This is a genomic window from Luteococcus sp. H101 (assembly GCF_038433155.1).
GTDB lineage: Bacteria > Actinomycetota > Actinomycetes > Propionibacteriales > Propionibacteriaceae > Luteococcus.
The window spans coordinates 57,672-113,382 of the sequence record NZ_JBCDMW010000016.1; the positions used below are offsets into that span (position 1 = coordinate 57,672).

Sequence of the window (55,711 nt, forward strand, 5' to 3'; positions counted from 1 at the left end):
AAGTCGACGGTGTCCTCGTCGAGCCCGCCGGTCATCGCCATCGCGGAGGGGGCCATCCGGCACTCGGTGTAACGCATTGCGGCCGGGCCGGCGTCCAGCGAGCCGAAGTTGCCGTGCCCGTCGATCAGCGGCAGCCGCATCGACCAGGCCTGCGCGGTGCGCACCAGAGCGTCGTAGATTGCGGTGTCGCCGTGCGGGTGCAGCTTGCCCATCACCTCACCGACGACGCGGGCGCTCTTGACGTGCGACTTCTCCGGCCGGATGCCCATGTCATCCATCGAGTAGAGGATGCGCCGCTGGACCGGCTTGAGGCCGTCGCGGGCGTCGGGCAGCGCCCGGGCGTAGATCACCGAATAGGCGTACTCGAGGAAGCTGGCCTCCATCTCGCTGGAGACGTCGACGTCGATGATGCGTTCGGTGAAGTCCTCATCGTTGTCGTCGGTGGGACGGCTCTTCCTGGTGGCCAAGGCGGGGTGCTCCTTCAATCACGTGACCCCACATTCTCGCCGATCAGCGGCGAGGCGACGAATCAGGCACGCCGGTCGTCCCCCAGCACCTCGCGCAGCAGCGGCCACAGCGTGTCCCCGTCGGGGGCTCGCACCTCGGGCGTCTGGTGCGGATCCCACGTCACCTGGTCATCGTCGGCCAGCACCGTGGTGGAGCCGTGCGCCAACACCTGCTCGGTCATGGACAGCTCCCGCAGGGCGATGGCCCGGACATGGGCCGGCTGCAGCTCGGCGAACTCGCGGTAGAGGCGGGGGTCGTGCTGGCCGTCATCGCCCACCAGCACCCAGCGGATGTTCGGGAAGTCCCGGGCCAGCTCCCGCAGGGACTGCCGCTTGTGGTCCGGGCCACTGCGGAACCAACCGGTGTTCGTCGGCCCCCAGTCGGTGAGCAGCATCGCGCCGGTGGGAAAGCCGTGCCGTTCCAGAAAACGGCTGAGGAAGGGGTGGGTGTTCCAGGAGCCGGTGGAGACATAGATCACCGGCGCGCCCGGGTGCTCGGCCAGCAGCTGCTGGTACATCCGGGCCATCCCGGGCACCGCGCGTCGACCCTCCTCGGTGACGACGAAGGAGTTCCAGGCCGCGATGAACAGCCGGGGAAGAGAGGTGGAGATCACGGTGTCATCCAGGTCACTGACCAGCCCGAAGGTCTCCTCATTGGACACCACCTGGATGGGCACCTTCTTGGCCCGGCCGTCCTGGGTGACCACCTCGGCCTCGTGCTCGCCGGGTTCCAGACCCTCGATCCGCAGCCGCACGTCCACGTAGCCGCCGCGGTCCGCGCGGACCTCCACCTGGGAGCCGCGCAGCCGGACCGTCACCTCGGCCCGCGGCACGGGGACCGCGACGAAGTTGCGCCAGCCGCGCTGGGTGAGGAAGGAGTCGGCCGCAATCCCCAGCTGGGTCTGCGGCTCGGCTGGCCGCTGGACCACCCGCGCCAGGACTCGCACGTGGTCCTGTGTTCCGTAGCCACGGAAGGGAATGACGCTGGGCCGCCAGTGGGCCTTCTCCAGCCGGGAACTGACCCGTCGGGTCACGAATTCCTCGGCGCGCGCCCCGATGAACGGTCTGGTCGACATGCGACCGACTGTACCGACATGGGAGCATGGGCGGGTGAATCCCGTCATGCTGCCCACCGACCTGCGCCGTGAGATCGACGACTGCGGGTACTTCCCGGAGTTCATCGCGGATTCGGTGGCGCTGGCCCTGGGCGACGAGGAGGTGGTCAGCCACCTGGTGCACCACGAGGCCAGCTTCGCCAACGAGCAGATCTCGCGCCACGTCACCGTGATCGTGGTCACCGCCACCCGGATGCTGGTGGTGCACACCGACGACGGCCCGCCGGTAGATTCGCTGGGACGTCCCACCACCACCGGCCAGGCGATCACCTCTTGTGAGGCGATGCCGCTGGGCAACCTGGGGCAGGTCTCGCTGTCCCGTTCGGTGGCCAACCCGCAGGACTTCGGCGGCCCGGACTCCCCGGTGATCGAGACCTGGCTCACCCTGGGCTGGGGCACCATGCGTCGGATCGACCTGGAGCCCGCCAGCTGCCCGGACCCGACCTGTGAGGCCGACCACGGCTACACCGGCAGCGTGATCGGTGACGACATCACCATCCGGATGAGCGCCGCCGCGGACGGGGCGGACAAGGTGGCCCGGTTGGTGGACTTTGCCACCAGCCTGCAGCGACTCACCGGACGGACCCGATGAGCCTTCCCCCGGACTTCGTGCTGCCGGGCTATGGGCATTCGACGCTGAGTGACCTGCTGCCCGCCGTCGGTGCCCACCTGGGGGTTCCCGGTTGCCAGTCCGACCCCCTGGGCCTGCCCGCGGCCTCTCGCTATGTGCTGCTGCTGGTGGACGGCTTGGGGCACCACCTGCTGCAGGCCTGCCTGCGGCACACCGACTACTTCGCGGAGGTCTTCGGCGACGCTGTCCGGCTGACCAGCGGCGTGCCGTCCACCACCGCCACCTCACTGACCTGCTTGGGCACCGGTCTGCGCCCCGGGGAGCACGGCATGGCCGGCTACTCCTTCCTGGACCCCAGCGGGAGACACGCCATGAATGCGCTCACCTGGGAGGGGGGCCCGGCCGATCCGGTGGCCTTCCAACCCCGCGACACCATGTTCCAGCGCGCCGCGGCGGCGGGCGCGGCCGTGGCCAGCATCGCGCCGGTGCGCTTCGAGGAGACCGGCCTGACCCGCGCGGCGCTGCGCGGCCCCGGCTTCCACGGTTGTGAGGAGTCCGACCACGCCGAGCGCATCAGGCAGACCGTGGCGGCCAGCCGCCGCGCGGAACGCAGCCTGGTCTACGTCTACGAACGCTCGCTGGACCACACCGGGCACGGCAAGGGCGTCGCCTCCCAGGCCTGGCTGGACACCCTGGCCAGCGTCGACGGCTTTGCCCGGCAACTGCGCGAGGCCCTGGATGACGACGTCTGCCTGCTGATCACCGGTGACCACGGGATGATCGACGTGCCCACCGAGCGGCAGTTGCTGGTGGAGGACCATCCGGCGCTGCTGCGCGGCGTGCAGCTGCTGGCCGGGGAGGGCCGGTTGCGCCAGCTGTGGACCGAACCGGGCGCGCAGCTGGCGGTGGCGCGTCGGTGGGCGACGGAGCTGGGGGAGCGGGCCGTGGTGCTGACCCGACAGGAGGCCGTCGAGGCCGGCTGGTTCGGCCCGCTGGACCCGGCGCTGGAGAAGCGCTTCGGCGACGTGTTGGTGGCGATGCGCCAGGACTGGGCCGTGATGTCGCGTGCACTGGAGCGCGAGCTGAGCCTGGTGGGGCAGCACGGCTCCCTGACCGCCGATGAGATGGTGGTGCCGCTGCTGGTGGACCACCCCGCCAGCTGGTGAACGGGAGGATGGTGCATGGCTGAGCTGGTCTTCTTCACCGGCCCGATGGACTGCGGCAAGTCAACGCTGGCGCTGCAGATGGACTACACCCAGAGCTCGCATGACCGGGTAGGGCAGCTGTTCACCCGCTTCGACCGGGCCGGCGAGGCGGTCATCACCAGCCGGATCGGGCTCTCGGCCGCGGCCATTGAGGTGGACGACGAGTTCAGCTTCTGGACACATGTCGTCGCTCACCTCACCGCCGGTGGCCGGCTGGACTACGTCATCTGCGACGAGACCCAGTTCTTCGTCCCCAGCCAGATCGACGAGCTGGCCCGGATCGTCGACGAGCTCGGCATCGACGTGTTCGCCTTCGGCATCCTCAGCGACTTCCGCACCGAGATGTTCCCCGGTTCCAAGCGGCTGGTGGAGCTGGCCGACCGGGTGGAACAACTGCAGGTGCAACCCTTGTGCTGGTGCGGGGCCCGGGCCACCCACAATGCCCGCACCGTCGACGGGGTGATGGTCACCGAGGGCAGCCAGGTGGCGGTTGGCGACGTCGCCGGCACCCACACCGGCCCGCAGCTCACCATTCGCTACGAGGTGCTCTGCCGCAAGCACCACCGCCAGCAGCTGACCAAGGCGCGCTCCGGCCAGGAGCTGCACCCCGACCAGTTGCCCTTCGACAATCCCTCCGCGGACAGGCAGGAGCCGTGATGAATCCCCTGATCAGTGCCCGGGGCCTGGCGCAGGAGCTCGCTGACCCGAGGCCGCCGGTGGTGATCGACGTCAGCTACCAGCTGGGCCGGCCCGGCTGGGGGCGCGAGCAGTACGACGCGGGTCATGTGCCCGGTGCGCATTTCGTCGACGTGGAGACCGAGCTGTCCGCGCACCGTCCCGACGGCGGCGGGCGGCATCCGTTGCCCACTCCGGAGGCCTTCCAGCGGGTGATGCGGCGCTGCGGCGTGCGCCTGGGCCGCGACGTGGTGGTGCTTGACCAGGGCACCATGCTGGCCGCGGGCCGGTTGTGGTGGCTGCTGCGCCACCACGGGCACGACGCCGTCCGGGTGCTGGACGGTGGGATGGCCGCCTGGCGGCGGGCCGGGGGAGCGGTGACCACCGAGCCCACCCCGGAGGGCGCCGGGGACTTCGTCGCCGGTCCTGGGCGGCTGCCCACCGTCGACGCCGACCAGATCCCGTCGGCGCTGGCCACGGGTCGCCGGCTGTTCGACGTGCGTGCAGCCGAGCGCTATGCGGGGCTGAACGAGCCGATCGACCCGGTGGCCGGACACATCCCGGGGGCCGTGAACCTGCCCGCCGGGCGGCTGCTGGCCGAGGGTGGTGGCTTTGCGCCCGTCGAGGTGCTGCGGCGCGAGTTGGCCGAGGTCCGTCCGGGCGACATCCTGAGCTGCGGCTCGGGGTTGACGGCCAGCCAGGTGGCGCTGGCCTGCGAGGCGGTCGGCACCCGGGATGTCGCGATCTATCCGGGGTCATGGTCCGACTGGATCACCGAGCCCACCCGCCCGGTGGTGTCAGAGGCCGCGGGAACCTGACAGACTGGGGGCCGAACCAGCTTCCAGTGATGGGCAGCGCCAGATTTTGCAATGCCGCCACAGTGACAATTGCGTCACTGTGGGTGGAAGATGGATGGGACGCGGGCCTTGGCCGGCGTCGAGCGACGAGAAAGGACGCAGCGTGATCCCACGCGAGGAACCCGGCCCGATCATCAATGGCCTGCCGACCAACCTGCCGGACACCGATCCGCAGGAGACCTCCGAGTGGCTCGAGTCCCTCGACGGCATCATCGACGAGGGTGGCCGCAACCGGGCCCGCTACGTGATGCTGAAGCTGCTGGAGCGCGCCCGGGAACGCCAGATCGGTGTCCCGTCGCTGACCAGCACCGACTATGTCAACACGATCCCGGCCGCCAGCGAGCCGGCCTACCCGGGTGATGAGTCCCTCGAGCGCGGCTACCGCCGCCTGCTGCGCTGGAATGCCGCCATGACGGTGCACCGGGCCCAGCGCCCCGGGATCGGCGTCGGCGGCCACATCGCCTCCTATGCCTCCGCGGCCACCCTCTACGAGGTGGGCCTGAACCACTTCTGGCGCGGTCAGGACCACCCCGGTGGGGGAGACCAGATCTTCTTCCAGGGCCACGCCAGCCCCGGCATGTACGCCCGCGCCTTCCTGGAGGGCCGCCTGTCCGAGACTGACCTGGACGGCTTCCGGCAGGAGAAGAGCCACATCGTCGACGGCAAGATCCGCGCCCTGCCGTCCTACCCGCACCCGCGTCAGCTGCCCGACTTCTGGCAGTTCCCGACGGTGTCCATGGGCCTGGGCCCGATGAATGCCATCCACCAGGCGCAGTTCAACCGCTACCTGCACAACCGCGGCCTGAAGGACACCTCGCAGCAGCGGGTGTGGGCCTTCCTGGGCGACGGCGAGATGGACGAGCCCGAGTCGCGTGGCCTGCTGCAGCTGGCCGCCAATGAGCACCTGGACAACCTGACCTTCGTCGTCAACTGCAACCTGCAGCGGCTCGACGGCCCGGTGCGCGGCAATGGCAAGATCATCCAGGAGCTGGAGGGCTTCTTCCGCGGCGCCGGGTGGAATGTGATCAAGGTGATCTGGGGCCGGGAGTGGGACCAGTTGCTGGCCAATGACACCGACGGCGCCCTGGTCAACCTGATGAACGCCACCCCCGACGGTGACTACCAGACCTTCAAGGCCAATGACGGTGCCTACGTCCGGGAACACTTCTTCAACAAGGATCCGCGGACCGCCGCCATGGTGGCGGACTGGAGCGATGACCAGGTCTGGAACCTCAAGCGCGGCGGTCACGACTACCAGAAGGTCTACGCCGCCTACAAGAGCGCCACCGAGTTCACCGGCGCCCCCACCGTGATCCTGGCGCAGACCATCAAGGGCTACTTCCTGGGCACCCACTTCGCGGGCCGCAACGCGACCCACCAGATGAAGAAGATGGCACTGGATGACCTCAAGGGCTTCCGGGACCGGCTGCAGATGCCCATCACGGACGCCCAGCTGGAGGAGAACCCCTACCAGCCGCCCTACATCAACCCCGGCCCGGACGATCCGCGGATCAAGTACATGATGGAGCGCCGGCGTGAGCTGGGCGGCTTCATCCCGGAGCGTCGCCACACCCCGAAGCAGACCCTGCAGCTGCCGGAGGAGAAGGCCTATGCCGGGGTGAAGAAGGGCTCGGGCAACCAGCAGATCGCCACCACCATGGCCTTCGTCCGGTTGCTGAAGGACTTGATGCGGGAGAAGAGCTTCGCGCCGCACGTGGTGCCGATCATCCCCGACGAGGCCCGCACCTTCGGTATGGACTCGTTCTTCCCGACGATCAAGATCTACAACCCCAATGGCCAGAACTACACCCCGGTGGACCACGAGCTGATGCTCAGCTACCGGGAGGCCACCAATGGCCAGATCCTGCACATGGGCATCAACGAGGCCGGATCGCTGGCCGCCTTCACCGCAGCCGCCACGTCCTACTCCACCCATGGCGTGCCGATGGTGCCGGTCTACGTCTTCTACTCGATGTTCGGTTTCCAGCGCACCGGCGACTCGATCTGGGCCGTCGCGGACCAGCTGGGCCGTGGCTTCCTGATCGGTGCCACCGCCGGCCGCACCACGCTGACCGGCGAGGGCACGCAGCACATGGACGGGCACAGCCCGCTGCTGGCTGCCACCAACACGGCCATCAAGTCCTATGACCCGGCCTACGCCTACGAGATCGCGCACATCGTCAAGCACGGTCTGGAGGAGATGTACGGCGAGGACCCGAAGGACGTCATCTACTACCTGACGGTCTACAACGAGCCGATCGTGATGCCGAAGGAGCCGGAGGGCATCGACGCCGAGGGCATTGTCAAGGGCATGTACCTGCTCAAGGAGGGCAGCTTCGAGGGGGTCGGCGAGGATGCTCGTCGGGCCCAGCTGCTGGCCTCCGGCGTCGGGGTGCCGTGGGCCCTGGAGGCTCAGGAACTGCTGAAGAAGGACTTCGGCGTGGTGGCCGACGTGTGGAGCGTCACCAGCTGGGGCGAGCTGCGGCACGACGGCCTGGCCTGCGACGAGCACAACTTCCTGCATCCCACCGAGGAGAAGCGGGTGCCCTACGTCACCCAGCGGCTGCAGGACCGGCCGGGGCCGGTGGTGGCGGTCAGCGACTACATGCGCCAGGTGCAGGACCAGATTGCCAACTGGGTGCCGGGTGACTTCGTCAGTCTGGGTGCCGACGGCTTCGGCTTCTCCGACACCCGCCAGGCGGCGCGGCGCTTCTTCCACATCGACGGCCCGTCGATCGCGGTGCGGGCGCTGCAGCAGCTGGCCGCCAAGGGCGAGGTGCCTGCCGAGTGGCCGCTGCAGGCCGCCGAGAAGTACAACCTGCTGGACGTCAACGCCGGGACCTCCGGCAATGCGGGCGGCGACGCCTGACGTCGCAGCTCCCTGAGCGTGCCGCAGGATCCGGTGCCCGTCTCCTCGTGGGGAGGCGGGCACCGGGCGCGTCCCAAGCCGGTGGGGTCACTACCACCTGCGCCAACTGATCTGGCAGTCTTGTCACCAAGACGTTGCCGGGACAGGCCCGGCCGGGCAGGAAAGTGGGAATTGACGGTGGTAACCGCGGCCAAGCCGGGGCGTACGAACGACGACCTGCGGATTGCACAGATGGGCCTCAGCGAGGGCATGGTGGTGCAGGAGATCGGTTGGGACTCCGACGTGGACGAAGACCTGCGCACCGCGATGATGGACGCCATCGACGCGGACCTGGTGGAGGAGGCCCTGGAGGCCGTCGACATGGTGCTGCTGTGGTGGCGCGAGGACGACGGTGACGTGGTCGACGGCCTGGTGGACTCCCTGACGGACCTGGCCAAGGGCGGCGTGATCTGGTTGATGACCCCGAAGGTGGGTCGCGACGGCTATGTGGACCCCGCCGACCTGGCCGAGGGGGCAACGACTGCCGGGCTGGCGTTGACCAGCCCCACCAACCTGTCCAAGGACTGGCAGGGCCACCGGATCGTCCGCCCCAAGGGCAAGAAGTAGCCGTCAGAGCAGCTTGAGCAGGATCTTCTCCAGGTCCTGCACCGTCGGGGTCACCGGATTGGCGGCGGTGCAGCCGTCCTCGATCGCCGCGGCCGCCAAGTGCGGCACGGCCGCCCGGTAGGCGCCCCCGTCGACCCCGTGATCGGTGATCCGGGGCCCAATTTCCAACTGGCGGGTCAGTGTCTTGACCGCCGTGATGAAGGCCGTCACCCGCGCGCGCTCGGAGGCTGCGGGCACCCCCACCAGATGCCCCAGCCAGGCGACCCGTCGGGCGGGTTCGCTCAAGGCGCCGATCCCGGAGGCGGTGTTCCAGGCCAGCGTGTGGGGCAACAGGATGGCGTTCAGCCGGCCGTGTGCCACCGGGAACTGCCCCCCGATCGCATGCGCCAGGGAGTGCGTGATCCCCAGGCCCGAGTTCTCGAAGGCCATCCCTGCCAGGCAGGACGCATTGTGCAGGTGCTGGCGGGCCACCAGGTCATCCCCGTCGCGGTAGCAGCGCGGCAGCCAGCGGCAGACCAGCTGGATCGCCTTCTCGGCCAGGGCGTCGGTGAAGTCGCTGTGGGACCGGGCCAGATAGGCCTCGATGGCATGGGTGCAGACATCCATCCCGGTGTCGGCCGTGATCCGCTGCGGAGCGCTGAGCACCAGATGGGCGTCCAGGATGGCCACCTCGGGCAGCATGTCCCGGGCCACCAGGGGCAGTTTCACATGGGTCTCGGGTTCGGTGATCACCGCGAAGCTGGTGACCTCGGAACCGGAGCCGCTGGTGGTCGGGATCACCCACAGGCCATGGGGCACCGTCAGGTCATGCTCCCGGGCCACCTTCAGCACCGCCTTGGCCGTGTCGATCGACGATCCGCCGCCCAGCGCGAGGACCACCTCCGGGGTGGCCTGGACCAGGGCGCGGGTGGCTTCGGCCACCACCGCCACGCTGGGATTGGGCTGGACCCCGTCGAAGACGGTGATGGCGCAGCCCATGAGGTGCCGGGTCACTTCCTCCAGCACGGGGGAGGAGGCCAGGAAGGCATCAGTCACCAGCAGGACGCGGCATCCAGCCAGCTCCTCCAGCTGGGACAGCGATCCGGCTCCATGGTGCAATTCGGTGCGGACCTGGAAGGTGCTCATGCTCCGTCCTCCTGCCGTTCCCGCGCCCGGTATTCGCTGGGGGTCTGCCCGGTGTGCTGCTTGAAGGTGCGGGAGAAGTAGTTCACCGGCTGGAAGCCCAGCTCGGCGGCGATCCGATGGATGGGCAGGTCGGTGTGGTCCAGCATCAACTGGGCCCGTGCGATCCGCCGACCGCTGACATGGCTGATGAAGGTCTGCCCGGTGTGTGCCTTGAAGGTCTTCGAGAGGTGCGACGGCGTGACGTTGAGGTACTTCGCGGCCCGGTTCAGGCTCGGCGGCCGCTGCACCTGGCGTTCCAGCAGATTCAGCAGGTCGGTCATCGTCCGGGGATCGCGCCGGAGACGCTCCATCGCGTCGTAATGGCCGAAGAGCAGCCCTTCGAGGTATTGCTGGCACTGCCAACGGTCCAGATCGGCGTGGGTGTGCGCGCGATGGCGGACGATCGTCTGGCGCAGCGTCACCCGGTCCGCGGTGGTCCGGCGGCTCGCGGCGCGCAGGATGGCGTCCTCGAGCGGCTGCAGCATGCTGGGCGCCAGCCGGGTGACTCCGTCGCGGAAGAGGGTCTCCAGGGCGGAGTCCAGCACGCGCATCTGCCGGACCAGGTCTTCGCGTTCGACGGCCTGCTCCATGGCCATGGCGGGCAGGCAGGACAGTCGGCCGTCGGTGGGTTCGGGAGTCACCACCGCGACCCGCAGCGACGCGGACTGGGCCACCCGGTCCCGTTCCCGTCGGTCGATCAGTTCACCCGTGAGGGCCGCCAGCTCACTGGCCTGGGCGTGCACCGTGCGCAGGTCGGTCAGCGGGACCCGCTGGTAGGCACGCAGGATGTCCTGGTCCCGCTGCCAGCCGGAGTTCATCGTGGTCAGGTAGGGGACGCTCAGCTGCCCTTCGGTCAGCCGCACCTGCCCGCACAGCACCGCGCCCAGATAGGTGTCCTCCCGCATGATCGGGACCGAGAAGTCCACCAACCCGGTGTGACAGCGGTAGATGCTGGGGCGCCCGTCCATCACCGACTGCAGCCCACCGTGGGCGTCGCAGCCCTGACAGCGTCGCCGCTGTTGCGGATCCGACCGCATGATTGCGCAGAAATTGGTGAACTGCGAACCCTCGGTCAGGGGCTGGCCCGTGCACCCGACGGTGATCAGGGCGAGCCCGGTACGGCGGGCGAAGCTGTCCTGGAGGGCCTGCATGCGCTCCAGGTCGACGGCGGCCGCCAGACCTTGGTCAGACATCGGGGCCACTCCCTTCGACGGCGGCCAGCAGGTCTGCCAGCCCGTCCCCAGTGAGGGCGCTGACCTCCACCACGGTCCGGGAGCCGGCCGCTCGCAGTGCCTCCCGTGCGTCGTGCACCGCCGATGGGGCAGCGATGTCCACCTTGGTGACCACGCCAATCACCGGGCAGGTGAAGTAGCTGGCGAAGCCGGGGGGAATGCGGGTTGCGCCGTCGCCGGCTCCCTGGAGAAGAGCCACCACGTCGGCGTCATAGGAGGCCAGCAGCAGGGCATGGTTCAGCCGGCCATGGTCGAGGTACTCGCCGGGGGTGTCGATCACGTCACCGATCATCTCGGTCGCCTGGGTCTTGTCCGCGGGCCGCCCATCAGCCTGCAACCGGTGGGCCAGGGTGGTCTTGCCCGCACCGACGCTGCCCACCAGCAGGAGCCGCTTCATGAGCGGGTCACCGGTGCGGGGGTGAAGGCCAGGGTGTCGGTGAGAACGCCCACGATCTCCCGTACGGCCGCCTCGCAATCAGCCAAGGACCCGTGGATCACCAGCGAACCCGAGAAGCGGTCGATGAATGCCACCTGCACCGCGGCCGCCTTCGTGGCCACGTCCGCGGCGATGATGGCCGCCTCGCTCGGGGTGATGGTGCAGATCCCGATCGCACCCGAGGTGGTTTCCCGGATTCCCAGCTTGGTGAATATCTGCGCATCCGGATTTGCGATCACATGCGCCAGGGTGACCTGCTTGCCCGGCACGAATTCCTGGATGATGCGCTGCCGCTCGGCAACCTCCATGTCACCACCCCCGCCCTTCCTGTTCGGCCAACCTATGTCCGCCTGGGGGGCGAGTCAACGGCGGTTCACGGGTCTGCACAGGTGAGCACAAGGATGTGTAACAAGTGCGCGAAATTGTGTAACCGACCTCTGCCTAGGCTCGCAGTGATGGAGCCGATCCATGCATGAGCCAAAGGAGTCTGTAATGCAAGAAGCCCTCGGAATGGTTGAGACAAAGGGATTCGTCCCTGCCGTCGAGGCCGCCGACGCGATGGTGAAGTCGGCCAATGTCACCCTCATCGGCAGCAAGCAGATCGGGGCCGGCCTGGTCACGGTGCTGGTGCGCGGGGACGTCGGTGCCGTCAAGGCCGCCACCGATGCCGGGGCGGCCGCCGCCCAGAATGTCGGCGAGCTGGTCTCCACCCATGTGATCCCGCGCCCGCACGGTGACGTCGAGCGCATCCTGCCCGCCGCCGAGTGAGTGCCACCGAGGAGTAGCTGACCATGCCCAATGAAGAGCTTGTCGACAAGATCATGACTGCGGTCATGCACAAGATGGACGCCGCCCCGGCGTCCGCACCCGCGGCGCGCCCGACCGCCGGCGTGCGCCCCGGACTCACCGAATTCGTTGGCACCAGTGCCCTGGGCGACACCATCGGCCTGGTCATCGCCAATGTGGACCCGGCCCTGCACAAGCTGATGGGGATCGACGCCAAGTACCGCTCCATCGGCATCATCGGTGACCGCACCGGTGCCGGCCCGCAGATCTTCGCGGCCGACGAGGCCGTCAAGGCCACCAACTGCGAGATCCTCACCATCGAGCTGCCGCGCGACACCAAGGGCGGGGCCGGTCACGGCTGCCTGATCGTCTTCGGCGCCGAGGACGTCTCCGACGCCCGTCGCGCCGTCGAGGTGACCCTGTCAGAGCTGGACCGCACCTTCGGCGACGTGTACGGCAATGACGCCGGCCACCTGGAATTCCAGTACACGGCCCGCGCCAGCTACGCCCTGGAGAAGGCATTCGGCGCCCCGCTCGGCAAGGCCTTCGGCATCACCGTCGGTGCCCCCGCCGCGATCGGCGTCGTGCTGGCCGACACCGCCGTCAAGGCGTCGACCATCGACGTCATCGCCTACTCCAGCCCGGCCAAGGGAACCAGCTACTCCAACGAGGTGATCAGCGCCTTCAGTGGTGACTCGGGTGCCGTGCGCCAGGCGATCATCGCTGCCCGTGAGGTGGGTGTCCAACTGCTTGCCGCGCTGGGTGCCGAGCCCGTCTCGACCACCACGCCCTACATCTGAGGAAGACCACGATGGCAAAGTCAAAGCGGTTCGAGGCGCTCGACGCCCGGCCGGTGAACCAGGACGGATTTGTCACGGAATGGCCCGAGGTGGGCCTGATTGCCATGGACAGCCCGAATGACCCCAAACCCTCGATCACCATCGAGAATGGCGTCGTCACGGAGCTGGACGGCAAGAAGCGTGCCGATTTCGACATGATTGACACCTTCATTGCAAACTATGGAATTCGGCTGGAGAATGCCGAACGGGCCAATGCGATGGATTCGGTGCAGATTGCTCGCATGCTGGTGGACATCAATGTTCCTCGCGCCGAGCTGATCCAGATCACCACCGCGCTGACTCCGGCCAAGATCACCGAAGTGGTCGGCCAGATGAATGTGCTGGAAATGATGATGGCGGTCACCAAGATGCGGGCCCGAAAGAGCCCCGCAAACCAGGCGCACATCACCAACCTGCGCGACAATCCGGTGGAGATTGCCGCCGACGCGGCCGAGGGCGCCCTGCGTGGTTTCGCGGAGGAGGAGACCACGATGGGCATCGCCCGGTATGCGCCGTTCAACGCGATGAGCGTACTGATCGGCTCGCAGGTGGGCCGGCCCGGCATCCTCACCCAGTGTTCGTCGGAGGAAGCCACCGAGCTCAACCTGGGCATGCGCGGCCTGACCTCCTATGCGGAGACGGTCAGTGTCTACGGCACCGAACCAGTCTTCATGGACGGCGACGACACACCGTGGTCGAAGGCCTTCCTGGCATCCTGCTATGCCTCGCGCGGTCTGAAGATGAGGTTCACCTCCGGCACCGGCTCCGAGGTGCAGATGGGCTATGCCGAGGGCTGCTCGATGCTCTACCTGGAGGCTCGCTGCCTGTACATCACCAAGGGCGCAGGTTCCCAGGGAACACAGAACGGCTCGGTCAGTTGCGTCGGGGTACCCGCTGGCGTTCCCGGCGGCATTCGCGCCATCCTGGCGGAGAACTTGATTGCCACCTGTCTGGACCTGGAATGCGCCTCGTCCAATGACCAGACGTTCACCCATTCCGACCTGCGTCGGGTGGCTCGTTCGCTGATGCAGTTCGTGCCCGGCACCGACTACATCTGCTCCGGCTATTCCGCCACCCCGAACTACGACAACATGTTTGCCGGCTCCAACTGGGATGCCGACGACTTCGACGACTGGAACATCATCCAGCGTGACCTCAAGATCGACGGCGGTCTGGTGCCGGTACTCGAGGACGACGTGATCGCGGTCCGCAACAAGGCCGCCCGAGCCGTCCAGGCCGTCTTCCGGGAACTCGGCCTGACCGAGATCACCGATGCCGAGGTGGAGGCAGCGACCTATGCCCGCGGCACCGAGGACATTCCCAAGCGCAATGTGGTGGACGACCTCAAGGCCTGCGAGGAGATGATGAACCGCGGCATCACCGGTGTCGACGTCGTGAAGGCTCTCAACCAGGCCGGCTTCCCGGACGTCGCCGACAGCGTCTTCAACATGCTCAAGCAGCGGGTGGCCGGCGACTACCTGCACACCGCGGCGATCCTGGACGGCAACTTCCGGGTGAACTCCGCGGTCAACAATCCCAACGACTACCTCGGCCCGAAGACTGGCTACCAGATCTCCGACGAGCGTTGGGAACAGCTCCAGCAGCACCGCCACGCCGTCAGCCCCGAGAGCATCTAGGTGAACGCCATGAAGATCGACGAAGCAACGCTCAAGAGCATCATCGAGGACGTGCTGCGGGACATGCAGCTGGACGGGGCCCCGGCCTCCCGCCCGGCCGCGACGCCGGTGGCCGCCACCAGTGGGCATCTGGTACTGACCGAGACCGGACGCGCCGCGAAGGGGACCAATCCGCGCGAGGTGGTGATTGGGCTGGCCCCCGGCTTCAGCGTCCAGCAGTTCGAGACCATCACCAAGATCCCGCATGACCGGGTGATCCGGGAGGTGTGCGCGGGGATCGAGGAGGAGGGCCTGTCCTTCCGCTTCATGCGGATGTACCGCACCAGCGACGTGGCCTTCATCGCCCACGAGGCAGCCAAGCTGTCCGGCTCCGGTATCGGGATCGGGATCCAGTCCAAGGGCACCACGGTGATCCACCAGAAGGACCTGCCCCCGTTGAGCAATCTGGAGCTCTTCAGTCAGGCTCCGCTGATTGACCTGGAGACCTTCCGGGCAATCGGCAAGAACGCGGCCCGCTATGCCAAGGGGGACTCCCCGGATCCGGTGCCCGTCCGCAATGACCAGATGGCCCGGCCGAAGTACCAGGCCATCGCCGCACTGCTGCACATCAAGGAGACGCAGCTGTGTGACCTGAACAAGCAGGCCCAGGAACTCCGGGTCGAGTACCGGTAGGAGAGAGAGCCATGGAATCCGAAGAACTGGTCCGCAAGATCATGGCCGAGGTGATGGCCAGCCTGGGCAATGACCAGGTGACCTTTGCCAAGGCTCCCGCCCCCGCCGCCGCGTCGGCTTCCTCCACGTCCCAGGGACGGGTCACCGCCCAGCAGTACCCGCTGGGGGAGAAGGTGCCCGACCGGGTGAAGTCCAACACCGGCAAGGTGCTCTCCGACTTCACCCTGGAACGGGTGCTGTCCGGTGAGCTCAAGGCCGACGACTTCCGCATCTCCCGGGACACGCTGGAGATGCAGGCCCAGGTGGCCGAGTCGGTGCATCGGGAGACGTTGGCGCGCAACATGCGTCGCGCCTCCGAGCTGATCGCCGTGCCCGACGACCGCCTGCTGGAGGTCTACAACGCCCTGCGCCCCTACCGCTCCACCAAGGCGGAGCTGCTTGCCATTGCCGACGAGCTGGCCAACCAGTACCACTGCCCGGTCAACGCGGCCTTCATCCGGGAGGCGGCGGAGGTCTACGAGCAGCGCGGACGGCTGAAGCAGGAGGACTGAGGCCACCGGCCCAGGGAGCGAGCGATGAAGCTGATTGCGGGAATCGACATCGGGAACGCCACCACCGAGGTGGCGCTGGCTGACGTGTCCGGCGCCACCCCGGTCTTCCTGGCGAGCTCCATCATCCCCACCACCGGCATCAAGGGCACCCAGCAGAACATCCAGGGGCTCTTCCAGTCGCTCACCCAGGCCCTGGATCGGGCCGGTCTGGGGGTCAAGGACCTGCACCAGATCCGGCTGAACGAGGCGGCGCCGGTGATCGGCGACGTCGCGATGGAGACCATCACCGAGACGGTGATCACCGAATCCACGATGATCGGCCACAACCCCACCACCCCCGGTGGGCTGGGGACCGGGGTGGGCACCACCATCGACGTGGCCGAGCTGGACGCCGCGCCCACCGGCACGCCGATGATCGTGGTGGCTGATCGCGGCCACGACCACGACCAGCTGGCCCAACAGATCAACCGGGCCACCGCCCGCGGGGTGGAGGTCACCGGCGCCATCCTGCAGAAGGACGACGGTGTGCTGGTGCACAACCGGCTGCAGGTCAAGATCCCGATCGTCGACGAGGTCTCGCTGGTGGAGAAGGTGCCGCTGGGGATGCTGGCGGCGATCGAGGTGGCCGACGTCGGCCGGATCGTCGAGACGCTGAGCAATCCCTTCGGGATCGCCACCCTCTTCTCCCTGGATGCGGAGGACACCAAGAGCGTGGTGCCACTGGCCCGTTCGCTGGTGGGCAACCGGTCCGCCGTGGTGATCAAGACCCCCAAGGGGGATGTCCAGGAGCGTCGAATCCCCGCCGGGTCGTTGACCGTCCTGGGGCAGGTGGGCAGCGTCGTCGTGAACGTCGACGAGGGTGCCGAGGCCATCATGCGGGCTGTCCAGCAGGCCGACCGGATCACCGACATCCGCGGCGAGGCCGGCACCAATGTCGGCGGGATGATGGAGAAGGTGCGGGTCACTATGGCCCAGCTCACCGGCACCGAGTCCGCCGACATCCGGATCACCGACCTGTTGGCCGTGGACACCCAGGTGCCGCAGGTGGTCAGCGGTGGTCTGGCCGGCGAGTTCTCGATGGAGGGCGCCGTCGGGATTGCGGTGATGGTCAAGGCCGACCGGCTGCAGATGCAACGGATTGCCGACGAGACCGCGAAGCAGTTGGGCGTCCCCGTCGAGGTGGGCGGGGTGGAGGCGGACATGGCGATCCGCGGTGCCCTGACCACCCCCGGCAGCCAGGTGCCGATCGCCATCCTGGACATGGGGGCGGGTTCCACCGACGCGTCGGTGCTGCGCCGGGACGGGCAGGGGACCTCGATCCATCTGGCTGGTGCGGGGAACATGGTCAGTCTGATGATCCAGTCCGAACTGGGGTTGGAGACCTTCGATCTGGCCGAGGACCTGAAACGGCATCCGCTGGCCCGGGTGGAGAGCCTGTTCAACATCCGGCACGAGGACGGATCGGTGCAGTTCTTCGACGAGCCGCTGCCGCCGGAGGTCTTCGCCCGCACGGTGATCCTCAAGCCCGACGGGATGATCCCGCTGGATCTGCGGGAACCACTGGAGAGGATCCGCCAGGTGCGGATCCGGGCCAAGGAACGGGTCTTCGTCACCAATGCCGTCCGGGCCCTGCAGATGGTCAGCCCCACCCGCAATGTCCGCGACATCGAGTTCGTGGTACTGGTCGGCGGGTCCGCGCTGGATTTCGAGATCCCGCAACTGGTCACCCGGGCGCTGGCTGACTACCGAGTGGTGGCCGGCCGGGCCAACATCCGTGGCACCGAGGGCCCCCGCAATGCGGTGGCCACCGGTCTGGCGCTGTCCTGGCAGGGATGAGCGATGGCCGCACCCCCTCCCAAGGCTCCCCGCCCCAGCATCGTCGTGGCCGTGAACGCCACGATCCAGCCCGAGCAACTCACCGAGCTCCTGCTCGGCATCGAAGAGGAAGGCATTCCCCATGACCTCACCCACAGTGACGAAATCAACCCGCTCACGCTCGCGCACCAGGCCAGCACCCAATCCCGACTCGGCGTCGGAATCGGCCTCAGCCTCGAGTTCGCCGTCGTCACCACCGAAAAGCTCCCCGCCGGACGCCCCTACATCGCCCGACACCTCAACCAGCGGCGTGAATGGGACCGAGCACTCGGTGCCAACGCCGCCCGAATCGTCAAAGGAGTCCCGCTCCATGCCTACCGCTGACCCCGGACCCCGGCTGACCAAGGCGCTCGGCCTGATCGAGACCTTCAGCCTGACCGCCGCCGTCGAGGCGGCCGATGCCGCCTGCAAGTCCGCCGACGTGGAACTGGTCGGCTACGAGCTGGCGAAGGGCGGTGGCCTGGTCACCGTCAAGGTGCTCGGTCAGGTGGCCGCGGTGCAGTCCGCCGTCGCCGCCGCGAAGGCCGCGGCCGGCCAGGTGAACCGGGTGGTCTCCACCTCGGTGATCCCGCGGCCGAACGAGCAGTTGGAGCGGATGGTCTTCAACAACCAGACCGTGGGTTTCACACCCACCACGGCACCGGCCAGCAAGGCGCGGGCCACCACCAAGAAGGAGGAGGAGAAATGAGCGAAGCCCTCGGACTCGTTGAAACCAAGGGATTCGTCGGCGCCGTCGAGGCCGCCGATGCCATGACCAAGTCGGCCAATGTGGTGCTGGTCGGTACCGAGAAGATCGGTGCCGGGCTGGTGACCGTGATGGTGCGTGGTGATGTCGGGGCCGTGAAGGCCTCCGTCGACGCCGGTGCCGCAGCGGCCGCCAATGTCGGCGAGGTGCTGTCCACCCACGTGATCCCTCGGCCCCACGCGGACGTCGAGAAGATCCTGCCCAAGCAGGGCTGAGTGATGGACGACAAGGCCCGGGAGATGCTGGTCGAGGACGCCGTGCGGCGGGCGGTCTACGGCGCCCTGGGCAGCCTGGACCCATCCCTGGTCGTTGTCGGCATCTCGAACCGTCATGTCCACCTGACCGAAGAGGACTTCGCGGTCCTCTTCGGTCAGGAGGCGATCCAACCGATGAGGTATGTGCGGCAGCGTGGCGAGTATGCCGCCACCCAGACCGTCGCCGTGCACGGACCCAAGGGCAGTTTCGCGCGAGTGCGCGTGATGGGCCCCTGCCGCAAGGCCTCCCAGGTGGAGCTGAGCACCACCGACTGCTTCACCCTGGGCATCAAGCCCGTGCTGGCGGTCTCCGGCTCACTGGCACAGGCTGCCCCCGTCGAGGTGGCGGGGCCGTGCGGCCGGATCAGCCTGCCGCACGCCGCCATCGTCGCCAGCCGCCATCTGCACCTGGGCACCGTCGACGCCGAACGGCTGGGGCTCAGCCACCTGGACCGGGTCAGCGTCCGGCTGGGCGGTGGCCGCGGCGGGGTGCTGGGAAATGTGGTGGTGCGGGTGCAGGACTCCTACCTGCCCGAATTCCATCTGGACACCGACGAGGGCAATGCGCTGGGGGTTCGTACCGGTGCCATCGCCCAGATCCTGCTGCCGGGAGCCTGACCATGCCCACCGCCCCCAGCCCCGATCGTGTGACCAAGCGGTTCGCCACCCTGGTCAAGCGCGGCACGGTCGCATCCGCCGAAGGGCCGCTGGCCCTGGGTGTGGACCTGGGCACGGCCAACATCGTGCTCTCCGTCGTGGACGGCAGGGACCGGCCGGTGGCCGGGGCCCAGCTGCGCTCCACCGTGGTACGCGACGGCATCGTCGTCGACTGGCTGGGGGCGGTGCGCGCCGTGCGCCAGCTGCGCGAGGTGCTCGAGGACCGGCTGGGCCACCACTTCCAGGACGCCTCGGTCTCGATCCCGCCCGCCGTGGGGGAGGACACCACCACGATCTTCCGCAATGTGCTGGAGGCCGCCGGTCTGGAGGTGCGTGAAGTGGTGGACGAGCCCGTCGCCGCCGCCCGGGTCCTGGGCTTGCGGGACGGTGCCGTGATCGACGTCGGGCACGGCACCACCGGCGTCTCCGTCCTGCGCGACGGGGCGGTGGCGCTGTCCGTCGACGAGGCCACCGGCGGTCATCACATGACTCTGGTGCTGGCCGGTGCACTGGGCCTGGACTATGACGCGGCGGAGAAGTACAAGAAGTCGCCGGCCAAGGCACAAGAGGTCTTCGCACTGGTACGGCCGACCTTGGAGAAGATGGCCACCATTGCCCGACGCGCCGTCGAGGGCCAGGACGTACCCGTCATCCATCTGGTGGGGGGCGCCAGTTCCTTTGCCGGCGCCCCGGAGCTCTTCGCCCAGGTGATCGGCCAGCCGGTGATGGGTGCGGCCGAACCGCTGTACGTGACGCCGCTGGGCACCGCCATGGCGCCCCGGGAAGGGGGAGGACGATGACCGAGCAGGAGATCCGGGCGCTGGTCACCAGCGTGGTGGAGCAGCTGCTGGCCGAGCGCACCCGGCCGCGTCGGGCTCTGGTGCTGTTCACGGGGGCGCTGCTCGGTTTCGATGACGCCATGGATTCGCTCGGTCGGCTCAAGGACGACGGGTGGCAGCTGAACCAGGTGATGACCGAGAGCGCCCGGCACGTTCTCAACCCCGCGCGGCTGGATGCCCTGGGGCTGGAGGAGCTCACCCGCGATCTGGTCCGGGACCACCAGTTGTTGCTGATCCCCACCCTGACCTGCAATGTGGCTGCCAAGGCCTCCCAGGGGATCGCCGACTGCCTGGCCTCGAACCTGGTGCACCAGTTCCTGCTGCAGAACCGGCCGGTGGTGGCGGCCCGCAACGGTGCCTGCCCGGACCACCCGGACAAACGCGCGTGGTTCCCCGACATCCCACCCGCCTTCGCCGAGCGGCTGCGGCAGAACCTCACCGACCTGGCGGGCTATGGCGTCACCTTCTGCGAGGCTGCCCAGCTTGACCGCGTCGCCCAGCAGGTCTGGCGCGAGCGTGTGGCCCCCGGGCCCGACGCCATTCCGTCGGCTGGGGCGGTCCACTGCGACCGCACCCTGATCAGCCAGACCGTGCTGACGCCGCTGGCCGACGACATCACCCTGCAGATTCCTGCGGGGGCGCTGGTCACCTCATTGGCCCAGGACATTGCCCGGGCCAAGCGGATCCAGCTCATTCGAGCACCGAAAGGCATCTGACATGTTCCTGGCACGCGTCGTGGGCAATGTGGTCTCCACCAGCAAGGATGACCGGCTGGTGGGGTGCAAGCTGCTGCTGGTGCAGCGGATGGACACCGCGCAGCAGTGCACCGGTCTGCCCGAGATTGCGGTGGATGCCGTGGGCGCCGGCAACGGCGAGGTGGTGATTGTCACCAAGGGCAGTTCTGCCCGGGTGTCCTCCTCGCGTCCCGACGCCCCCATCGACGCGGTGATCGTCGGGATCGTGGACACCGTCGAGGTTGAGCAGGGTCTGTGATGCCCGCCATCTACACCCGCAGCGGAGACCGGGGACAGACCGGCCTGTTCGGTGGTTCGCGCGTGGACAAGGACAGCGCCCGGGTGGAGGCCTACGGCACGGTGGACGAGGCCAACACCCTGATCGGGCAGGCCAAGGCCCTGTTGCCCGGCGGGCATCCCTTCCGGGACGACGTGCACCGCGCCCAGCTGCGGCTCTTCGTGGTGGGTGCCGAGTTGGCCAGCGACGCTGCCGGCCGCGGGAAACTGGCCGACCTGGTGGGAACCGACGATGTCTCGGCCCTGGAGCGGGTGATCGACCGCACCCTGGAGATCACCGGGCCGCCGACCCAGTTCGTGGTGCCCGGCCGGGATCCGCGCTCGGCGACCTTCCACGTGGCTCGTTCCGCCGTTCGCCGGGCGGAGCGACGGGTGCTCACCCTCGCCCACACGGATGAGGTCCGCCCCGAGCTGGTCAAGTACCTCAACCGGCTGTCCGATGCCCTGTACGCCATCGCGCGGGTGCTGGAGCAGGAGCATGACCAGGCCGTGGTTCGTGACATCGTCGAGCGCAACCTGCGGGAGGCCGGCCTGCCGACCGGGACGGGGCAGAAGGCCGCCTTCACGCTGGAGACGGCCATGCGGATGGCCGAGGCCGTGCAGGCGGCGGCCGCGCGGATGGGCCTCCCGGTGGCCTTCGGCGCCGTGGACGAGCACGGCACCACCATGCTGCTGCACCGGATGCCGGGAACCCTGCTGGTCAGCCTCGATCTGGCGCTGAACAAGGCCTGGACGGCCGCCGCGCTGAGACAACCCACCGACCGGATCAAGGAACAGGTGCTGGAATCCGGCGACCTGTATGGACTGCAGGCCTCCAACCAGGGGCGGGTCGTGGCCTTCGGCGGTGGCGAACCGATCTTCGTCGCGGGGCGGCTGGCCGGGGGCATCGGCATCTCCGGCGGCACCGTGGAACAGGACATGGCCTTGGTCAAGGTGGCCATGGCAAGCACAGGGAGTGGAAACTGATGAGTATCGACGTGGCACTGGTGGAGAAGATGGTCCGCAAGGTCGTCGGTGAGGTGGAGGGTCAGCTCGACGTGCTGGAGGGACGCTCCACCGCGGTCAGGACCCCCGCCGCCGACGACGGCACCGGGATCTTCGACACCATGGACGCCGCCATCGCCGCAGCCGAGCGGGCCGAGCGGGAATACCTGGGATGCAGCATGGCGGACCGGCGGCGCTTCGTCCAGGCGATCCGGGACTTCGTCGTCGTGCCCGAACACCTGCAGTACATGGCGGAGGAAGCGGTACGGCAGACCGGCATGGGCGACGTGGCGCACAAGGTGGTCAAGAACCGGCTGGCGGCCACCAACTGCCCCGGCGTGGAGGATCTGGTCACCGACGCCTGGTCCGGGGACGACGGACTGACCACCATTGAGTATTCACCCTTCGGGGTGATCGGGGCGATCACGCCCACCACCAACCCCACCGAGACCATCATCTGCAATGCCATCGGCATGCTGGCGGCGGGCAACACCGTCGTGTTCAGCCCGCACCCACGTGCCCGGGACCTGTCCGTGTGGCTCATCAGCGAACTGAACAAGGTCCTGACCAAGGCCGGGGCACCACGGAACCTGCTGGTCACCGTCAGCGAACCGTCGATCGAGAACACCAACGCGATGATGGCCCATCCCGCGGTGCGCATGCTGGTGGCCACCGGTGGGCCCGGGATCGTCAGGACGGTGCTCAGCTCCGGCAAGAAGGCCATCGGGGCGGGGGCCGGCAACCCGCCCGTCGTGGTGGACCGCACCGCGGACATCGTGCGGGCCGCGAAGGACATCGTCGACGGCGCAAGCTTCGACAACAACCTGCCGTGCACAGCGGAGAAGGAAGTGATCGCGGAGGAGTGCATCGCGGACCTGTTGAAGTTCGAGATGGAGAAGGTTGGGGCCTTCGAGGTGCAGGGCACCGAGACCCTGAAGAAGCTGGAGGAACTGGTGCTCAATGACCAGCGCACCGGTCCCCGCACGGAGTGGGTTGGCAAGCCCGCCGGTGAGATCCTCGACGCGATCGGCGTGAAGCCGCCCTACAGCTGCCGGTTGATCCTGGTGGAGACGGACAAGGACCACCCGTTCTGCCAGCACGAGCTGATGATGCCGGTGCTGGCCGTGGTCCGGGTGCCGGACGTCGATGCCGCGATCGATCTGGCCGTGGAGGTGGAGCACGGGCTGCGGCACACCGCGATCATGCACTCCAGGGACGTCACCAAGCTCACCAAGATGGGGCGGATGATCCAGACCACGATCTTTGTGAAGAATGGGCCGTCCTATGCGGGAATCGGGATCGGTGGGGAGGGCTACACAACCTTCACCATCGCCGGGCCAACCGGTGAGGGACTGACCTGTGCACGCAGCTTCGCCCGACGCCGCCGGTGCGCGATGGTGGGCGAGCTGAACATGCGCTGATCACGCGGTGATGTCGAACTCCTTGAGCTTCTTGCGGTCCCGCTTGCTGCCGGCCGCCTGAAGGGCGAGGAGTTCGGCATAGATCCCGCCGGTGGTGGCCAGCTCGGCCGGGCTGCCGATCTCGTCCACCCGGCCATTGCGCAGGGTGACAATCCGGTCCACCGTCGCGATGGTGCTCAGCCGGTGCGCGATGATCACGCTGGTCCGGCCGTGCATCAGCCGGTCCAGGCCCTCCTGCACCAGCCGCTCGCTCTTGGAGTCCAGGGCGCTGGTGGCCTCGTCCAGCACCAGGATGGGCGCATCCTTCAGCATCGCCCGGGCCACCGCGATCCGCTGCTTCTGGCCGCCGGACAGCTTCAACCCGCGCTCGCCAATCAGGGTGTCGTAGCCGTCTTCGAAACCCATGATGAAGCCATGCGCATTGGCCTCCCGGGCCGCCTGCTGGATCTGCTCGTCGGTGGCGTCGGGGTTGGCATAGGCGATGTTCTCCCGGATGGTGCCGCTGAACAGGCTGGCGTCCTGGAAGACGACGCCGACGCTGCCGCGCAGCAGCTCGGCCGGGGTGTCCATGACGGAGTGACCGGCCACCCGCACCTCGCCCCGGTCCAACCGGTACAGCCCCAACAGCAGGCTGACCAGGGTGGTCTTGCCGCCACCGGACTCACCGACGAAGGCCACGCGCTCGCCCTGCCCGATGGCGAAGCTGACGTCGTGCAGCACCTCGTGCCCGTCGTCGTAGCCGAAGCTGGCCCCGGAGAACTCGATCATCGGCTCGTCGTGGGCCAGCACTCGGGGCGCCGCCACCACGGGCGCGGCCAGCTCGGGGCGCTCCTGCGGCTCGGCCATCACCCGGAAGTAGTCCTGGCTACCGGCGATGGCCCGCTGCGCGGTGTCCACCAGGTAGCTCATCATCTGGGCGGGCTGCTTGGCCAGGTTCACCAGCTGGATCAACAGCACCATCACGCCGATGGTGAAGGCACCCTGCAGGGTGCGGACGAAGATCAGCGCGTACACGCCGAAGAAGATCACGTTCATGGCACCCCGTCGGGCCGCATCCATCGAATGCCAGTAGCTGGACTGTCGCCTGGTGAGCCCGACGGTGGCGTCGTAGTGCTCGGTGAAACTCGCCAGTTCCCGCTTCTCCTGCACGAAGGACTTCACCACCCGGATCTGGCCGATCACCTCGGCAAAGCGGCCGCCGGCGATGTCCACGTGGGTGTTCTTCTCACCCTCCAGCCGCTGCCACTTCTTGCTGGTGAGCGTGGTGAGCCACATGTAGGTGGGAAAGATCGCCAGCAGCAGCAACGAGATCCACGGCGAGTACCAGGCGGTGATGGCCAGCGAGGCCACCAGGGTGATCAGCATCGGGAAGAAGTTGTTGCTGAAGCTCTGCAGGAATTGCGTGGTCTCCGTGATGGAACGCTGCAGCCGGCTGATGATGGTGCCGGTCAGCGCGGTGTCGTAGTAGCGCTGGGGCAGGGTCAGCAGCTTGTGGAAGTAGCGCTGGCTCAGCCGCGCCCGCAGCCGGGCGGCCATCACGTCGCCCAGATAGCCGCCCACATTGCTGATCAGGGTGTTGGCCAGGTCGGCTGCCAGCAGCGCGACGGCCAGCCAGATCACCACCGCGACGCCGCGGCCATGGCCCTGGATCCCGGCCACCACCTCGTCGGTGGCGGCCTTGATGATGAACGGGGTGGCCAGCCCGGTGGCGGCGGTGAGCACGGAGCAGACGATGATGCCGGTGTAGTACCAGCGAAGCTCCTTCACCGCGGCAAGGATCTGGACAAGACTGCGCACCACTGACTCCCGACGAATCGACCCCCGCCAACCTGTTGACGGCTGAAACAGTGTACGCGTGCTCGCGTAGGCTCCAGTCATGGACGAGACCACGCAGGAGCCCACCCAGCCCGCCACGCTGCGCGTCGCCCTGGCGCAGCTCAACGCCACCGATGACCCCCGGCAGAACCTGGCCCTGGTCCGGGACCGGGCCCGGCAGGCCGCCGAGCAGGGTGCCCGGCTGGTGGTCTTCCCGGAGGCCACCATGGCCAACTTCACCGTCGACCCGCGCACCGTCGCCGAGCCGTTGGACGGCCCCTTCGCCGACGGCATCCGGGAGATCGCCCGGGAGTGCGGTGCGCTGCTGGTGGTGGGAGTGTTCACCCCCGCCGCGGACGGCCGGGTGCACAACACCCTGTTGGTCACCGACGGCGGCCCGGTGGACGAGCGCTATGACAAGATCCACCTGTACGACGCCTTCCGCACCCGGGAGTCGAAGACGGTCGCGCCGGGCCAGCGGCTGGTGGTGATCGACGCGCTCGGCACCCGGATCGGCCTGGCCACCTGCTACGACGTGCGCTTTGCCGCCCAGTTCACCGAGCTGGGCCGGCAGGGGGCCGAGCTGATCTGCCTGCCCGCGTCCTGGCAGGACGGCCCGCGCAAGTCCGAGCAGTGGGAACTGCTGGTGCGCTCCCGGGCAATGGACGCCCAGGCCATCCTGCTGGCCGCCGACCAGGCCGCCCAGGACACCGGCGGCAAGAAGCCGCTCGGTGTGGGGCATTCCCTGGTCGCCGGACCGCTGGGTGAGGTGCTGGCCCAGGCCGGTGACCAGGCGCAACTGCTGGTCGCCGACCTCGACCTCTCGGTGGTCGCCAAGGCCCGCGAGGCCGTCCCGATCCTGCGCTAGCTCTCACCGCGGAGGTGACCGGGCAGCCAGACTGCCTCCCACAGCGGGATCTCCTGCGCCATGTGTGCCGGACGAACCGGCGGCTCGGTGGCGAGCCAGTACTGCCCAGCTTCGCGCCGTAGGTAGCCGTAGTTGACCAGCTCGCGACGCCAGAAGGCATGATCCTCGACGACGGTGTGGAGCGTGTCGTTGACCCTGACTTCCGGGTAGGTGGTCTTGGGCTGGAACAGCGAGACCAGGTGCAGCAGCACCGAGGCTCGGGCCTTGCGTCGGGCCGGGAACTGCACGAGACGACCATCCCGAATGAAGCGGTCGATCACCACCTGGTGTTCGGATTGCGCCCGCAGCCACCGCTCGTCCCGGTGGGGTCCGCTGGCGAGATCGGCGCGGGCCGCCGTGTAATTCTGCCCGGTTTCGCGCATCCGCTCGCGCACCAGCTGCTTGAAGTCACTGTCCTTGGTCATGTCTTTCCCCACTGCGCAGCACGTCCCCAGCACGGCAACGCAGTTCAGAGAACGACGACAGGATTCACGCACCCGAGGATCTGCTCCCCTTCGCCACGGCGCGGGAGCTGGGGTCCTCGCGGGGCTCGGCGTCAGGCGCGCCGTCAGCAGCACTTTGCCACAGCCGGCGCGCCCGGCCAAGTGAAATGCTCACGCGTCGCGAATGACCAGCTTGGAGCCGAAGGTGGCGGCCTCCACCATCCGCAGCCGAGCCAGGGCCGGGTGGTCCTCCAGCAGCTTGGCGCCATTGGCCATCGAGCGCAGCGCCGCCGTTTCCGCTCGGGCGGCCTCCAGCTTCGCCAGGCCCTGGTGCCGGGCAATCACCACCTGACCGATGGCGTGCCGCAGCTCGGCGGGCAGGGTGATGTCCTTCAGCACCACCTCGTCGACGGTGACTCCGACCCGCGCCGCCACCGGGGCGACGGCAGCCGCCAGGACGCCCACCGACTCGGAGGTGGCGCGCAGCGCACGGGTGACCTCCTCGGCCCGGTGCGCGGCCAGCAGGTCACGCAGGCCCACCTGTGCGGCCAGGTAGACCAGGTCCAGCGGGTCGGTGGCCACCTCGTGCCAGGCCACGGGATCGACCACATGCCAGCGCAGCGCCAGCGTCACCCGCACCGGGATCTCGTCGGCGCACGGCACGTCCTGCGGCTTGAGGGCCAGCACCTGCTCACCCATGTCCACCACCACGGTGCTCAGACCGGGCCGCACCCGGTACCGGCCGGGGCCGAAGGCCCGCACCAGCCGCCCGGCGCGGTAGGCCAGCACCGTCTCCCGGGTCTCGACGGTGAGGTTGAACAGGGATTTCTTCATGGGTCGACCCTCCTTCAGGTCAGGTGGGGTGAGGATGCATCGCCCGGCCCGGCGGCCGGGGGCGGGGCAGTGCCCGGCCACCGTCGCAAACCGACGGGGACGTGGGCACGGCCGCAGGGCCCCGGGCCACGGGTGGGCCGGGCGATGCACCGGGTAGGAGGACTCGAACCTCCGAATGCCAGAGCTGTCTGCAACAGCGTCGTCGTCGCGGCGATGCGCAGGACGTGTTCCACCGGGAGACCGGCCACGCTGCTTGCCGCGGGACACCCACAAGGATCCTCGGGAGCCCCGGGCATCGCAACCGATTTATGTCGCGGCACAATGGCAGCCATGACCGGATACCTCGCCGCCCCCACCCGCTATGACCAGATGCCCTACCGCCGCTGCGGGAAGTGGGGCCTCAGGCTGCCCGTCCTGAGCCTGGGGCTGTGGCACAACTTCGGGGATCTCACCACGGGCCAGACCCAGCGAGCCATCGTGCGTCGGGCCTTCGACGCGGGCATCACCCACATCGACCTGGCCAACAACTACGGCCCGCCCTATGGCCAGGCGGAGCTGAACTTCGGCAAGCTGTTCGCCGATGACCTGAAGCCCTACCGCGACGAGCTGATCATCTCCACCAAGGCGGGCTATGACATGTGGCCCGGGCCGTACGGCCAGGGTGGCGGGAGCCGCAAGTATCTGCTGGCCAGCCTGGACCAGTCGCTGACCCGGATGGGCCTGGACTACGTCGACATCTTCTACAGCCACCGCTTCGACGCGGACACCCCGCTGGAGGAGACCATGATGGCGCTGGACCAGGCGGTGCGCAGCGGCAAGGCGCTCTACGTCGGGATCTCATCGTACAGCCCCGAGCAGACCCGCGAAGCGAACCGGATCGCGAGCGAGCTGGGCACCCCGCTGCTGATCCACCAGCCCAAGTACTCCATGCTGGACCGCTGGGTGGAGGACGGGCTGACCGACGAGTGCGAGCGGCAGGGGATGGGCATCATCGCCTTCTCCGCGCTGCAGCAGGGAATCCTCACCGACCGCTACCTGGACGGCATCCCCGCCGACTCCCGCGCCGCCCGGGTGCAGAACCTGGCCAACCAGCTGGACGAGGCCACCCTGGGCAAGGTTCGTGCCCTCGACGAACTGGCGCAGGAGCGCGGTCAGAAGCTGGCCCAGATGGCGCTGGCCTGGATCCTGCGGGACGCCAGGGTGACGTCGACGCTGATCAGCGCCAGCTCCCTTGAGCAGCTGGAGGACAATCTCCAGACCCTGGCGAAGCTGGACTTCAGTGACGAGGAGCTCACCCGGATCGACCAGATCCTGGGCTGATTCGGAGCCCTCATCCCCCAACGTGCAGCTGGGGGCGCCACCGTTCGGTGTCGTGGGCAAGGGGGACGACCCCCTTGAACCCCCGAACACTCGCGCGCATCGCCGCTCGCAGGTTCGCGGCTGCGCTCGTGGGAGGAAGAGGTGGCGCCTCATCAGCCCCCAACGTGCAGCTGGGGGCGCCACCGTTCTTCGGGCTGCTTGCGCCGGATGATCTCGTGCACCAGCGGGGGAGTGTCGCCCTCGCCGGAGACCAGGAAGCGCAGCGCGCTCTGCACCGGCCCCTTCTCCGACCACTCGAAGTAGCAGTGCGGCGGCTCATTGGTGCGCGCGTTGACGTCCAGCAGCACCGCGGCAATCACATTGGGTACGGCGGTGCCGCGGGCGCGCAGGATCTTGTGCCGGCCCACCACGGCCGAGGTCACCTCCACCGGCGCCTCGAAGTCCGAGGCGTCGGAGATCACCGCCTCCAGGAAGAGGGTGGCCGACTCGTTGGGGATGTGGTTGTCCAACCGCACCTCCAGCGCCTTGTAGTTGTATTCATCCTCGCTGCCGGAGCCGGGCTTGTTGGCCAGGAAGCGCACCGGGCAGGGCTTCGCCTGGGCATCGGCGATGGCCTGGTCCAGCATCTGGCGGGCGCCCTCGTCGTAGATCACGATGGGCACGCGCAGCTCCAGGCTGCGGTTGGTGCGGGACCAGATGGACACCACCATGATCAGGGCGACGAAGAGCAGGGAGATCCACAGACCTCCCGGGTGGGTCAGCACATTCTGCACGAAGGTGTAGATGAAGATGGCGCTGATCAGGCTGAAGTAGAAGCCGGGTGCCCAGTGCTTGCGGCGCAGCTCGGTCAGGGCGACGGCGACGGCGGCCGAGGTCATCAGCGCCAGCACGCCGGTGGCATAGGCGGCGGCCTGGTCATCCACGCTGGCCTTGAAGATGATGGTCACAACGGCGGCGATGCCCCAGATCACCACCACCAGCGGCCGGACCGCCTTGGCCCAGTCCGGCGCCATCCCGAAGCGCGGCAGGTAGCGGGGCACCACGTTGAGCAGCCCCGCCATGGCCGAGGCCCCGGCGAACCACAGGATCAGGATGGTGGAGACGTCGTAGGCGGTGCCGAAACCCTCGCCCAGGTACTGGTGGGCCAGGTAGGCCAGGGCCCGGCCATTGGCCTCGCCGCCGGGCTGGAACTCCTTGGCCGGGATCAGCAGGGTGGTGGCCAGGGAGGAGCCGATCAACAGCAGGCTCATCATCAGCGCCGCCGTGGCCAGCAGTTTCTTGGCATTGCGGATCCGGCCGGCCGGGTTGCCGCGGGTGTCGGAGGCGTCGCCCTTGACTTGGGGCATCACCAGCACGCCGGTCTCGAAGCCGGACAGGCCAAGCGCCAGGGCGGGGAAGACCAGCATCGCGGCGCCGAAGACCCCCAGCCAGTTGCCGTTCTGGGCCACCGCCAGCCGGCTCCAGTCGGTCACCAGTGAGGCGTGCTCCAGCACCTCCATCAGCCCGCGGACGATCACCACCACGGACAGGCCCAGGTAGACCAGCACCAGCACCACGGCCACGCCGATCGCCTCGCTGAAGCCCTTCAGGAAGACCGCCGCCAGCAGCGTGAGCAACAGCAGGGTGATGATCACCTGCTTGCCCTCCAGCGCCTGTTTGAGCATCGGGTTCTCCACCATGTGTGCGGTGGCGTCGGCGGCGGACAGCGTCATGGTGAAGATGAATCCGGTGGCGATGAAGCCAATCAGCCCCAGCACCAGCACCTTGCTGGGCCAGTAGCTGAGCAGCTTGGCCAGCATGGACAGCGAACCGTCGCCATTGGGGCTCTCCTTGGCCACCCGTCGATACATCGGGAGGGCGCCGAAGAGCGTGATCAGCACCAGCACCAGGGTGGCGACGGGGGCCAGGATGCCGGCCGAGACGGCGGCGATGCCCGGCTGGTAGCCCAAGGTGGAGAAGTAGTCGACGCCGGTCAGGCACATCACGGCGTACCACGGCTTGACGTGGTTCTGGTTGACCGACTCGTCGGGATTCTCATAGGGACCGGAGGAATCGGTCTCGTCCCGCTCCAGGAACCAGCGGAGGAAGGGGGACTGCTGCGTGCGGCGCGGGGCGCCCAAGGACGAACTCACTGGTCAAGGGTAGGGCCAGTGAGTTCGTCCGGCATGCCGCGGGGCCGTCAGTGGGCGGCGTTGGTCCGCTTGTCCTGGACTCCGGCGTCGGCGCGACCCTTGGCCTTGTCGGGCTCACCGCCGGGATTGCGGTTGTCCGGCTGGGCCGCCTCCACCTTGGCCTGGATCCGGGCCCCGGTGGTTTCGTCGACGGCCTTCCAGTAGGCCAGGGCCCGCTGCAGCACCTCACCGGTCACGCCGCCCAGCAGGTGCCCGGCGACGGTGTCCACGAAGCGGGCCCGCTGCTCGTCATCCCAGACTTCCCGGACCAGGGTGCCGGCCTGGCCGAAGTCGTCGTCCTCGGCGTGCAGGGTGTAGGCCTGGTGCACCATCTCGCCGTCGGCCTCCCAGCCGTTGTGGGCCGGGCCCACCTGGTCGGCATAGGGGCGGCCCATCGAGTTGGGGGCGTAGACGGCGGCGGTCTTCCCCTGTTCGTAGTTCATGTGGCCGTCGATGGCATAGAAGTTGCGCTCCACCCGCGGACGGTTGACCGGCAGCTGGTCGAAATTGGTGCCGATCCGGGCCCGCGCCGCATCCGGGTAGGCGAAGACCCGCCCGAGCAGCATCTTGTCCGGGCTGAAGCCGATCCCGGGCACCAGGTTCGACGGGCTGAAGGCGGCCTGCTCAATCTGGGCGAAGAAGTTGTCCGGGTTCTTGTTCAGCGTCATGGTGCCCACCGGGATCAGCGGGTAGTCCTTGTGGGACCAGGTCTTGGTCAGGTCGAAGGGGTTGAACCGGTAGTCCTTCGCCTCCTCATAGGGCATCACCTGCACCGAGAGGCGCCACTGCGGGTAGTCCCCGCGCTCGATCGCCTGCCACAGGTCACGACGGTGGAAGTCGGCATCCTCGCCGGCAATCTCGGTGGCCCGCTCGCCGGTCAGGCCCTCGACGCCCTGCTGGCTGTGGAAGTGGTATTTCACCCAGAACCGCTCGCCGGCCGCGTTCACCCACATGTAGGTGTGCGAGCCGTAGCCGTTCATGTGCCGGTAGCTGCGCGGCAGGCCGCGGTCACCCATCAGGTAGGTCACCTGGTGGGCGCTCTCCGGGTTGAGGCTCCAGAAGTCCCACTGCATCTGGTTGTCCCGCAGGCCGTTGCCGGGCAGGCGCTTCTGGGAGGCGATGAAGTGCGCGAACTTCTGCGGGTCCCGCACGAAGAAGATCGGGGTGTTGTTGCCCACCAGGTCGTAGTTGCCCTCGTCGGTGTAGAACTTCAGGCTGAAGCCGCGCACGTCACGCCAGGTGTCGGGGGAACCCATCTCGCCCGCCACGGTGGAGAAACGGGCCAACATGTCGGTCTTCACCCCGGGCTGGAAGAGGGCCGCCCGGGTGTACTGGCTGACGTCCTCGGTGGTCTCGAAGGTGCCGAAGGCGCCGGAGCCCTTGGCGTGGGGGCGACGCTCCGGCACATTGGTCCGGTTGAAGTGGGCCAGGCTCTCCACCAGGTGCACGTCGTGCAGCAGCAGCGGGCCGTCGGGGCCGATGCTCAACGAGTTGCGGTCGCTCACGGCGGGGGCGCCGTTGGACATGGTGGAACCGGTGGTGCGGGCGCCCGGGGGCAGGGCGCCGAGGCTGTCTTCCTGGGGAACGGTGGGATCGGTCATGGGGATGCTCCTTCCGCGTTTCAGCCAGTCAAGCACCTTGGGGCTGCGTCGCGGAAGGGCCTCGGGGCCCCAGTCAGCTGACAGCGGAGTTGGCCGGCCAGCCGGTGGCGACGGTCCGTGGGCTGCCCCACGTGCCGGCCCGGTTGGGCCAGACCGAGATTCGGCCATCCGGCCGTCGCGCCACCAGGTCCAGCGTGCCGCCGGTGGAGAGTTTCCCGGCGATCGTCACCGACGTTAGGCCGGCCCAGCCCTGGCCGATCACTCGGCCATTGGTCAGCGTCCCGGCGGGGGTGGTGGTGAACAGTTGCATCCGGCCGTTTGGCCAGATGGCGGCCAGGTCATCCCGGCCGTCGCGGTTCCAGTCACCGACGGGAAGCAGCGTCCGGACCGGGCCGAATCCGACCCCGATCCGGGTGCGCTGGGCCAGCCCGGTGGGGGTCATGGTCCAGCGGTAGAGCGCGCCCGTGCTGTCGGCCGCGATGAAGTGCTGGCTGCTTCCGCCGGCCAGCCGGCCGGCCTGGGTCATCAGCCGCATCGAGGACCAGCCCTTGCCGATCTGGCGGGCCGAGGACATCGAGCCCAGCCCCACCACCTGCCAGGACCACAACCGGCCGTCCCGGTCCCGGGAGAACAGGTCGGTCTGCCGGTCACCGTTGAAGTCGTGCACCCGGCCGAGCCAGTTGGTGTTGCCCCAGGCCGAGGAGACGGTCACCGGCGTCAGCAGGTTGGCCGCGCTGCCGGGATGCACCTGCAGCGTTCCGGCGCGCAGGGCGTACAGGTCCGCCCAGCCGTCACCGCTCAGGTCCCCGAAGCGTTCGGTGCTGGCACGCTGCACCCGCTGGGTGACCCGCCCGCTGAAGGTCTGGTCCGCGGAGGCGAAGGTCATGCTGCGATAACCCGCTCCGGGCCAGCGCAGGATCCCGGTGCCCAGGCTGGCTCCCTGGGCGGCGGGCACCCGGCCCGCCCGGTCCCGCACGCTCAGCGGCCACCAGCCGGTGGTGTTGCCGGGCAGGGGCAGGTACTGGTCCTGCGCCTCGATGGCGTGCGCCCGCACCCCGCGCAGCGGGGCCAGATCGGTGATCCGGTTCTGCCGCAGGAAGAGCCAGGTCAGCTTGCCCAGACCGGCCAGCGGGGACACGTCGCTGACCTGGTTGGCATTCAGGTTCAGTGAGGTCAGCGCCGTCAGCCGGCGCAGCGGGCCGAGCACCCGGACCTGGTTCTGTTCCAGGTTCAGTTCCTGCAGCAGCGTCAGGCGGGACAGGGCCTCCACCCGGCTGACCCGGTTGGCGGCCAGATCCAGCGCCACCAGCCCGGTGAGTCCGGACAACGGGGTCAGGTCGGAGACCTGATTGCCCCACAGCTGCACCGAGCGCAGCGTGCGCCGGCCGGCCAGCGGCTTCAGCGAGCCGATCCGGTTGAAGGCGGCCTCCACCGTGATGATCCGGGGGAGCCGGGCCACCGCGGACAGGTCGGTGAGCTGGTTGTCGTCCACCAACAGCTCCTGCAGCGCGGTGGCGGTGGCCACCGGCGCCAGGGAGCCGATCCGGTTGCTGCGGGCATCCAGCACCTGCAGGTGCGTCAGCGGGGCCACCGGGGTGAGGGAAGCAATCCGGTTGTTGCCCAGCCACAGTTCCTGCAGTTGCCGCAGGCTGGCGACGTCGGTGATGTCGGTGAGGGCATTGCGGGAGAGGTCCAGCCGGGTGAGGTTGCTGGCCCAGCGCAGCCCGGCCAGGCTCTGGATCTGCCGGTCCTGGCAATTGAGCTGGCTCAGCCGAGCCAGATCGGGGCGGGTGACGGCGGTGCCGATGGGCCGGCCCAGCGCGTCGTTGATGCACGCCACCAGCCGGGGGTCGGTGACCCCGCCGGTGACTGCCGCGCCCTCAACGCGTCGACGCTGGGCGGCGACGGGGGCCGTGGTGGAGCGCAGACCGGAGGCGGACACGTACCGGAAGCCCGTGCCGTGCCCGACCGGGGACGTGCTGCGGTCCGCCCGGACGGTCACCTGGACCCGGCCCGCCGGATGGGCGGGCACCCGCACCCGCAGCCGGGTGGCGGACAGCACCTGCACGTCGGTGGCGGGCGTCTGGCCGAAGGACACCACCGGGTTGTGGCCGAAGCCCTCGCCGTCGATCTGGATGGTCAACCCACCGCCGGCCACGTCGGTGCGCGCGGAGAGCTCCCGCACGACGGGTTGGGTGGGAGCCGCCTGGGCGGGCGCCGGGAAGCTGAGGGGAAGCAGGGTGCCGGTCAAGCCGGCCAGGGCCAGTGCGCTCACCGTGGAGCGGCGGAATTGCGTGCTCACTGGAAGTTCACCCGCCCGCCCTGACGCACCCACAGGCCGGCGAAGCGGCCCTCGGTGACCAGGATGTGACCCCGGCCACCCAGGGTGGCGCGCTGGGTTCCCGGCACGACGGCGCTGCGGGAGAAGCTGGTGCTGCGCACCGCCTTGCCCACGCCGTCGGCAGACCATTGGTAGCCCACGATCGGCCCGCCGAGCTTCATCAGCACCGGCCGTGGTCGGGTATAGATGGCCTGGTCGGTGTCCAGCCCGACGCGGAAGGCCAGGTCCGCCTGTTCCCGCACCCAGAAGCCGCTCTTGGGGCCCTCGGCCATGTAGAGCCAGGTCCCGGTGGCCGTTGACCAGCGGTGCCGCGACGTGGTGCGCAGCACCATCGGGCTGGTGGTCTTCCAGACCTGGGGCTTGCCCGGCCCGGAACCGACGGGCCGCTGGATCTGGTGGACACCGGGATTCACCCGGATCCGCCCCGCGGCCCTCGTGTCGGTGGTGTACGGCCAGTCCGCGAACATCTGGTCGCTGACCGTGCCAACCCGGCCCAGTCCGGTCAGGTTCCACAGGCCGACATAGCAGCTGGTGTTGACGGAGTGATAGCTCGGCACATTGGTGGTGCTGTTGGCAAAGTAGTTGGACCACCGGCCGGGGGCCCGGCAGTAGTTTCGGTAGAAGTCCAGGGTGGCGGCGGCGCCCTGGACCACCTCGCGTGCCAGCGGGTCCTTGGTCTGCTGGAGGTAGAAGCCCAGTTCCGCCAGCGCGTAGAAGTGGCCGTTGAAGACCGTCGAGAAGCGGCCGACGGGCGAGGGGTACTCCTCCAGCCAGAGGCAGTTGTTGGCATCGACGCCGGCGATCCACGGCTGGGTGGGGCGGCTGCGCAGTGGCGGCAGGTGGAAGGCGGCCACCACCTCCTGCCGGTAGCGGGCCCACTTGCGCTCCCCAGTGGCCTGCTCCAGCCGGTGCAGGGCGCGGGGGAACTTGGACTGGCCAAAGGAGGAGTACCAGGGCCCGGGCAGCGGCCGGCCGTCGGCATGCCAGTTGAACTCGTAGGCCAGGAAGCGGGCGCCCTGACGTCGTGCTGTCCGCTGCATCAGGGCTTCCATCACGGTGGCGGCAAAGCGCAGCTGCTCCCGGTCCGGCCTGCGGCTGTAGGAGTCCAGGTGGGCATTGAGCAGGTTGCCCAGTTGGGTCGGATGGATCACCACCCGGCCATCCTTGAGCTTCAGCCGCGGGATCGGGTCGCTGGGGGCCGAGATCATCCCGCCACGGTCACCGGCACCGATCAACCCGAAGGACTTGGCGGGGGAGTCCACCTGCTGGGCCAGCAACCGCCAACCAGCCCGGGCGTCGGCCACCTCCGGCAGCGCCGCAGCCAAGGGGAGGGCGGTGGCCGTTGCGAGCAGCGCCCGACGTGTCAGGGGGGTCGACGTCATCGTCATTCCTTCGGTACCGGATTCCCGGACGGGAGTCCAGTGGGCGCAGAGGGACTCGAACCCCCGACATCTTGCTTGTAAGGCAAGCGCTCTAACCAACTGAGCTATGCGCCCGGGCGGTGCGCCTCAGGATACCGGGTCCAACCTGGGCTCCGCGCGACGGGGCGCCACCGGCCCCCGCTCCCAGCCCCGTAACCTGCGGTCCCACGCTCCCGGCAGGCCGAACAGGAAGTGCACCCCCAGCTTCTTCAGCGCCACCTCCAGGGCCAGGGCCATGGCCGCGATCAGGGCGGTGACCAGCAGGGGATAGCCCACCGCGGCCCCTCCCAGCCGGGCGGGCAGACCGGCCAGGGCAGGGGAGTGGGAGGTTGCCAGCATCAGGGCGCCCAACAGCAGCGGATGCATCACGTAGATGGCCAGCGTGTGCCGCCCCACCCACGCGCCCAACCGCGCCGCGGCGCCGAGCCTGCTGGCATACCAGGCCAGCCCCAGGGCGGTCAGGCCCTTGCCCAGGTTGCCGACGAAGAAGCTGGCCTGCAGCAGTTCCCAGCGCCCGCCGGCCAGGCCCACCATTCGGCCGGAGACCAGGTATCCGATCACGCCGGCCAGCACCAGGGCCCAGGCCCGGCTGCGCAGGGTGCGCTTCAGCCAGCCCGACGCGTACACGCCGATGGCGAAGTAGATGGCCAACACCGGCACCTTCATCCACATCCGCTGGCCCGGGTGCAGGAAGAGCATCGGCACCGCCAGCAGCGCAATCACCAGCCACCCCGGCAGCGGCCGGGCCAGCCAGAGAAAGAGCAGGTAGCAGGACAGCGCGAAGACGTACCACAACGGGGTTCCCGGCAACAGGAGCTGCGTGGCCCAGCTGCTGCCCAGGGTGACCTTCTCCGGGGTGGGGAAGACGAACAGGCTCCACGCGACGGCATAGACCGTCAGCCACACGGCGTACAGCCAGTAGTTCGCGGCGGCACCTCGCACCGCCGAGCGACCCCGGCCGATCTTGCCGGCCGCCAGCAGCCCGGACAGCATCAGCAGCAGCGGCATCCGGATCCCGCCGGCCACGTCGTTGAGACCAACCCAGGTGCCCGACCGCAGGGGCGGGGTGTCCACCTGCTGCAGGTGCCACAGCACCACGTGGTACAGCACCACCAGCAGCACGCACGCACCGCGTGCCAGGTCGATCCAGGTCTCGCGGGGGCGTTGCGTGGTGCCGGTCGGAGTCGGTTCAGCCATGCCCTCCACCCTCACATGGGTCGGGAGCAGCGGCGCAACGACGCTGTCAGTGGACGCTCAGCCAACCACTTGCGCTGGGCTGACTATGCGGGTCTGCCTAGACCTGTCAGGCCAGGGCCTTCTTCACCAGCCCGGAGATGGTCTTGCCGTCGGAGCGGCCCTCGGCACGGGCGGAGACGGCCTTGATGATCTGGCCCATCTGGCGCATGGTCGGCTTCTCGCCGTCGACGCTGGCCGCGGCCACTTCCTCGTCCACCAGGGTCTGCACCTCGTCCTCGGTGAGCGGGGCGGGCAGGTACTGGGCCAGGAAGGCTGCCTCGGAGGCCTCCTTGTCCGCCAGGTCCTCCCGGCCGCCGGCGCGGTAGGCCTCGGCGGAATCCTTGCGCTTGTTGACCTCCTTGGTGACCACCGTCGTCTCCTCGGCATCGCTCAGTTCGCGCGCGACATCGCCGGCCACCTCTTCGTTGTGGATGGCGGTCAGGGCCATCCGGATGTTGCTCTTGGCGGCATCATCCTTGGCCTTCATGGCGGTCACCAGGTCCTGCTTGAGTTGATTCTTCAGTGCTCCCACGAGCGGTCCTTTCGTCAGTGGTCCAAGTCTTTCACGTCGCCGCAAGCGACTTTCGCGGGTAGACTCCCTCGACGTGGCTCTTGCAGATCTTTCCGACATCATCAGCACCCTCGAGACTTCCCTGAAGTCGATCGAGGCGGTGCTCGACCCCGAGGCCAAGAAGCGCGAGATCTCCGAGCTGGAGCAGCAGGTGGCCGCGCCGGACCTGTGGGATGACCAGGCCAACGCCCAGAAGGTCACCTCCCGGTTGAGCGCGCTGCAGTCCGACGTCGAACGCGTCGAGCAGCTGCGTGAGCGGTTGGACGACGTCCAGTTGATGCTGGAGATGGCCGCGGAGGAGTCCGATGCGGATGCCGCCGCCGAGGCCCAGACCGAGGTGGGCAAGCTGAAGAGCGACATCGAGGCCCTCGAGGTGCGCACCCTGCTGTCCGGCGAGTACGACGAGCGCGATGCCGTGGTCAGCATCCGCGCCGGGGCCGGTGGCGTCGACGCCGCGGACTTCGCCGAGATGCTGCTGCGGATGTACACCCGCTGGGCGGAGCGGCACGGCTACAAGGTCACCGTGATGGACACCTCCTATGCGGAGGAGGCCGGGCTGAAGTCGGTCACCTTCGAGGTGAGCGCGCCCTTCGCGTACGGCACCCTGAGCGTGGAGAGCGGTACCCACCGGCTGGTGCGGATCAGCCCCTTCGACAACCAGGGCCGACGCCAGACCTCCTTCGCCGCCGTCGAGGTGATCCCGCTGATCGAGGACACCGACCACATCGACGTGCCCGAGGGTGACATCCGGGTGGACGTCTTCCGCTCGTCGGGCCCCGGCGGCCAGAGTGTCAACACCACCGACTCGGCGGTGCGGATCACCCACCTGCCCACCGGCCTGGTGGTCTCCATGCAGAACGAGAAGTCCCAGATCCAGAACCGCGCCGCCGCCATGCGGGTGTTGCAGTCCCGCCTGCTGCTGCTCAAGCAGCAGGAGGAGGAGGCCAAGAAGAAGGAACTGGCCGGCGACGTGAAGGCCAGCTGGGGTGACCAGATGCGCTCCTATGTGCTGAACCCGTACCAGATGGTCAAGGACCTGCGCACCAATTTCGAGGTGGGCAATCCGGATGCCGTCTTCGACGGGGAGATCGACGGCTTCATCGACGCCGGGATCCGGTGGCGGATGAAGGGCGAGGACGACTGAGCGTCCGCTGACCGCGTCCGGGACGGTTCGTCGCGCGGTCCCGGCACGGCCTAGACTCCGTGTCGGCCACAGCACCCCCGAGCTTTCCCCACGGCCAAGGACGGGCATGATCACCTTCGACAATGTCACCAAGATCTACCACGGGCAGACCAAGCCCGCGCTGAAGAATGTCAGCGTCCAGGTCGACAAGGGCGAGTTCGTCTTCCTGGTCGGCCAGTCGGGTTCGGGCAAGTCCACCTTCATGCGCCTGGTGCTGCGCGAGTACCGTCCCACGCTGGGCACCATCCACGTCGCGGGCAAGGACCTGAACCACTTGCGCAGCTGGAAGGTGCCGGCACTGCGGCGCCAGATCGGCACCGTCTTCCAGGACTTCCGCTTGCTGCCGGGCAAGACCGTCGACGAGAACGTGGCCTTTGCGCTGCAGGTGATCGGCAAGCCCACCAGTGAGATCCGGCAGCTGGTGCCGGAGACGCTGCAGTTGGTGGGGCTGTCCGGCAAGGGCCATCGGCTGCCCGAGGAGCTCTCCGGCGGCGAGCAGCAGCGGGTGGCCATCGCGCGGGCCTTCGTGAACCGGCCGCAGATCCTGATCGCCGATGAGCCCACCGGCAACCTGGACCCGGCCACCAGCGTCGGGATCATGAAGCTGCTGGACCGGATCAACAAGACCGGCACCACCGTGATCATCGCCACCCACGACGCCACCATCGTGGACCAGATGCGACGACGGGTGATCGAGCTGGATCAGGGCAGCGTGATCCGCGACCAGACCAAGGGTGTCTACGGCACGGCCTGAGCCGTCCGGACAGCCGAAAGGAATATCGATGCGTCACACCCTCCGCGAGACCTGGTCCGGGCTTCGTCGCAATGTCTCCATGACCCTGGCGGTGATCGTCACCATGTGGGTCAGCCTCAGCCTGTTCGGGGCCGGCCTGATGACCATGCAGCAGGTGGACCTGATCAAGGGCAAGTGGTACGACAAGATCGAGATCAGCGTCTTCCTGTGCGTGCAGGATTCCAAGGGTGGCATGTGCGAGCCGGGCAAGGATGTCACCGACGCCCAGCGCCAGGCCATCAAGCAGCGGTTGGAGGCCAATCCGGAGGTGGGGCAGGTCTTCTACGAGAGCAAGCAGGAGGCCTACGACGACTTCAAGCAGACCTTCGCCGACTCGCCGATCCTGGAGACGCTGACCGTCGACCAGATGCAGGACTCCTACCGGATCAAGCTCAAGGATCCGGCCCAGTACGCCGGGGTGGTGGACGAGGCGGAGGTGCTGCCCGGTGTGCAGAATGTCCAGGACCTGCACAAGGTCCTGGACCCGCTGTTCAGCTGGCTGAATGCGTTGAAGTGGGCCACCATCGGGATGAGCGTCCTGCTGCTGTTGGCCGCCGCCCTGCAGATTGCCAACACCATCCGGATGGCGGCCTTCAGCCGGCGTCGCGAACTGGGCATCATGCGGCTGGTGGGTGCCTCCAACTCCTACATCATGCTGCCCTTCCTGCTGGAGAGCCTGGTGGCCGGGCTGGTGGGCGCCGGTCTGGCCTGCGGCACCCTGGCCTTCGGCTACTGGTCGGTGATCGTGAAGAACGCTGAAGTTTCCATCAAGGCCCTGCGCTGGATTTCCTGGCAGCACGCGGGAGTGGCGATGGTCGCGGTTGCGCTGGTGGGTATTGCGCTGGCTATCATTCCGACGTTGCTTGCAACTAGGAAATACCTGAGAGTCTGAGTGACCCCACGCTCAGCTTTGGCCGGGATGAGGTAGAACGCCCATGGACACCGCAGCCAGCGTCGAGGAGTTCACCGACGGTAGATGCTCTCGAGCGCGCGCCCGGGCGTCGGCGCGCCTCGCCCTGGTTGCCGTGACCGCGGTGGGCCTGACCCTCGCTCTGGCCCCCCCTGCGGGGGCCGAGGACCTGGATGACGAACGGGACCGGATCAACACGCGGATGGCGCAGTCCCAGTCCGATCTGGCCGAATTTTCCGCCGAATTGAACCAGGCTGCCGAGACCCTGGCCACCTCCCAGGCCGAGCTGGCCACGGCGCGCAAGGCGCTGGCGGCAGCGGTTGCTGCCCGGGATGCTGCCCAGGCCGAGGATGCTCGGCAGGCCAAGGCCCTGGACGCGGCCCGCGCCAAGCTGGCCAAGGCCCAGAAGGACGTCGTGGACAACCACCGACGGGTGTTGGCCGAGGCCCGGCTGATCGGCGCCTCGGTGCGCGAGACCCACCAGCAGAACACCGAACTGCTGGGGATCGCAGCCTTCGTGACCGAGGTCAACAGCACCGCCGACGTGAACTCCACCATGCAGTGGTCCACCACCATCTTCAATGCCACCCAGGCGCAGATGGATCGCCTGAAGGCCCTGCAGGTGAAGTTGGACGTCGCCAAACGGGCCCAGACGGAGGCGGAGAAGCAGGTGGCCGAGGCCCGCGCCAAGGCGGCCAGCCAGCTGACCGCCTCCAAGGCGGCCGCAGCCCAGGCCAGCCAGGCCAAGGCCTCGGTGGACCAACTGGTGAGCGCCCACCAGCAGGCCCGGACCGCCGCCGCGGACAAGGTGGCCGCGGAGAAGCAGCGGCAGCAGGCCCTGGCGGCCGAGTCGAGCGCGGTCCAGCAGCGGATCGAGACCCGGATCGCCGCCCAGAAGGCCGCCGCTGCGAAGGCTGCCCAGGCCGCGGCCGCCCAGCTGGAGGCCGAGGCGCAGCGCAAGGCGGAGGGCGCCAAGAAGGCGGAGACGGCCGCCAAGGCTGCCGCCAGCAAGCACACCGGAGCGGATCGCACGCCGCTGTCCGCCGCGCCGCCCCAGACCGCGCCTGCCGCCTCCGCCGGCGGCGGCTTCGGCGCCCCGGTCCAGGGCCCCGTGACCTCACCCTTCGGGCAGCGTTTCCACCCGGTGCTGCACATCTGGAAGTTGCACGACGGCATGGACTACGGCGCCGCGTGCGGAACCACCATGGTGGCCCCCGCCGACGGCGTGGTCACCGAGGCCTACTACAACGCGGGCTACGGCAACCGGCTGATCGTCGACCACGGCTCGGTCGACGGGCACTACGTCACCACCGCCTACAACCACGCCACCCACTATGTGGTGGGTGTGGGGCAGAAGGTCACCAAGGGTCAGGTGCTGGGCCATGTGGGCACCACCGGCTATTCCACTGGCTGCCATCTGCACCTGATGGTCTGGCGGGACGGCCAGCTGGTCAACCCCAACACCTATTTCTGAGCCCCTCCCGGAGGGCCTATTCTGGGGAGTCACAGCCGTTTCGTCGAAGAACCCCAGGGAGAGCACGTGCCACGCGAGAAGGGCCGCAAACTCATCGCCCAGAACAAGAAGGCGCTGCACGACTACCACATCGGGCAGAAGTATGAGGCCGGGATGGTGCTCACCGGTACCGAGGTGAAGAGCCTGCGCAATGGGCGCTGCTCGCTGGTGGATGCCTTCGCCACCGTCGACGACGGCGAGGTCTGGCTGCGCAATGCCCACATCCCGGAATATGCCTTCGGCACGTGGACCAATCACGCGGCCAAGCGCACCCGCAAGCTGCTGCTCAACCGGCGCGAGATCGACAAGCTGGAGCGGGAGGTGGGCAACACCGGCAAGACCATCGTCCCGCTGGCGGTCTACTTCAACGACGGCTACGCCAAGGTGGAGATCGCCGTCGGCACCGGCAAGAAGGACTGGGACAAGCGCCAGACCATCCGGGAGCGGGACATGAACCGGGAGACCCAGCGGGAGCTGGCCGAGCGCAACCGGCGACGCGGATGACCAGGGGCCTGCGGGCGGCCCTGCTGGGGCTGTTCACCACCCTGTTCGCCCTCTTGGGCGTCGTCAACCCACAACCTGCCTGGGCGGCAACCGATTCGGTGGATTCCTGGGCGATCCAGTACGCGGTGCAACCCAACGGCCGGGTCAGGGCCACCGAGACGCTGGTCTACCGCTTCGGCAGCAGCGGCCGGCAGGGGATCACCCGCTCCTTCGTCACCCGGGAGGCCTATGACGACCGGCACGACGCGGTCTATGGGGTGGAGAATGTTCGGGTCAGCGCCAGCGACGGCGCCTCGGCGCAGTGGCAGCCGCGCACTGACGTCGACGGCCGCAATGAGAACTACACCCTCCGGATCGGTAGTGCCGGTCAGTACATCCAGACCCGCTCCGTGACCTACACCATCACCTATGAGATCGTCGGCGCGATGCGCACCTTCTCCGGCTACGACGAGTTCAGCTGGGACGCGATCAGCGGCGAGACCCCGATGGTGCGCAACATCACCGTGTCGGTGAGCGTGCCGGGCGGAGTCAAGGACGTCCTGTGCTCCTCCGCGACGCCACCCAGCAAGTCGGACTGCAGCAGCGCGCGGGTGAACGGCGGCAAGGCCGAGTTCACCCAGGCCAGCAAGGCACCCGGCGAGGTACTCACCGTCGCCGCCAAGATCGGCGCCGGGAAGATCAGCGACAATGCCCCACACCTGACCAGCCGGGCCGATGCCGACGAAGTGGCTCTGCAGAAGGTGGGGATGGGCGCCGGGCTGCTCAGCCTGGTCGTCTCGCCGCTGCTAGGCATGATGTGGTGGCGGCGACGCGGGCGTGACCTGCGCTACGTCGGCCTGCCACCCGGGGTCATTCCGGGGCCGGGGGAGCGCACTCCGCAGAAGCCCAGCGACGACATCGAGATCCCCGTCGCCTTCTCCCCACCCCGGATCAGCGTCGCCGAGGCCGGGCTGCTGGCCGACGGCATCCTGGACACCAAGGAAACGACCGCGACATTGGTTGATCTGGCGGTACGGGGTGCGGTGAAGCTTTCCAGCGAACCCGGTTCGGCCAGGGTGCAACTGGTGGACCCCTCGGTGGCCACCCGGCCACACGAACAGGTCTTGCTGCAGCGGCTGTTCGGGGGTGCAGGCAGCGAGGAGATCGACCTCTCCGACCAGGGCTCGATGCATCTGGCGCACTCCGCGCTGGTGACCAGCGTCCGCAACCAGGTGGCCAGCAACCGCTGGTTCACCGCCGTCCCGTCGGCAACGGGCGCCAGCTTCGGCTGTTCCGGCGTGATGATGTTGGCCTTCGCCTGGTTCTTCTTCGGCGGGACGCTGTCCAGCGTGCTGTGGCTGCTGCTGCCGGTGATTCCGCTGGCCCTGACGGTGCTGGTGGTGCGCTCCAAGGCTCGTCGAGGCCAGCGCACCGGCCTGGGCCGGGCCCTGACCGACCAGGTGGAGGGTTTCCGCACCTACCTGGCCACCGCGGAGGCCGACCAGCTGCGCTTCGAGGAGGGGGAGGACATCTTCTCCCGCTACCTGCCGTGGGCGATCCTGTTCGGCCTGACCGATCGCTGGGCCGACCTGTGTGCCCAGTTGGTCCGGATGGGCCGGCTGAGCGCCGAGCCGCCGGTCTGGTACTACGGTCCCTATGACCACTGGAATTTCTACGTCTTCAACAACTCGCTGAACACCATCGACCATGCCGCGGCGCCCGAGATCCACGTGCCGTCGTCGGTGGGTCATTCCGGCTCCGGCTTCGGCGGTGGGTCCTCCTTCGGTGGGGGAGGCGGCTTCTCCGGTGGCGGTGGCGGCGGCGGGGGCGTCGGCAGCTGGTGAGATGTGGCAGGCTTGCCGCATGACTGAAAAGCCTGAAATCGACTTCCCCGAGGGCCCCGCGCCCACCGACCTTGAGATCACCGACCTGGTGGAGGGTGATGGACCCGAGGCCAAGGCCGGCATGGCCGTGGCCGTGCACTATGTCGGCGTCGCCTTCTCCACCGGTGAAGAGTTCGACTCCAGCTATGGCCGCGGCCCGCTGCAGTTCAACCTGGGTTCCGGCCAGGTCATCTCCGGGTGGGACACCGGCATCCAGGGCATGAAGGTGGGCGGCCGGCGCAAGCTGGTGATCCCGCCGCACCTGGCCTATGGCGAGCGTGGTGCGGGCGGCGTGATCGCCCCCGGCGAGACCCTGATCTTCGTCTGCGATCTGCTGGCCGTCCGCTGACCCGAACCCGGCTGATTTCGGGGCGGCCTCAGGGCTGGCCCCGATGGTGCGGTGGTGGTGGGCGGGCAACAATCAAGACATGTCCACCACCATCGCGCCCACCCGAAAGCAGCCCCTGATGTCCGCCTTCGAGCATCCGTCGCTCGGCCTGCCCGTCACCGAAGAGCAACGGGAACGAAGCCTCGGCTACCTCCAGCAGGCCTACGCCGAGGGTCGGTTGACCATCTATGAACTCGACGCCCGGGTCGAGACGGTGCTCCAGGCCACCACCCGACGCGAGATGAACCGCGCCTTCGAGGGTCTGGCCCGGGTGCCCGTGGGTACCGGCGCCAGCCTGCTGATGCGTTCCAGCCGGCCGACCGGCGTTCCCGGCCCCGCAGGCCGTGCCGGAGCCACCATCGCCCACCTGAGCGGCCTGGGATCCTTCTTCGTCGGCCCGGCGGTCTGCTACGCGCTGGCCCCGCACCAGAGCTATGCGCGACGCGAGGCCGCCAAGGCCTTCAACTTCCAGCTGGTGGCGCTGCTGGTGATGGCGATCACCGGCGCGCTGACCGAGGGCTTCCTGGGCGGCGCGCTGAGCGGTGTGCTGGGGATCACCTGGCTGGTGCTCACCGTCGCCGGCATCGCGCACGCGGCGTCGGGTGACGACTGGCGAAACCCCGTAAGCCGCGTGGTCCCGTTGCGGCCGCTCGACGAGGGCCGTCCGCAGGGGCGCGACCTCAAGGAACTCGGCCGCTGACGCCACGGTCCCCGAGCTTGTCCAAGGGAATATCCATTGGTGCTGGGCACGTTGTACGAGTAGCATGGCAAGAACCGGGTGTTGGTGAAACCCGGCACTGCCCACGGGCAGGACAACTCAACAGGGGGGTGACTGGTTTCGACTTGGGACGGTAGTTCCAGGAGAAGCGGGCCGTGAATCCAGGGTCAACACGTAAATGTTCCCCGGAAACCTATAACTGCCGACACCAATCGCGCAGACTTCGCTCTCGCTGCCTGAGCAGTGACCGAAGGGTCAGCCCGGGTTTAGCCTTCGACCCGGTAGCTGGCCTCATCCAGAAGGCTTGCTGATCAACCTGTGTGTCAGGGGTTGATCGGGACTTTACTGATACTGGGCCTGTCCACGACGTGCTGTAGAGAGCGTGGGGGCCGAGAAAAGCGTCAACCACAGCTGCGCCCGGAGAATGCCTGGTTCGCCTCTTGAGGACGCGGGTTCAATTCCCGCCACCTCCACCACAACCCTGTTTGACAAGGCCGGGGCTGCATCAGCAGCTCCGGCCTTGCTGTTTGCTGGTGAACTGAGTGAGGGCAAGGAAGATCCGTGTGCGGGATTGGCCAGGATGCGGACTATCGGGGATCTCGACGGTGTTGGAGCCATGTGCGTTGCCATGGAGTTTCGACGGCGTGTTGGTCGTAGTGGGTCCGTACCCAGGCAATGGCGTCGTCGGCGCTGAGTCCTTCAAGGATGGCCATGGCGGCAAGGATGGTTCCGGTGCGGCCCTTTCCGCCGCCGCAGGCGACTTCGATGCGCTGGGATTCTGCGGCCTGCCAAGTCTGTTCGATGGTTGTCCACGCTGCCTTGCCGTGGATCGGTAGTCCGAAGTCTGGCCATCGAATCCAGCGGTAAGGCCAGTCGGGCGTGGGGTCGCGCCACAGCGCGTAGAGCCCCAGATCGGGTGGGTTCTTCACGGTGGTCGTCCAGCGCCGCCCTCGTAGGAGGCGTCCGCTGGGCAGCGCGAGGACGCCGGGCTCGTCCAAGGACCAGGTCATGTCGCCATTCTCCATCTTCGTCGAGGAGCAACGGATCTTTCAGCTGTGCCGGGTGCTTACACGCGGCCCCCTGATCAGGTGGCGGCAGGTCTAGGCTTGGGCAAAGAAATAGAGCCCAACGGGTTCTCCACCCAGTGCCTGGGCGAAATGACTGGTAGATTTTGGTCAGAATGGCCAGTAAGGTGCGGGCAGGACGGCCAGTAGGGGGTGTGATGCTGCGGACGGTTGGAGTGGGGGGCGAGTATCTCCCGCGCTATCTCGATGCGGAAGTCGAAGAACTCTTGGCGGGCTTGCCTGCAGTGGCGCTCGACGGGCCGAAAGCTGTGGGCAAGACGGAGACGGCAACTCGCCACTGCGACGCGGTCCTGAATCTGGATTCTGCGGATGTTCGCCAGGCATATGAACTGGACTCGGCTGGGTTGCTCACCCGAGAGGCGAGGGTGTGCGTGGACGAGTGGCAACGCCAGCCGGAGGTCTGGGATCGCGTTCGGCGACTGGTGGACGCCAGGGTTCCCACGAAGTTCCTCCTGACAGGAAGCGCGTCCCCGCACGACGGCGTCGACACGCATTCGGGCGCTGCCCGGATTGTGTCCCTGCGCATGCGCCCGCTCAGTCTTGCTGAACGGAGATCGACCCGTCCGACGATCTCCCTCGCAGACCTATTTGAGGGTACGGCCGCACTCACTGGGAGCTGTGACTTCACACATCGGGACTATGCCCGCGAGATTTGCAGTTCGGGGTTTCCGGCGATCAATGAGTTGCCGCCGAAGCTGCGGCGACATGCTCTTGAGGGTTATGCGACGCGTATCATCGATCGGGATTTGGTGGACATGGGGATGCGGGTGCGTCGACCTGAATCGCTGCGCGCATGGATGACGGCATATGCAGCGGCCTCGTCAACGGACGCGGCCTACTCGACGATCCTGAATGCGGCTACTGCGGGCGCTGGCGACAAGCCTGCCAAGGCGTCGGTACAGGTCTACCGGAACCTGTTGGACAAGATCTGGGTGCTGGATCCGGTGCCTGCCTGGACGCCGTCAGTGCAGCCGCTGGGGCGATTGACCGTTGGCGACAAGCATCAGCTCTGCGATCCCGGCCTTGCCGCACATCTCTTGGGTGTCACGGAGGAGAAGCTCACCAGCGGTGCCGCAGGCACCGCGGAACTCTTCGGTCAGCTGTTCGAGAGCCTTGCGACGCTGGCCGTGCGGGCGGCGGCGACATCAGCTGAAGCCAAGGTGTTCCACCTGCGAACGCGTGGCGGACGCCAAGAAGTGGATCTGATCGTAGAGCGCTTCGATGGGACAGTGCTTGGTATCGAGGTGAAACTGGCGAAGACCATCACGGATCGTCACGTCGAACATCTTCACTGGCTCGGCGAACGCATCGGTGACCGGCTCGTTGACAAGATCGTCCTTTATGCGGGAGATACCGCTGGGCGACGTTCAGACGGCGTCGCGTTGATACCGCTGGCGATGCTGTACTGATCGTACGCGTCGGTCGACACGAGGATCAGCAGCAGGTGATCACTCCATGTGAGGTGTTCGACACGTGCCCCCTGAGCTCCACCACAACCCTCTGTTTGGCAAGGCCGGGGCTGCTGAAGCAGCCCCGGCCTTGCTGTGTCCTTTCGTGGCTTCTGCAACCGTTTCCCAGGCTGCGGTCATCGCCGTAATGGTAGCGGCAGTTGGCGATGCGGATCTCGTCGCCGACAACCGTGTACACCAGCCCGGGTACCGCTCTGACACGGGCTTGCCCAACGGGAGCCGTAACCGTCAGCCGATCCCGTAGAGGCGGGACTGGGTCTGGGTGATCTCGGTGGCCATGTCCCACTGGCGTAATTGCGAGAGGGCGGTGAGGGTCTGGGTGAGAGAGCTCACCAACTCCCGCGCTGCCTCGGCGGCGGTCTCCTGCGGGTCCTCCTGCTCCTCCCCGGGCGTCCGTTCACGGGGGAGGTCACTCTCCAGCAGCAGGCGATCCGCGGGCACCTGCTGCAGGAAGGCCCGGCCACGCTTGCGGGTGAGCAGCTGTGGGTGCACGGACAGGTGGCCGCCCAGCTTGATCAGCCGGGTCAGGTCATTGCTGGTGCCACCGAAGCGGTGGAAGACCGGCACCACATTGCGGTTGGTGGCATCCAGCTCGGTGAGCAGGTCCAGGACGTCGCCGGCGGAGCGAACCGCGTGCAGGGACACCACGTGGGGTTGGCCGGTGGAACCCTGCTCCGCGGCCTGACAGGTGTGCTCCAGCAGCTCCCGCAGCACTCGTCGTTGCAGGTCTGGCGGAGCCTGCTCCAGCCGACGGGGGCTGAAGTCCAGCCCCACCTCGCCGACGAAGCGGGTCTGCTGTACGGCTTGGGCGAAGACCGCAAGCTCCGCCTGGGCGTGATCGGCGTCCTCGATGTACCAGGGGTGGAAGCCGACCGACCACAACGGCAGGGGAGTCCCGTCTCCCAGCTCGTTCGACTGGGCGACCAGCTCCATGAAGTCGGACGGGGCCAGCGTCTGGGCCACCAGCCGGACGTCGTCACTGGCCAGCTGCGCCAGGAAATGCCGACGAGCCCGGACGCCGGTGAGGAAGTCGAAGTGGTGGTGGCTGTCCAGCAGGGTGACCGGCTGCTCCGGCGTGCGGTGGACGAGGTGCGGGGGCGCGGGCATGGGGGCCAGACCGGCCAGGCGTCGGATCGCCAGCCCGGCCAGCATCTGGCCCATCACCGGTGGCATGTAGCTCATCGAACCCAACGTCTCGCTCTTGGACCAACCCCCGCTGGAGTCGACGGCCACCGGCAACTCCCGGGAGGACAGCACCTCCAGCCCGGCGATGCCGCGGCGACGGCATTCCCGTCGGATCACCCGGGACAGGGGGCAGGAGCGGGTCCGCTCGATGCTGGCGAATTCCAGCTGGGTTGGGTCCAGCTTGTTGGCTGCGCCCATGGAGGAGAGCAGAGGCAGTCCCCGCTCGGCGCACCACTGGGCGATCGCGAGCTTCTGGGAGATGGTGTCGATGCAGTCGATCACGTAGTCCGGGCGGGGATGGGCGTCCAGCGTGTCGGCCAGGTTCTCCGGGCTGAGGAAGACCTGCTGGGTGATGGTGCGGCAATCCGGGTTGATGTCGGCCACCATCTCACCCATCACCTCGGCCTTGACCCGCCCGACGGTGGACAGGAAGGCCAGGGCCTGACGGTTGATGTTGCTCTCCTCCACCACGTCGCGGTCCAGCAGGACCAACCCCCCGACGCCGCCGCGGGCCAGGGCCTCCGCGCAGGCGGAGCCCACTCCGCCCAGACCGAGCACCATAACCGTGGAGCCCTGCAGGGCAACCAGCCCCTCGTCGCCGAGAACCAGACGTAGCCGGGCAAAGCGCTCACTGTGGGTCACCGGGGCAATCTACCTTTTTCCGCCTGGGTGGGCGTGCAAGACTGGCGACGTGAGAATGCCCAACCGCCCCAAGGCCGGCGAATTGCTGCTGGCACGGGCAGGCATGGCCGACGACTACTGGGATCAGCGGGCGATCTTCCTGCTGGACTGCGACGAGTCGGGCGCCTTGGGCGTCATTCTGAACCGCTTCTCCGAGACCCAGCTCACCGATGTGCTGCCGCGGTGGGCCGAGCAGGTCTGCCCACCGCAGGTGCTCTTCGAGGGCGGGCCGATCTCGCCCGACGGGGCGGTCTGCGTCGCCAAGTTGGCCCATCCGCACGACGAGCCGCCGGGCTGGCGTCGGATCACCGCCGACCTGGGGCTGCTGCACCTGGACACCCCGATCGAGATCATCGACGGCGCCTATTCGGACCTGCGGATCTTCGCCGGCTACTGCGGCTGGGATGCCGGCCAGTTGGAATCGGAGCTGGTGCGCGGCGACTGGCACCGGGTGCCGGCCCGGGACGAGGACATCTTTGGCGCCAACCCGCTGGGTCTGTGGCGCCGCGCATTGCGTCGCCAGGGCGCCGACCTGGCATGGTTCTCCACCTGGGTTGAGGATCCCAACTACAACTAGCGCGTGCCGCGGGATTCGGTTATCAAACCGTTATCATTGGCGGTGGATCGCAGGAGGACCGATGAGCGAGAGCAGCCAGCCCGGCAGCCGCATTCTGGTGGTGGACGACGACGCAGCGCTGGCCGAGATGCTGCAACTGGTCCTGTCCCAGGAGGGCTATGCCAGCCAGTGGTGCAGCTCCGGCGACCGTGCACTCGATGCCTTCCGGGAGTACCACCCGGACCTGGTGCTGCTGGATCTGATGCTGCCCGGCCGCGACGGGGTGGAGATCTGCCGGGACCTCCGGGCCGAGTCCGGGGTGCCAATCGTGATGCTCACCGCCAAGAGCGACACCATGGATGTCGTCGGCGGGCTGGAGGCCGGTGCCGATGACTACATCAGCAAACCCTTCAAGGCCAAGGAACTGATCGCCCGGATCCGTACCCGGCTGCGGCGGGCCGACAGCCACGGGGAGGGGGACCTGTACCGGATCGGTGACCTGGTGATCTCCACCAGCAGCCACCAGGTGCGCCGCGGGGACAAGCTGATCCAGCTCACCCCGCTGGAGTTCGACATGCTGCTCACCCTGGCGCGCAAGCCGGGGCAGGTGCTGAGCCGGGAGACGCTGATGGAGGAGGTCTGGGGCTTCCAGCACCCGGCCGACACCAGGCTGGTCAATGTGCACGTGCAGCGGTTGCGCTCCAAGGTGGAACGCGACATGGAGCACCCGGAGATCGTGGTCACCGTCCGGGGCGTCGGCTACCGGGCGGGTGCGGTCTTCGAGCCGTGAGTGAGCGTCCCGGGTGGCGCAATCCGGGGGAGATGGTCAACCGGCTGTGGTGGTCATCCCTGCCCCTGCGCGTGATTGCGCTCACGCTCACCGGCTCGGTGCTGGTGCTGCTGCTGGGCAGCCTCTTCCTGATGCGCCAGGCCACCGAGGGGGTGCTGGCGGGCAAACGCCAGTCGGCCGTCGCCCAGGCCACCGTCGCACTGGACCGGATGCAGAGCCAACTCCGCTCCGGGGACCTGCCGCGATCATCCCTGTACGAGCGGCTCAACCAGCTGGCCGACGAAGCCGGTGGCCAGCCCAGCCAGTACCAGGTGGTGATCCAGGGGCCGGTCTCCCGCTTCGTCTCGCCGGCCATCACCGAGCGCAGCGTTCCGGAGAGACTGGCCATCCAGGTGGCCGCCGACGACGGGATGTACGCCACCCCAACCTTGGTGGATTGGGCCGACCCGGACCGGGAGGACGAGCCCGGGCTCGCAGTGGGCGCCACGCTGCAGGCACCATCAGGTGCCGAGACCTACCCGGTCTACTTCATCTTTCCCCAGACGCATGAGGCGCAGACCATCCAGCTGCTTCAGCGGGCCGTGGCGTCCACCGGGGCGCTGCTCCTGGCGGCCCTGGCCGGGATCGCCTGGCTGGTGGCCCGGCAGGTGGTGGCGCCCATCCGGGAAGCCTCCATTGCGGCCTCCCGGATCGCGTCGGGACACTTCGAGGAGCGGATGCGGGTGCGCGGCACCGACGACCTGGCCAGCCTGGGCAGTTCCATGAACGACATGGCGGCCACCCTGACCAGCCAGATCCAACGGCTGGAGGGACTCTCCCGGGTGCAGCAGCGCTTCGTCTCCGACGTCTCCCACGAGCTGCGCACGCCGCTGACCACGGTCCGGATGGCCGCCGACCTGCTCTACGAGGGCCGTGACGGGCTGGACCCCTTCGCCGCCCGCAGCACCGAACTGATGCAGGATGAGCTGGGCCGCTTCGAGGCCCTGCTGTCCGACCTGCTGGAGATCAGCCGATTTGACGCCGGCGCGGCGGTGCTCAGCCTGGAGGAGCACGACCTGGTGGACCTGGCCCGACGCGAGGTGCTGGCCCTGCAACCCCTGGCCGAGCAGCAGGGCTGTGTGGTCCGGCTGCGCGGCGAGCGTCAGGCCCTGGCGCCGATGGATGCCCGTCGCATCACCCGGATCATCCGCAACCTGGTCACCAATGCCATCGAGCACGGGGAGGGGCAGCCGGTGGTGGTCACCATCGGTGCCGACGCGCAGGCCGTTGCGCTGACCGTGCGGGACAAGGGCGTGGGTTTTGCGCCGCACCTGGCCGAGCAGGTCTTCCACCGCTTCTGGCGGGCCGACCCCAGCCGCACCCGTAGCGTGGGCGGGTCCGGGCTGGGGCTGGCGATCTCCCTGGAGGATGCCAGCCTGCACCACGGGTGGCTCAAGGCCTGGGGTCGGCCGGGCAAGGGCGCCCAGTTCCTGCTGGTGCTGCCCCGGGACCCCGAGGTGGCGTTGACCGGCAGTCCACTGCCGCTGGTGCCGCGGGAGCCACGATGAGGCGGGCGGGCCGGCTGTCCCTGGCGATGGCGTGCGTCGTCACCTTGGCCGCCTGCTCCGGCGTGCCCACCTCCGGCGACGTCGTGAAGGTCAGCCCGGCCAGCAGGGCGAGGGTGGAGCGGGGCGTGCAGGTGCATCCGGTCGCGCCGCAACCGGGTGCCTCTCCGGACGTCGTGCTGGCCGGCTTCCTGGATGCGATGGCCTCCCTGGAGCCCGGTTTCGAGGTGGCCCGGCAGTACCTGACGCCGCAGGCCGCCAGCCGGTGGGATCCGCAGGCCGGGGTGACCGTCTTCGACGGGGACACCCGCAGCAGTCTGCCCGGCAGCACTGCCGCCGGGTTGCAGGCGCGGGTGGTGGGGACCCTGGACGAGGGTGGTCACTACACCCCGGCGCGCGGCCGGATGCTGCGGCAGAGCTTCACCATGGAACAGGTGGACGGGCAGTGGCGGATCAACAATCCGCCGGCCGGCCTGCTGGTCAGCCAATACACCTTGCTGCACCGGTTCACGCCCACCACCGTGTGGTTCTTCGCCCGGGGCAGCCAGACCCTGGTCCCGGAACGGGTCTGGTTGGCTCGCAATCCCGCCAGCCCGGCCGATGTGGTGCAGGCGCTGTTGCGGGGGCCGTCGGGATGGCTGGCGCCGACGGTCGCCAGCGCGCTGCCTGTGGGCACCAAGCTGGGGATGCCGGCCGTTGCAGTGGACGACGGGGTGGCGGAGGTGCCGCTGGAGCGGGCGGTGGCCAACCTGCCCGAGCCGGAGCGCAGCCGGGCACTGACCCAGATTGCTTGGACCCTGCAGCCCTTCGCCGAGATTCGTCGGATCCGGGTGGTGGTGGACGGTCAACCGTGGGGAAGTGAGGTCAATCTGGACCAGCTGCCCGGCGGTTCCGGGTTGCCCGCCGCCTCCCAGGAGGACCCGCTGGCGGTGATCGGCCAGGCAGTCGGCCGGCTGGACATGGATGGCGTGTTCACGCCCCTGTCCGGAGTGCTGGGAACGGGGGCCGGAATCGGCCGCCCTGGGCGGATCGCTGCCGCGTCCCAACCGGAACCCGGGGTGGTGGCCGTGGTCAATCGTGAGGGCAACCGGCTGGTCACGGCCGTGCCCGGGCAGGCGAAGGCCCGGACCAGGCTGTCCGCCCCCGGCCTGGGTCGGCCGGTCATGACCGCCACCGGTGAGTTGTGGGTGGCCACCGGCGGCGACGGTGCACGAGCGATCCACCGGGCCACCCGCGACGGCGCAGCTGCCTCGGTGCACATTCCCGAACTGGCCGGCGGCACCGTGCGGAATTTCGCGGTCTCGCCCGACCAGACCAGACTCGCGCTGGTGCTGGAGCGGCAGGGTCGGACCGAGCTGGGGCTGATGCGGATCCACGAGCAGACCATCGACGGCTATCGACGGCTCCCGTTGCAGGTCTCCCAGCTGGAGCTGGCGCAGGTGGTCGACGTCGGCTGGACCGGCCAGGAGGAACTGATGGTGCTGGCCGCCCAACACGTCGGTGCCCGGGCCAGCGGTTACCTGGTGAGCATTGACGGGGCGCAGGTGGATCCTGTTGGTCCGGTAGGGGACAGCGAGCTGGTGGAACTCATGACCCGGCCCCAGGCGCAGACCGCGGTGGCCCTGTTGCGCACCGCGGAGGGGGATGTGTTGCGCTACGACTCGCCCTGGCGTTGGCGCGGCCTGCCGCGTCGGGTAGCCGCTCTGACCATGGGGTCCTGAGCAGGAGGTTCTGGCCGCCTGACTTGCCACAATCCGATTCCTGAGAGGTTGTCCACCATTTTCGCGCGGCCGAGGAATTGTCCACAGGGTGCCGGGGGCTGCTTGGCCGCGGCTCGATGGCGGCCAAGACTGGGGCCATGACCATGACCCCATTCCTACGACGAGTGCTGGATGCCCTGTTCGACCTGTTGTTGGGCGCCTGTTGCCCCGGTTGCCAACGCGCCGGGCTGGGGTTGTGTGCCACCTGCCGCGCCGGTCTGCCCGTCGTCGGCGGGCCGATGCGGGACACGCCGGCCCTGGGTCCGGCGCTGGTGGGGCGGGTCTACTGCGCCGGTCGTTATGCCGGGCCGTTGAGGGAGATGCTCAGCGCCCACAAGGACCGCGGGGCGTGGACCCTGACCGGGGTGCTGGCCGGGCAGTTGTGGCTGGCTGTGGAGGCGCTCCTGCAGGACCTGTTGCCCCGGGCCTCGCCCGCCACGATGGTGGCCCTGGTGCCAATCCCGTCCAGCCCCAGAAGTGTGCGCGAGCGGGGTTTTGACCACGCGACGGCGTTGGTGCGCGGCGTGGTGCGCCGGCGCCGTGGCTCGCCGGAGGCCGGTGGGCCGACGCTGGTGGTGGTGCC

At 68.4% G+C, this 55,711-nt stretch carries 54 protein-coding genes, 1 tRNA gene and 1 other RNA gene (2 of these 56 only partly in view); 38 read left to right on the forward strand and 18 right to left on the reverse strand.

All coding sequences use genetic code 11. The features are described 5' to 3' along the window. A protein-coding gene (locus AAEX60_RS06240) for a DNA gyrase/topoisomerase IV subunit A (RefSeq protein WP_446721284.1) crosses the window boundary here: on the reverse strand, positions 1–383 show its 5' end (the start). The gene continues 2,086 nt to the left of window position 1, outside the view; 383 of the gene's 2,469 nt are visible here — the first part of the coding sequence; it begins with the start codon at positions 381–383; the stop codon falls past the left edge of the window. 146 nt (positions 384–529) lie between these two features. Further along, positions 530–1,582 (reverse strand): App1 family protein, encoded by a 1,053-nt coding sequence (locus AAEX60_RS06245; protein WP_342101959.1) that lies wholly within the window; start codon positions 1,580–1,582, stop codon positions 530–532. A 46-nt stretch (positions 1,583–1,628) separates the two neighbouring features. Between AAEX60_RS06245 and AAEX60_RS06250 the strand changes: the two genes are divergently transcribed. The 6 genes from AAEX60_RS06250 to AAEX60_RS06275 all read left to right on the forward strand — a co-directional run bounded on the left by AAEX60_RS06250 (position 1,629) and on the right by AAEX60_RS06275 (position 8,404). Further along, a complete protein-coding gene (locus AAEX60_RS06250; protein WP_446721285.1) occupies positions 1,629–2,213 on the forward strand; it encodes a DUF5998 family protein in 585 nt (194 codons plus the stop codon). Continuing rightward, positions 2,210–3,358, forward strand: coding sequence for an alkaline phosphatase family protein (locus AAEX60_RS06255; protein WP_342101961.1), 1,149 nt, complete (start codon positions 2,210–2,212; stop codon positions 3,356–3,358). The genes AAEX60_RS06250 and AAEX60_RS06255 overlap by 4 nt, the downstream gene beginning before the upstream one ends. A gap of 15 nt (positions 3,359–3,373) precedes the next feature. Continuing rightward, the gene (locus tag AAEX60_RS06260) at positions 3,374–4,054 is read left to right on the forward strand and encodes a thymidine kinase (RefSeq protein WP_342101962.1); all 681 of its coding nucleotides are present in this window, start codon (positions 3,374–3,376) and stop codon (positions 4,052–4,054) included. After that, positions 4,054–4,890 (forward strand): sulfurtransferase, encoded by an 837-nt coding sequence (locus AAEX60_RS06265; protein ID WP_342101963.1) that lies wholly within the window; start codon positions 4,054–4,056, stop codon positions 4,888–4,890. Before AAEX60_RS06260 ends, AAEX60_RS06265 begins: the two co-directional genes overlap by 1 nt. Positions 4,891–4,984: 94 nt before the next feature. Then, a complete protein-coding gene (gene aceE / locus AAEX60_RS06270; protein WP_342101964.1) occupies positions 4,985–7,798 on the forward strand; it encodes a pyruvate dehydrogenase (acetyl-transferring), homodimeric type in 2,814 nt (937 codons plus the stop codon). Positions 7,799–8,029: 231 nt separating this feature from the next. Beyond that, on the forward strand, positions 8,030–8,404 hold the full coding sequence (locus AAEX60_RS06275) for a DUF3052 domain-containing protein (protein WP_342102053.1): 375 nt from the start codon (positions 8,030–8,032) through the stop codon (positions 8,402–8,404). Positions 8,405–8,407: 3 nt separating this feature from the next. Here AAEX60_RS06275 and AAEX60_RS06280 read toward each other — a convergent pair whose 3' ends face one another. Genes AAEX60_RS06280 through AAEX60_RS06295 form a run of 4 tightly spaced genes read right to left on the reverse strand, consistent with a single transcriptional unit; the run spans position 8,408 to position 11,544 of the window. Next, complete coding sequence (locus AAEX60_RS06280) at positions 8,408–9,529, reverse strand: 1-propanol dehydrogenase PduQ (protein WP_342101965.1); 1,122 nt, start codon at positions 9,527–9,529, stop codon at positions 8,408–8,410. Further along, the gene (locus AAEX60_RS06285; protein ID WP_342101967.1) at positions 9,526–10,761 is read right to left on the reverse strand and encodes a PocR ligand-binding domain-containing protein; all 1,236 of its coding nucleotides are present in this window, start codon (positions 10,759–10,761) and stop codon (positions 9,526–9,528) included. Before AAEX60_RS06285 ends, AAEX60_RS06280 begins: the two co-directional genes overlap by 4 nt. Beyond that, positions 10,754–11,197, reverse strand: a complete 444-nt coding sequence (locus AAEX60_RS06290) for a EutP/PduV family microcompartment system protein (RefSeq protein WP_342101969.1) — start codon at positions 11,195–11,197, stop codon at positions 10,754–10,756. The genes AAEX60_RS06285 and AAEX60_RS06290 overlap by 8 nt, the downstream gene beginning before the upstream one ends. Further along, positions 11,194–11,544, reverse strand: coding sequence for a BMC domain-containing protein (locus AAEX60_RS06295; RefSeq protein ID WP_342101970.1), 351 nt, complete (start codon positions 11,542–11,544; stop codon positions 11,194–11,196). Before AAEX60_RS06295 ends, AAEX60_RS06290 begins: the two co-directional genes overlap by 4 nt. A gap of 184 nt (positions 11,545–11,728) precedes the next feature. Between AAEX60_RS06295 and eutM the strand changes: the two genes are divergently transcribed. Genes eutM through AAEX60_RS06370 form a run of 15 tightly spaced genes read left to right on the forward strand, consistent with a single transcriptional unit; the run spans position 11,729 to position 23,527 of the window. Next, positions 11,729–12,004: an ethanolamine utilization microcompartment protein EutM gene (eutM, locus tag AAEX60_RS06300; protein WP_342101971.1), complete on the forward strand. Its 276-nt coding sequence runs from the start codon at positions 11,729–11,731 to the stop codon at positions 12,002–12,004. A 23-nt stretch (positions 12,005–12,027) separates the two neighbouring features. Beyond that, positions 12,028–12,822: a propanediol utilization microcompartment protein PduB gene (gene pduB / locus AAEX60_RS06305; RefSeq protein WP_342101972.1), complete on the forward strand. Its 795-nt coding sequence runs from the start codon at positions 12,028–12,030 to the stop codon at positions 12,820–12,822. Positions 12,823–12,833: 11 nt separating this feature from the next. Next, positions 12,834–14,498, forward strand: a complete 1,665-nt coding sequence (locus AAEX60_RS06310) for a propanediol/glycerol family dehydratase large subunit (RefSeq protein ID WP_342101973.1) — start codon at positions 12,834–12,836, stop codon at positions 14,496–14,498. A 9-nt stretch (positions 14,499–14,507) separates the two neighbouring features. Continuing rightward, on the forward strand, positions 14,508–15,170 hold the full coding sequence (locus AAEX60_RS06315; RefSeq protein ID WP_342101974.1) for a propanediol/glycerol family dehydratase medium subunit: 663 nt from the start codon (positions 14,508–14,510) through the stop codon (positions 15,168–15,170). A gap of 11 nt (positions 15,171–15,181) precedes the next feature. Continuing rightward, positions 15,182–15,721, forward strand: coding sequence for a diol dehydratase small subunit (locus AAEX60_RS06320; protein ID WP_342101976.1), 540 nt, complete (start codon positions 15,182–15,184; stop codon positions 15,719–15,721). Positions 15,722–15,745: 24 nt separating this feature from the next. Further along, positions 15,746–17,557 (forward strand): diol dehydratase reactivase subunit alpha, encoded by a 1,812-nt coding sequence (locus tag AAEX60_RS06325; RefSeq protein ID WP_342101977.1) that lies wholly within the window; start codon positions 15,746–15,748, stop codon positions 17,555–17,557. 3 nt (positions 17,558–17,560) lie between these two features. Then, complete coding sequence (locus AAEX60_RS06330; RefSeq protein WP_342101978.1) at positions 17,561–17,920, forward strand: glycerol dehydratase reactivase beta/small subunit family protein; 360 nt, start codon at positions 17,561–17,563, stop codon at positions 17,918–17,920. Then, positions 17,907–18,284: a BMC domain-containing protein gene (locus AAEX60_RS06335; protein WP_446721281.1), complete on the forward strand. Its 378-nt coding sequence runs from the start codon at positions 17,907–17,909 to the stop codon at positions 18,282–18,284. The genes AAEX60_RS06330 and AAEX60_RS06335 overlap by 14 nt, the downstream gene beginning before the upstream one ends. Further along, complete coding sequence (gene pduA, locus AAEX60_RS06340; RefSeq protein WP_342101979.1) at positions 18,281–18,556, forward strand: propanediol utilization microcompartment protein PduA; 276 nt, start codon at positions 18,281–18,283, stop codon at positions 18,554–18,556. Before AAEX60_RS06335 ends, pduA begins: the two co-directional genes overlap by 4 nt. 3 nt (positions 18,557–18,559) lie before the next feature. After that, on the forward strand, positions 18,560–19,213 hold the full coding sequence (gene pduL / locus AAEX60_RS06345; RefSeq protein ID WP_342102057.1) for a phosphate propanoyltransferase: 654 nt from the start codon (positions 18,560–18,562) through the stop codon (positions 19,211–19,213). A gap of 2 nt (positions 19,214–19,215) precedes the next feature. Continuing rightward, positions 19,216–20,052 (forward strand): ethanolamine utilization protein EutJ, encoded by an 837-nt coding sequence (gene eutJ, locus AAEX60_RS06350; RefSeq protein WP_342101980.1) that lies wholly within the window; start codon positions 19,216–19,218, stop codon positions 20,050–20,052. Next, a complete protein-coding gene (locus AAEX60_RS06355) occupies positions 20,049–20,807 on the forward strand; it encodes a flavoprotein (RefSeq protein WP_342101981.1) in 759 nt (252 codons plus the stop codon). Before eutJ ends, AAEX60_RS06355 begins: the two co-directional genes overlap by 4 nt. Before the next feature lies 1 nt (position 20,808). Beyond that, positions 20,809–21,084: a EutN/CcmL family microcompartment protein gene (locus tag AAEX60_RS06360; RefSeq protein ID WP_342101982.1), complete on the forward strand. Its 276-nt coding sequence runs from the start codon at positions 20,809–20,811 to the stop codon at positions 21,082–21,084. Then, positions 21,084–22,088: a cob(I)yrinic acid a,c-diamide adenosyltransferase gene (locus AAEX60_RS06365; protein ID WP_342101984.1), complete on the forward strand. Its 1,005-nt coding sequence runs from the start codon at positions 21,084–21,086 to the stop codon at positions 22,086–22,088. The genes AAEX60_RS06360 and AAEX60_RS06365 overlap by 1 nt, the downstream gene beginning before the upstream one ends. A 29-nt stretch (positions 22,089–22,117) precedes the next feature. Next, positions 22,118–23,527 carry an aldehyde dehydrogenase family protein gene (locus AAEX60_RS06370; RefSeq protein WP_446721286.1) on the forward strand — a complete coding sequence of 470 codons (1,410 nt, stop codon included), beginning with the start codon at positions 22,118–22,120 and terminating at the stop codon, positions 23,525–23,527. Here the strand turns inward: AAEX60_RS06370 and AAEX60_RS06375 are convergent, their stop codons facing one another. Further along, positions 23,528–25,324 (reverse strand): ABC transporter ATP-binding protein, encoded by a 1,797-nt coding sequence (locus AAEX60_RS06375; protein ID WP_342101987.1) that lies wholly within the window; start codon positions 25,322–25,324, stop codon positions 23,528–23,530. Positions 25,325–25,403: 79 nt separating this feature from the next. Between AAEX60_RS06375 and AAEX60_RS06380 the strand changes: the two genes are divergently transcribed. Then, positions 25,404–26,210, forward strand: coding sequence for a carbon-nitrogen hydrolase family protein (locus tag AAEX60_RS06380; protein WP_342101989.1), 807 nt, complete (start codon positions 25,404–25,406; stop codon positions 26,208–26,210). On the opposite strand, the gene AAEX60_RS06385 is transcribed toward AAEX60_RS06380, so the two are convergent. After that, on the reverse strand, positions 26,207–26,674 hold the full coding sequence (locus AAEX60_RS06385) for a DUF2087 domain-containing protein (protein ID WP_342101991.1): 468 nt from the start codon (positions 26,672–26,674) through the stop codon (positions 26,207–26,209). The two genes, AAEX60_RS06380 and AAEX60_RS06385, sit on opposite strands and share 4 nt — an antisense overlap. Before the next feature lie 189 nt (positions 26,675–26,863). After that, positions 26,864–27,526, reverse strand: a complete 663-nt coding sequence (locus AAEX60_RS06390; protein WP_342101992.1) for an SPFH domain-containing protein — start codon at positions 27,524–27,526, stop codon at positions 26,864–26,866. 321 nt (positions 27,527–27,847) lie between these two features. Here AAEX60_RS06390 and mgrA point away from each other — a divergent pair, with 321 nt between their 5' ends. Next, a complete protein-coding gene (gene mgrA / locus AAEX60_RS06395) occupies positions 27,848–28,846 on the forward strand; it encodes an L-glyceraldehyde 3-phosphate reductase (RefSeq protein WP_342101994.1) in 999 nt (332 codons plus the stop codon). A gap of 152 nt (positions 28,847–28,998) precedes the next feature. Here the strand turns inward: mgrA and AAEX60_RS06400 are convergent, their stop codons facing one another. The 7 genes from AAEX60_RS06400 to AAEX60_RS06430 form a co-directional block, all read right to left on the reverse strand. Beyond that, positions 28,999–30,978 carry an amino acid transporter gene (locus AAEX60_RS06400; protein ID WP_342101996.1) on the reverse strand — a complete coding sequence of 660 codons (1,980 nt, stop codon included), beginning with the start codon at positions 30,976–30,978 and terminating at the stop codon, positions 28,999–29,001. A gap of 47 nt (positions 30,979–31,025) precedes the next feature. After that, the gene (locus AAEX60_RS06405; protein ID WP_342102058.1) at positions 31,026–32,543 is read right to left on the reverse strand and encodes a catalase; all 1,518 of its coding nucleotides are present in this window, start codon (positions 32,541–32,543) and stop codon (positions 31,026–31,028) included. Positions 32,544–32,691: 148 nt separating this feature from the next. After that, complete coding sequence (locus AAEX60_RS06410) at positions 32,692–34,920, reverse strand: leucine-rich repeat domain-containing protein (RefSeq protein WP_342101997.1); 2,229 nt, start codon at positions 34,918–34,920, stop codon at positions 32,692–32,694. Continuing rightward, on the reverse strand, positions 34,917–36,341 hold the full coding sequence (locus tag AAEX60_RS06415; protein WP_342101998.1) for a D-glucuronyl C5-epimerase family protein: 1,425 nt from the start codon (positions 36,339–36,341) through the stop codon (positions 34,917–34,919). The genes AAEX60_RS06410 and AAEX60_RS06415 overlap by 4 nt, the downstream gene beginning before the upstream one ends. A 40-nt stretch (positions 36,342–36,381) precedes the next feature. Beyond that, positions 36,382–36,455, reverse strand: a tRNA-Val gene (locus tag AAEX60_RS06420). Between the two features lie 12 nt (positions 36,456–36,467). Next, entirely contained in the window at positions 36,468–37,577 is a 1,110-nt protein-coding gene (locus AAEX60_RS06425; protein WP_342102001.1) for an acyltransferase family protein, read from the reverse strand. 106 nt (positions 37,578–37,683) lie between these two features. Then, positions 37,684–38,148, reverse strand: a complete 465-nt coding sequence (locus AAEX60_RS06430; RefSeq protein ID WP_342102004.1) for a GatB/YqeY domain-containing protein — start codon at positions 38,146–38,148, stop codon at positions 37,684–37,686. Between the two features lie 73 nt (positions 38,149–38,221). Between AAEX60_RS06430 and prfB the strand changes: the two genes are divergently transcribed. The 9 genes from prfB to ssrA all read left to right on the forward strand — a co-directional run bounded on the left by prfB (position 38,222) and on the right by ssrA (position 46,534). Beyond that, positions 38,222–39,331: a peptide chain release factor 2 gene (prfB, locus tag AAEX60_RS06435; RefSeq protein WP_446721282.1), complete on the forward strand. Its 1,110-nt coding sequence runs from the start codon at positions 38,222–38,224 to the stop codon at positions 39,329–39,331. A gap of 106 nt (positions 39,332–39,437) precedes the next feature. Next, positions 39,438–40,124, forward strand: coding sequence for a cell division ATP-binding protein FtsE (gene ftsE / locus AAEX60_RS06440; RefSeq protein WP_342102005.1), 687 nt, complete (start codon positions 39,438–39,440; stop codon positions 40,122–40,124). 28 nt (positions 40,125–40,152) lie between these two features. Next, a complete protein-coding gene (gene ftsX / locus AAEX60_RS06445; RefSeq protein WP_342102007.1) occupies positions 40,153–41,055 on the forward strand; it encodes a permease-like cell division protein FtsX in 903 nt (300 codons plus the stop codon). Between the two features lie 43 nt (positions 41,056–41,098). After that, positions 41,099–42,547, forward strand: coding sequence for a peptidoglycan DD-metalloendopeptidase family protein (locus tag AAEX60_RS06450; protein WP_342102008.1), 1,449 nt, complete (start codon positions 41,099–41,101; stop codon positions 42,545–42,547). A gap of 66 nt (positions 42,548–42,613) precedes the next feature. Next, positions 42,614–43,090, forward strand: a complete 477-nt coding sequence (gene smpB / locus AAEX60_RS06455) for an SsrA-binding protein SmpB (protein WP_342102011.1) — start codon at positions 42,614–42,616, stop codon at positions 43,088–43,090. Beyond that, positions 43,087–44,913, forward strand: a complete 1,827-nt coding sequence (locus AAEX60_RS06460) for a DUF2207 domain-containing protein (protein WP_342102013.1) — start codon at positions 43,087–43,089, stop codon at positions 44,911–44,913. Before smpB ends, AAEX60_RS06460 begins: the two co-directional genes overlap by 4 nt. A gap of 19 nt (positions 44,914–44,932) precedes the next feature. Next, a complete protein-coding gene (locus tag AAEX60_RS06465) occupies positions 44,933–45,301 on the forward strand; it encodes an FKBP-type peptidyl-prolyl cis-trans isomerase (RefSeq protein WP_342102015.1) in 369 nt (122 codons plus the stop codon). Positions 45,302–45,380: 79 nt separating this feature from the next. Then, positions 45,381–46,040: a DUF1707 and DUF4870 domain-containing protein gene (locus AAEX60_RS06470; protein ID WP_342102017.1), complete on the forward strand. Its 660-nt coding sequence runs from the start codon at positions 45,381–45,383 to the stop codon at positions 46,038–46,040. 124 nt (positions 46,041–46,164) lie between these two features. Beyond that, positions 46,165–46,534, forward strand: a transfer-messenger RNA (tmRNA) gene (gene ssrA / locus AAEX60_RS06475). Positions 46,535–46,645: 111 nt separating this feature from the next. Here the strand turns inward: ssrA and AAEX60_RS06480 are convergent. Further along, positions 46,646–47,068, reverse strand: coding sequence for a protein-tyrosine phosphatase family protein (locus AAEX60_RS06480; RefSeq protein ID WP_342102019.1), 423 nt, complete (start codon positions 47,066–47,068; stop codon positions 46,646–46,648). Between the two features lie 212 nt (positions 47,069–47,280). On the opposite strand from AAEX60_RS06480, the gene AAEX60_RS06485 reads away from it, so the two are divergent. Then, complete coding sequence (locus tag AAEX60_RS06485) at positions 47,281–48,552, forward strand: ATP-binding protein (protein WP_342102021.1); 1,272 nt, start codon at positions 47,281–47,283, stop codon at positions 48,550–48,552. 288 nt (positions 48,553–48,840) lie between these two features. On the opposite strand, the gene AAEX60_RS06490 is transcribed toward AAEX60_RS06485, so the two are convergent. After that, positions 48,841–50,439, reverse strand: coding sequence for a TatD family hydrolase (locus AAEX60_RS06490; protein ID WP_342102022.1), 1,599 nt, complete (start codon positions 50,437–50,439; stop codon positions 48,841–48,843). A 55-nt stretch (positions 50,440–50,494) separates the two neighbouring features. On the opposite strand from AAEX60_RS06490, the gene AAEX60_RS06495 reads away from it, so the two are divergent. From AAEX60_RS06495 to AAEX60_RS06515, 5 genes are all read left to right on the forward strand, one after another. Further along, positions 50,495–51,055 carry a YqgE/AlgH family protein gene (locus AAEX60_RS06495; RefSeq protein ID WP_342102060.1) on the forward strand — a complete coding sequence of 187 codons (561 nt, stop codon included), beginning with the start codon at positions 50,495–50,497 and terminating at the stop codon, positions 51,053–51,055. Positions 51,056–51,116: 61 nt separating this feature from the next. Next, the gene (gene mtrA / locus AAEX60_RS06500; RefSeq protein ID WP_342102023.1) at positions 51,117–51,824 is read left to right on the forward strand and encodes an MtrAB system response regulator MtrA; all 708 of its coding nucleotides are present in this window, start codon (positions 51,117–51,119) and stop codon (positions 51,822–51,824) included. Between the two features lie 32 nt (positions 51,825–51,856). Continuing rightward, positions 51,857–53,371 (forward strand): MtrAB system histidine kinase MtrB, encoded by a 1,515-nt coding sequence (mtrB, locus tag AAEX60_RS06505; protein ID WP_342102061.1) that lies wholly within the window; start codon positions 51,857–51,859, stop codon positions 53,369–53,371. Continuing rightward, positions 53,368–55,089: an LpqB family beta-propeller domain-containing protein gene (locus AAEX60_RS06510; protein ID WP_342102024.1), complete on the forward strand. Its 1,722-nt coding sequence runs from the start codon at positions 53,368–53,370 to the stop codon at positions 55,087–55,089. The genes mtrB and AAEX60_RS06510 overlap by 4 nt, the downstream gene beginning before the upstream one ends. A gap of 137 nt (positions 55,090–55,226) precedes the next feature. After that, positions 55,227–55,711 carry the 5' portion of a ComF family protein gene (locus AAEX60_RS06515; RefSeq protein WP_342102025.1) on the forward strand. It continues 259 nt past the right edge of the window, so the window shows 485 of its 744 coding nt (coding positions 1–485); the start codon lies at positions 55,227–55,229; the stop codon falls past the right edge of the window.

Bases quoted from the DNA above. Each gene is read 5' to 3' on its own strand.
- AAEX60_RS06280 (WP_342101965.1), bottom strand. From the start codon at position 9,529: ATGAGCACCTTCCAGGTCCGCACCGAATTGCACCATGGAGCCGGATCG.
- AAEX60_RS06385 (WP_342101991.1), bottom strand. From the start codon at position 26,674: ATGACCAAGGACAGTGACTTCAAGCAGCTGGTGCGCGAGCGGATGCGC.
- AAEX60_RS06510 (WP_342102024.1), top strand. From the start codon at position 53,368: ATGAGGCGGGCGGGCCGGCTGTCCCTGGCGATGGCGTGCGTCGTCACC.
- AAEX60_RS06335 (WP_446721281.1), top strand. From the start codon at position 17,907: ATGCCTACCGCTGACCCCGGACCCCGGCTGACCAAGGCGCTCGGCCTG.
- AAEX60_RS06275 (WP_342102053.1), top strand. From the start codon at position 8,030: ATGGGCCTCAGCGAGGGCATGGTGGTGCAGGAGATCGGTTGGGACTCC.
- AAEX60_RS06480 (WP_342102019.1), bottom strand. From the start codon at position 47,068: ATGACCTGGTCCTTGGACGAGCCCGGCGTCCTCGCGCTGCCCAGCGGA.
- AAEX60_RS06470 (WP_342102017.1), top strand. From the start codon at position 45,381: ATGTCCACCACCATCGCGCCCACCCGAAAGCAGCCCCTGATGTCCGCC.
- pduA (WP_342101979.1), top strand. From the start codon at position 18,281: ATGAGCGAAGCCCTCGGACTCGTTGAAACCAAGGGATTCGTCGGCGCC.
- AAEX60_RS06255 (WP_342101961.1), top strand. From the start codon at position 2,210: ATGAGCCTTCCCCCGGACTTCGTGCTGCCGGGCTATGGGCATTCGACG.
- aceE (WP_342101964.1), top strand. From the start codon at position 4,985: ATGGGACGCGGGCCTTGGCCGGCGTCGAGCGACGAGAAAGGACGCAGC.
- AAEX60_RS06330 (WP_342101978.1), top strand. From the start codon at position 17,561: ATGGCCGCACCCCCTCCCAAGGCTCCCCGCCCCAGCATCGTCGTGGCC.
- eutM (WP_342101971.1), top strand. From the start codon at position 11,729: ATGCAAGAAGCCCTCGGAATGGTTGAGACAAAGGGATTCGTCCCTGCC.
- AAEX60_RS06405 (WP_342102058.1), bottom strand. From the start codon at position 32,543: ATGTCCAACGGCGCCCCCGCCGTGAGCGACCGCAACTCGTTGAGCATC.
- AAEX60_RS06380 (WP_342101989.1), top strand. From the start codon at position 25,404: ATGGACGAGACCACGCAGGAGCCCACCCAGCCCGCCACGCTGCGCGTC.
- AAEX60_RS06360 (WP_342101982.1), top strand. From the start codon at position 20,809: ATGTTCCTGGCACGCGTCGTGGGCAATGTGGTCTCCACCAGCAAGGAT.
- AAEX60_RS06390 (WP_342101992.1), bottom strand. From the start codon at position 27,526: ATGAAGAAATCCCTGTTCAACCTCACCGTCGAGACCCGGGAGACGGTG.
- AAEX60_RS06425 (WP_342102001.1), bottom strand. From the start codon at position 37,577: ATGGCTGAACCGACTCCGACCGGCACCACGCAACGCCCCCGCGAGACC.
- AAEX60_RS06460 (WP_342102013.1), top strand. From the start codon at position 43,087: ATGACCAGGGGCCTGCGGGCGGCCCTGCTGGGGCTGTTCACCACCCTG.
- AAEX60_RS06245 (WP_342101959.1), bottom strand. From the start codon at position 1,582: ATGTCGACCAGACCGTTCATCGGGGCGCGCGCCGAGGAATTCGTGACC.
- mtrB (WP_342102061.1), top strand. From the start codon at position 51,857: ATGGTCAACCGGCTGTGGTGGTCATCCCTGCCCCTGCGCGTGATTGCG.
- eutJ (WP_342101980.1), top strand. From the start codon at position 19,216: ATGCCCACCGCCCCCAGCCCCGATCGTGTGACCAAGCGGTTCGCCACC.
- AAEX60_RS06320 (WP_342101976.1), top strand. From the start codon at position 15,182: ATGGAATCCGAAGAACTGGTCCGCAAGATCATGGCCGAGGTGATGGCC.
- pduL (WP_342102057.1), top strand. From the start codon at position 18,560: ATGGACGACAAGGCCCGGGAGATGCTGGTCGAGGACGCCGTGCGGCGG.
- AAEX60_RS06355 (WP_342101981.1), top strand. From the start codon at position 20,049: ATGACCGAGCAGGAGATCCGGGCGCTGGTCACCAGCGTGGTGGAGCAG.
- AAEX60_RS06370 (WP_446721286.1), top strand. From the start codon at position 22,118: ATGGTCCGCAAGGTCGTCGGTGAGGTGGAGGGTCAGCTCGACGTGCTG.
- pduB (WP_342101972.1), top strand. From the start codon at position 12,028: ATGCCCAATGAAGAGCTTGTCGACAAGATCATGACTGCGGTCATGCAC.
- AAEX60_RS06290 (WP_342101969.1), bottom strand. From the start codon at position 11,197: ATGAAGCGGCTCCTGCTGGTGGGCAGCGTCGGTGCGGGCAAGACCACC.
- AAEX60_RS06485 (WP_342102021.1), top strand. From the start codon at position 47,281: ATGCTGCGGACGGTTGGAGTGGGGGGCGAGTATCTCCCGCGCTATCTC.
- AAEX60_RS06250 (WP_446721285.1), top strand. From the start codon at position 1,629: ATGCTGCCCACCGACCTGCGCCGTGAGATCGACGACTGCGGGTACTTC.
- ftsX (WP_342102007.1), top strand. From the start codon at position 40,153: ATGCGTCACACCCTCCGCGAGACCTGGTCCGGGCTTCGTCGCAATGTC.
- mtrA (WP_342102023.1), top strand. From the start codon at position 51,117: ATGAGCGAGAGCAGCCAGCCCGGCAGCCGCATTCTGGTGGTGGACGAC.
- AAEX60_RS06285 (WP_342101967.1), bottom strand. From the start codon at position 10,761: ATGTCTGACCAAGGTCTGGCGGCCGCCGTCGACCTGGAGCGCATGCAG.
- mgrA (WP_342101994.1), top strand. From the start codon at position 27,848: ATGGCAGCCATGACCGGATACCTCGCCGCCCCCACCCGCTATGACCAG.
- AAEX60_RS06295 (WP_342101970.1), bottom strand. From the start codon at position 11,544: ATGGAGGTTGCCGAGCGGCAGCGCATCATCCAGGAATTCGTGCCGGGC.
- AAEX60_RS06495 (WP_342102060.1), top strand. From the start codon at position 50,495: ATGCCCAACCGCCCCAAGGCCGGCGAATTGCTGCTGGCACGGGCAGGC.
- AAEX60_RS06310 (WP_342101973.1), top strand. From the start codon at position 12,834: ATGGCAAAGTCAAAGCGGTTCGAGGCGCTCGACGCCCGGCCGGTGAAC.
- AAEX60_RS06325 (WP_342101977.1), top strand. From the start codon at position 15,746: ATGAAGCTGATTGCGGGAATCGACATCGGGAACGCCACCACCGAGGTG.
- AAEX60_RS06315 (WP_342101974.1), top strand. From the start codon at position 14,508: ATGAAGATCGACGAAGCAACGCTCAAGAGCATCATCGAGGACGTGCTG.
- AAEX60_RS06260 (WP_342101962.1), top strand. From the start codon at position 3,374: ATGGCTGAGCTGGTCTTCTTCACCGGCCCGATGGACTGCGGCAAGTCA.
- ftsE (WP_342102005.1), top strand. From the start codon at position 39,438: ATGATCACCTTCGACAATGTCACCAAGATCTACCACGGGCAGACCAAG.
- AAEX60_RS06265 (WP_342101963.1), top strand. From the start codon at position 4,054: ATGAATCCCCTGATCAGTGCCCGGGGCCTGGCGCAGGAGCTCGCTGAC.
- AAEX60_RS06450 (WP_342102008.1), top strand. From the start codon at position 41,099: ATGGACACCGCAGCCAGCGTCGAGGAGTTCACCGACGGTAGATGCTCT.
- AAEX60_RS06465 (WP_342102015.1), top strand. From the start codon at position 44,933: ATGACTGAAAAGCCTGAAATCGACTTCCCCGAGGGCCCCGCGCCCACC.
- AAEX60_RS06365 (WP_342101984.1), top strand. From the start codon at position 21,084: ATGCCCGCCATCTACACCCGCAGCGGAGACCGGGGACAGACCGGCCTG.
- AAEX60_RS06415 (WP_342101998.1), bottom strand. From the start codon at position 36,341: ATGACGTCGACCCCCCTGACACGTCGGGCGCTGCTCGCAACGGCCACC.